We start from the raw sequence: 57,671 nt of genomic DNA, 5'->3' as shown, positions 1-57,671 counted from the left end.
GCCTGTCGAAGGGCGGCTCCGCATTCGAGGCGAAGTTCCTGTCGCTTGGCGAAGGCAAGAAGGAGCTGCGCAGCGAAGCTGACGTCAATGAAGTGCTTGCCGCTATTCAAGGCAATCCGTTCACTGTCGGCGAAGTGAAGGAGAAGGAGCGGCAGCGCCATCCGTCGCCGCCATTCATCACGAGCTCGCTGCAGCAGGAAGCTGCGCGCAAGCTGAACTTCCGCGCATCGAAGACGATGCAGATCGCTCAGCAGCTCTATGAAGGCGTTGATCTGGGCAAGGAAGGAACCGTCGGTCTGATTACGTATATGAGAACGGACTCGACGCGTATCTCCCCGGTTGCCCAAGAAGAGGCGAAGGATTACATTGTCGGTAAATACGGCGAGAGCTATTATCCGGAGACGCCCCGCGTTTACTTGAAGAAGAACGCCAACGCGCAGGACGCGCACGAAGGGATTCGGCCGACCTCGGTGCAAAGAGAGCCCGATGAGATGAAGGCGTTCCTGTCGCGCGATCAATTCCGACTATACAAGCTTGTGTGGGAGAGATTCGTCGCGAGCCAGATGGCCTCCGCCGTACTCGATACGATGACCGTCGACTTGCACAGCGGCCGTGTCACGTTCCGGGCGAACGGCTCCAAGCTGAAGTTCCCGGGCTTTATGAAGGTATACGTGGAGAGCAACGACGACGGCCAAGCGACTGAAGAGGATCGGCTGCTGCCGCCTCTGGCGACAGGAGATGTGACCGAGACGGCTGCCATCGAGCCGAAGCAGCACTTCACGCAGCCGCCGCCTCGGTATACAGAAGCCCGCCTCGTTCGCGCGTTGGAGGAACTGGGCATCGGACGTCCGAGCACGTACGCGCCAACGCTCGAGACGATTCAGAAGCGCAACTACGTTGCGATTGAGGACAAGAAGTTCTTCCCGACAGAGCTCGGCGAATTGATCATCCAATTGATGGAAGAGTTCTTCCCGGAGATTCTTGATGTGGAGTTCACCGCCAATATGGAGGGGGATCTCGACCACGTCGAGGAGGGCAAGGAGAACTGGGTGGACGTCATCGGCGAGTTCTACAAGTCGTTCGAGAAGCGGCTGGAAGTCGCGGAAGAGCAAATGAAAGAGATTGAGATCAAAGACGAGCCGTCTGATGAGATCTGCGAGAAGTGCGGCAGTCCGATGGTGTACAAGATGGGCCGCTTCGGCAAGTTCCTCGCGTGCTCGGGATTCCCGGACTGCCGCAACACGAAGCCGATCGTTAAGGCGACCGGCGTGGAATGCCCGAAGTGCGGCAAGGGGCATATCGTCGAGCGGCGAAGCAAGAAGGGACGGATGTTCTACGGCTGCGATCGTTACCCGGAGTGCGACTATGTCTCCTGGGACAGACCGGTCGCGAAGCGTTGCCCTGATTGCGGCGGCTTGATGGTCGAGAAGCGTTCCAAGGCCGGCGTCAAATGGAATTGCACGCAGTGCAGCCATAGCGAGAACGCGCCGGAATCCGAAGAAGCGGCAGAGTAACGCGCCGCCTGTTGGAGGTAAGTCAAGTGAGTGAGTATCGTTCCGTGACGGTCGTCGGGGCCGGACTTGCAGGCAGTGAAGCAGCCTGGCAGATCGCGAGCCAAGGCGTCCCCGTCACGCTGTATGAGATGAGACCCGTGCAGCGTACGCCGGCGCATCACACCGACCGATTCGCTGAGCTCGTGTGCACGAACAGTTTGCGGGCGAACGGGCTGACGAACGCTGTCGGCGTATTAAAGGAAGAGATGAGGCGGTTCGGCTCGCTGATTCTGTCGGCAGCCGACAACAACGCGGTTCCGGCGGGCGGCGCGCTCGCCGTCGACCGCGAAGGCTTCTCCGGCGAGGTGACCAGCCGCTTGCGGGAGCATCCGCTCGTCACCGTCGTGAACGAAGAGCTGACGCGCATTCCGGAAGACGGCATCGTCGTGGTAGCGACCGGGCCGCTCACTTCGCCTCAGCTGTCGGAGCAAATCCGGGCGCTGCTGGGCGAAGAGTACTTCTACTTCTTCGATGCAGCCGCTCCGATCGTCGAGCGGGATTCGATCGATATGGACAAAGTATTCTATGCTTCCCGTTATGACAAAGGCGAGGCTGCATATATCAACTGCCCGATGACCGAGGAGCAGTTCGAAGCGTTCTATGAGGCGCTGACGACCGCCGAGACGGCGGAGGTCAAAGACTTCGAGAAGAACATGGTGTTCGAGGGCTGCATGCCGATCGAAGTGATGGCGAGCCGCGGTAAGCAGACGATGCTGTTCGGCCCGCTGAAGCCGGTCGGGCTCGTCGATCCAAGGACGGGCAAGCAGCCGCATGCCGTGATCCAGCTGCGCCAGGATAACGCGTCGGGCACGTTGTATAATCTGGTCGGCTTCCAGACGCATCTGAAGTGGGGCGAGCAGAAACGAGTGTTCTCGCTTATTCCGGGGCTGGAGAACGCGGAATTCGTCCGTTACGGCGTCATGCACCGCAATACGTTCATCAATTCGCCCAAGCTGCTCCGCCCGACGTACCAGTTCCGCGGCCGCGACACGCTGTTCTTCGCCGGCCAGATGACTGGGGTTGAAGGCTACGTTGAATCAGCAGCCTCCGGCATGATCGCGGGCTTCAACGCAGGCCGGCTGGCGAAGGGGCTTGAGCCGCTGGCGTTGCCGGCGCACACAACGCTTGGCAGCATGGCGGAGTATATTACGACAGCGGATTTCCGCCATTTTCAACCGATGAATGCGAACTTCGGATTGTTCCCTCCTCTGGGGCACCGGGTGCGCAGCAAGAAGGAGAAGAATGAACAGATCGCGATGCGCGCGCTTGCGGCGATCGAGCAATTCCGGGCGGAGACAGAGGACAGAACCGACATCAAGGCACAATGAAGCAGCGGCAGCCGGCCCAGGCGCCCGCTGCTTCGCCGCTTTCAATATTGAAGGGCCTTAAGACATTGATGCGAGGAGGAATTGGGATGGAGATGAGTTTTCACGCCACAACCATCTGCGCAGTTCGGCATAACGGGAAAGGCGCAATTGCGGGCGACGGGCAAGTCACCTTCGGCAACAGCATGGTGATGAAGCATTCCGCGAAGAAGGTCCGCCGGCTGTACCGCGGACAGGTGCTGGCCGGATTCGCGGGTTCGGTCGCGGATGCCATTACGCTGTTCGAGAAGTTCGAAGCGAAGCTGGAAGAGCATCACGGCAACCTGCAGCGAGCCGCAGTCGAGCTGGCGAAGGATTGGCGTTTGGACCGCGTCCTGCGGCGGCTTGAGGCGATGATGATCGTGCTCGATTCGACGGGAATGCTGCTGCTGTCGGGCAACGGCGAGGTTATCGAGCCGGACGACGGCATCTTGGCGATCGGCTCCGGCGGCAGCTTCGCCATGTCGGCTGCCCGGGCCATGCAGCGCCATGCGCCGCAGCTGGAAGCGAAGGAGATTGCGCGCAACGCGCTGCAGATTGCTTCGGAGATTTGCGTATTCACGAACAATAATCTGGTCGTGGAAGAGATTTAATTATCGGATCGGAGGGAATATGATGAACGATCAATTGACGCCGCGCACGATTGTCGCGGAGCTCGATAAGTACATCGTCGGACAGAAGCAGGCTAAGCGCTCGGTTGCGGTCGCGCTCCGGAACCGGTTCCGCCGCAGCAGCCTGCCCGATTCGGTGCGCGACGAGATCGTGCCGAAGAATATTCTGATGATCGGGCCGACCGGCGTCGGCAAGACGGAGATCGCGCGGCGACTCGCCAAACTCGTGCAGGCTCCGTTCGTTAAGGTTGAGGCGACCAAGTTCACCGAAGTCGGCTATGTCGGCCGCGATGTCGAATCGATGGTCCGGGACCTGGTGGAGACGGCGATTCGCATGGTGAAGGAAGAGCGGATGGAGTTGGTGAAGGATAAGGCGGAGGAAGCCGCGAACGAGCGTCTTGCCTTGTTGCTCGCGCCGTCTCCCTCCAAGCCGAAGTCACAGCGCAATCCGCTGGAGATGCTGTTCGGAGGCGGCCAGAACAACAGCAGCCAGGAGGAAGAGCCGGAGAAGACGGATCCGGCGCTGACGACGAAACGCGCTGACATTCGAGCTAAGCTCGCCGCCGGCAGCCTGGAGAACGAGATCGTTGAGATCGACGTGGAGGACGCCGCGCCGCCAATGCTTGATATGTTCGCTGGGGCAGGGCAAGAACAGCTCGGGCAAATGCAGGAGATGTTCAGCCAGTTCATGCCGAAGCGCCGCAAGAAGCGCAAATTGTCCGTCAAGGAAGCGCGCAAGGTGCTGGCCATCGAAGAGGCGGGCAAGCTGATCGACATGGACGATGTCGTCTCGGAGTCCGTGCGCCGTGCGGAGCAATCCGGTATTATTTTCATTGATGAGATTGATAAGATCGCATCGGGAGGCGGCAGAGGCCAAGGGCCGGACGTCTCCCGCGAAGGCGTACAGCGCGATATTCTGCCGATCGTGGAGGGTTCCACCGTCGTTACCAAGTACGGACCGATCAAGACGGACTACATTCTCTTCGTCGCTGCGGGAGCTTTCCATGTAGCGAAGCCGTCCGATCTGATTCCGGAGCTGCAAGGGCGGTTCCCGATCCGCGTCGAGCTGACCAGCTTGACGGATGAGGATTTCGTGCGTATTCTGACGGAGCCGGAGAACGCGCTGACCAAACAGTATGCGGCTCTGCTGCAAACCGAAGGCATTGAGATTACGTTCACGGACGAAGCGATCGCCGAGCTGGCCAAGATGGCCCAGGACGTGAACCGCAACACCGAGAATATCGGCGCCCGCCGTCTCCATACGCTGCTGGAGAAATTGCTTGAGGATCTGAGCTTCGAGGCGCCGGAGCTGACGATTGAGCAGTTCTCCATCACGCCTGAATACGTTCGCGAGAAATTGTCAACTATTGCAAGCAACCGCGATTTGAGCCAATACATCTTGTAGACGCAGCTGCTGGTCATGAAGTAGGAGGAAAATGACAAAATGACGTTGTTGGAAAAAATCAGGTCTTTGAATTCGCTGCTTCAATCGGCGGCCGGCAAACCGCTCAACTTCCGGGAGATGGCCGAGGCGCTGCGAGATACGCTGCAGGGCGGCGTGTTCGTTGTCAGCCGCAAGGGCAAGATCTTGGGCGCGGCTCCCGCCCCCCATTTTCCGGAAGCGTGGTTACGGCAGAATCCCGCAGACGAGCTCCGGTTCCCGCCGGAGACGAACGAGAGTCTCCTGGGCATCGCCTTAACCGCGTCGAACGTTGAGCCGTCTGCCGTTCTCTCGCCGGTAGAAGCGGCCTTCGCGAACGAGACGATTACGGTCGTTCCGATTATCGGAGGCGGAGACCGATTAGGAACGATCGTCCTGAGTCGAGAGAACCAAACGTTCGGCGATGACGACCTGATTCTGGCCGAGTACGGCTCGACCATCATAGGGATGGAGATCTTGCGGGAACGCGCAGAGGAGCGCGAGGTTGAAGCTCGCAGCAAAGCTGTCGTCACGATCGCGGTCAACTCGCTCTCCTTTAGCGAGCTGGAGGCTGTCGAGCATATTTTCGAAGAGCTGGAAGGGAAGGAAGGGCTGCTCGTCGCATCCAAGATCGCGGATCGTGCCGGCATTACCCGCTCGGTGATCGTCAATGCGCTGCGCAAGCTGGAGAGCGCCGGCGTCATCGACACCCGTTCGCTTGGCATGAAGGGGACGTACATCCGCATTCTGAACGATCAGCTTCTCTCCGAATTGGAAGCGCGGAAGAATTAATTGGCAGATTTCCCATATGGAATTAAAAAGTCCGATCTTGTGTACAAGATTAGGGCTTTTTTCTTATTGTCTCTTTGTCTCATGTAATAGATGATTGTTCTTAGAAATTTTTAATATCGGCAAGAATCGACGAGAATTTCATAACAAAGTAGAAAGTTTTGTCGAACTTAGGCAGGAAATTGATAGACTCATGTTGAAACTCAAGAGATGGACCCGAGGTTCTGTGAATATTTTAATGAATTTGAGCATGCAACCCGAGTAGTTCTATTTAGCTAAAAGGAGCGGTTCATCATGGATTTGTTGGGCGGAGCTTCGTTTCAGCGAATGGAAGCCGCAATCAAGGCTTCGTCGATGAGACAGCAGGTGCTGGCGAACAACATCGCCAATGTCGATACCCCTAACTTCAAACGTTCCGATGTTCAATTCGAGGAATTGTTAAGCCAAGCGATGGGATCTGACGGTTCCCTGCCCGATTCGGCGCCTGCTCCTCGGATCGTCACGGACGAGAGCACACGGTTCAATAACAACAAGAACAACGTGGATATCGATAAGGAAATGGCTTTGTTAGCCGAGAACCAACTGCGTTACAACTTGTTTGCGCAGCAGATCAATCACGATATCAAAATGATGAATATCGCGATCAAAGGTCAGTAAGGACGCTACATAAACGGAGGGATTCGGGATGAAGCTGAGTGGGTTCGACATTAGCGCGTCAGCGTTGACCGCACAGCGGCTGCGGATGGACGTCATCTCGTCCAACATCGCCAATGCGGAGACGACACGCGCCGCCTATGTGAACGGAGAATACGTTCCTTACCGGCGCAAGGAAGTCGTCATGGAGCCGGTCCAATCGAATTTCTCGGATATTCTAAATGGCAAATTGGACTCGCAAGGCGTGCAAGTGACGCAGATCAAAGAAGATCCGGCGCCTTTCAAGCAGGTATACAATCCGACGAGTCCGGATGCCGACGAGAACGGCATGGTCAACATGCCGAATGTCGATATTCTCAAAGAGATGGTCGACATGATATCGGCTTCGCGTTCGTATGAGGCGAACGTTACGGCGATGAACGCCAGCAAGGCGATGTTCGTAAAGTCGCTGGAGATCGGCAGGGCATAAGACGTCCATTTACTTTTTTTCCATCGTTAGGAGGATTTAATGATGATTGAGAACACGATGCTGTCTGCCGTAACTCAGGCTTTAGGCTCTGCAGGGACGACAGGGCTGTCGTCTGCGTCCAAAGCGTCAACGCCGGCTGAAGCTGCGGAGAGCTTCGCCAACTTCCTGAAGCAAGCGCTGGACGGAGTTGCGGCACAGGAGAAGAACGTACATACGATGAACGATCAATTCATACTTGGCAATGCCGACGTTAACGACGTCATGATCGCAGCTTCCAAAGCTGAGCTGAGCTTGGAGCTTACCTCACAAATACGCAACAAGGTGATCGACGCCTACCAAGAAATCATGCGGATGTCGATCTAATCGCATCCATTAGCAGCAAAGACAGCAAGTGAGGTGGAATCGTGAGCGAGAAGTTGGCCCGTACATGGGAGAAGCTGCTTGGATTTTGGAACCAATACAGCAAAACCCAGAAGTGGGTGTTGGCATCAACAGCAGCATTATTGATCGTATTCATCATCATATTGACTTACCTGTTCACCCGGACCGAGTACGAGCTCGCGTTTCAAGAGTTAGATACGACCGATTCCCAAGCGATCATGCAATATTTAGAGAGCAGCGGCATTCCTTATAAACTCGAAGCTGGCGGCACGAGCATCTCAGTGCCGAAGGCGCAGGCGGACAAAGTGCGTGTGGCTGTAGGTTCGCAGGGCCTTGTGCAGAATGGCTCGCTCGGCTTCGCGGAATTGAGCAGCAATTCGTCGACGATCGGAACGACGGACCAAGAGTTCCAAGTGAAGTACCGCAACGCGCTGAACGGCGAAGTGCAGCAGCTGTTGCTCGGCCTTCAAGGCATCCAGCGGGCGAAGGTGCTCGTCAATCTTCCTCAAGAATCGGTGTTCCTGAGCGAAGAGGATAAGGAGAAGGCTTCGGCTTCCGTCAACCTGACGTTCAAGCCCGGTTTCCGTCCGAAGCAAGCGGAGATCGACAGCTACTTCAACCTTGTCAAGACGGCCGTGCCCAATTTAAGCGTCGAAGACATTACGATAACGAGCCAGAACGGCCAATTGTCGCCTTCTCCCGAGATCGGCGGTGCCGGCGGCTTCAACAGCAATGTGCTGGACCAGCAATTCGAGATCCAAAGCAAGTTCGAGAACGACATCAAGTCCAAGACCGAGCAGTTCCTCGCATCGATCGTCGGCATGGACAATGTCGTTGTCAGCGTCATGTCGTCGCTTAATTTCGACCAGAAGACGCAGCAGGAACAAATCGTCATGCCGCTTGACAACAACGATAACAAAGGAGCGGTTACGAGCGAGAAGACCAGCGCGGAATCGTATACCGGCTCGGATAGCTCGGCCGGCGGGGTAGCCGGCACCGGCGAGACGGACGTGACGAACTATCCGTCCGCTGGCGGCGGGAACGAATCCAGCTCGGAGAAGACGGATTCGGAGATCACTTACGAGAACGGTCACGTGACGACGAGTACGGTCTTCTCACCTTATCAGGTGAAGGACTTGTCGATTAGCGTGGCGGTAGATTCTGAGGTCATGACGGACGAGAGACAGCAGGAGATTCAGCAGAAGCTGGTTAACGACGTTCGGATCTTGCTCGCGAATTCCGGCCAGAATCTGACCGACGAACAGCTGGCGAACCGCGTCTCGGTCATCTCGCAGACGTTCAATACGCCGGCAGACGTTGCCGCAGGCAGCAATTCGTCGATTTATTGGATGGCTGGATTGGGATTGCTTGCGCTCGCGCTTGCCGGCGGCGGATACGCCGTCTATCGCAGACGCAAGAAGGCGCAGCAAGAGGAGATGGCTGCCGAGATGGCGCCGAAGGTGGAGATGCCGACGATCGACATCGACAGTGTCTCCAACGACAGCCAGGTACGCAAGCAGCTGGAAAGCCTGGCCAAGCGCAAACCGGATGAATTCGTGAATTTGCTCCGGACTTGGCTTGTGGATGAATAGAGGTGGCTTTCATGGCGAAATCAGGTCAATTCCAACTAACCGGCAGACAGAAGGCTGCGATTCTTCTTATTACATTAGGGCCGGAGGTCTCGGCCCAAGTCTTTAAACATTTGCGGGATGAAGAGATCGAGCAGCTTACGCTCGAGATTGCCAATGTCCGCAAAGTCGACAGCGCGGAGCAGGAGACGATTCTCTCCGAGTTCCATCAGATCTGCCTTGCGCAGGAATATATCTCGCAAGGCGGCATTACGTATGCGAAGGAAATCTTGGAGAAGGCGCTCGGCTCTCAGAAGGCATCCGATATTCTGAATCGCTTGACTGCGACGCTGCAGGTTCGTCCGTTCGACTTCGCCCGCAAGGCGGAGCCGACGCAGATTCTGAACTTTATCCAGAACGAGAACCCGCAGACGATCGCGCTTGTCCTCTCATACTTGCATCCGGAGCAATCGTCGGCCGTGCTGTCTTCGCTGCCGCAGGACAAGCAGGCGGATGTCGCGAGAAGAATTGCGCTCATGGATAGCACGTCTCCTGAAGTGATCGCCCAAGTCGAGCGGGTGCTCGAACAGAAGCTGTCGTCGACAGTCACGCAGGATTACACGAACGCGGGCGGCATCGAAGCGATCGTGCAGATCCTCAACGGCGTCGACCGGGGGACGGAGCGGACTATTCTCGATTCGCTCGAGATTCAGGATCCCGAGCTCGCGGAAGAGATCAAGAAGCGCATGTTCGTCTTCGAGGATATCGTCAATCTGGACAACCGCTCCATTCAACGAATCATTCGCGACATCGAGAACGCCGATCTGCGGCTGGCGCTCAAAGTGGCAAGCGAAGAGGTGCGGGAAGCGATCTTCCGCAACATGTCCAAGCGAATGGCCGACACGTTCAAGGAAGAGATGGAATTCATGGGTCCGGTTCGTCTGCGCGACGTCGAGGAGGCTCAGACTCGCATCGTAGCGACGATCCGCAGATTGGAAGAAGCGGGAGAGATCATCATCGCCCGCGGCGGAGGAGACGATATCATTGTCTAATCTGATCAAATCTTCCCATGTGATCTCGCTGGAGGATCTGAAGCGAATCGAACAGCTTCGAATGGCGACAAGACCGCAGATTATTTCGGATTCCGCTGGCGATACCGAAGGAGAATCATCGATTGATGTCGAAACTCAAACGATGAAAGAGCGGATTCTGCAGGATGCTCAGCAATTGGCGGATGAACTGGTGCGCGGAGCGCAAGAGTCCGCTGATCAAATTCGCTCCCAAGCGGCCGAAGAGGCGGAGGAATGGTGGCGCGCTCGCCGACAGGAAGACGAGCAGACGAAGGAAGCGGCTCGGCAATTAGGCTACGAGGAAGGCTTCCGTCAAGGCAGTGAGCAAGCGGAGCGACAGCTCGCGGCGGAGTGGGAACAGAAGCTCCAGGATGCTGCTAGAATCGTTCAGCAGGCGTACACGGTCAAGGAGAGCATCATCTCCGAAGCGGAGCAGTTCCTCGTTGAGCTAAGCTGCCGTATCGCTGAGAAGGTTATCGGACGCCGCATCGAAGAGACGCCGGAGCTTACGCTCGAGATGATCGCCAAGGCGCTGACTCGACGGAAGGAACAGGGCGTCATCACGCTCTGCGTGGCGCCTTCGCAATTGACGCTCGTACAGGCGGCCAAGGCGGAGCTTGCCCGGTCGATCGATTCACAAGCGAGCCTGGAGATCGTGCCCGACCCGAATGTAGAAGCCGGCGGATGTGTCATTCGCTCCGCATTCGGCAGTGTCGACGCTCGTATCGATACGCAGATGGCGGCGATTCAGAGCGAGCTGCTCCGCGTCGCGGCCCATTCCGCCGAAGCGAGGGATGCCGATGGCCAGCGCGATTGACATTGCCAAATACGAAGAGGCGCTGTCGCATCTCGACCCGGTTCGAGTGAACGGGAAGGTGACGCAGATCATCGGCCTTACGGTCGAATCCGAAGGGCCTGACGCCGGCATCGGCGACGTCTGCATGATTCATCCGCTGAAGGGCGGCGAGCCCATTCTGGCCGAAGTCGTCGGATTCCGCGATAATCGGGTACTGCTCATGCCGCTCGGCGATCTGCACTCCGTCGGTCCCGGCTGCGACGTCGTGACGACGGGACGGCCGCTGACGGTGCAGGTCGGATCGGAGCTGCTCGGCAAGGTGCTGGATGGGCTCGGCAGACCGTTGGACGGCTCGAAGCTTCCGCCGTATATGCCGCATTACTCGACGCATAACACGCCGGACAATCCGCTTCGGCGTCCTAGAGTTGCGGAGCCGCTCGGCACGGGCGTCCGTGCGATCGACGGCCTCCTGACGGTCGGCCAGGGACAGCGAATGGGCATCTTCGCTGGATCCGGCGTCGGCAAGAGCACACTGCTTGGCATGGTCGCCCGGAATACGACGGCGGATGTCAACGTGATCGCCCTCGTCGGCGAGCGCGGCCGCGAGGTGCTCGAGTTCATCGAGCGCGACCTCGGTCCGGAAGGTCTAGCCCGTTCGGTGGTCGTGGTGGCTACCTCGGATCAGCCCGCCTTGATCCGCATCAAAGGCGCGATGATCGCGACGACGATCGCCGAATATTTCCGGGATCGCGGGCTGAACGTCATGCTCATGATGGACTCGGTCACCCGGTATGCGATGGCTATGCGGGAAGTGGGGCTTGCCATCGGCGAGCCGCCGGCGACACGAGGCTATACGCCGTCGGTGTTCGCCTCGCTGCCGAAGCTGCTCGAGAGGGCGGGGACGAGCTCGGCCGGAACAATTACCGCTTTCTATACGGTACTGGTCGACGGCGATGACATGAACGAGCCGATCGCCGACGCGGTCCGAGGCATTCTCGACGGCCATATCGTTCTAAGCAGGCAGCTCGCCCACAAGGGGCATTTTCCAGCGATCGATGTGCTCGCAAGCGTCAGCCGGGTCATGAAGGACATCGTCTCCGACGATCAGAACGATGCAGCAGAGCAGCTCAAAAGACTGCTATCCATCTATAAAGATTCGGAAGACTTGATCAATATAGGGGCGTACCAGCGAGGTTCGAATCCGGAGATCGATAAGTCGATCCAGTTTATCCAATCGATCAACGACTTTACAAGGCAGCGAACTTCCGAGAAGGTGACGCTGCAGGATACTCAGGAGCGGCTAATTATCGATTTTTACAAGAGATGAGGCGGGGATAGATGAGATTCCGGTATCCGCTGCAGAAGATCGTCGACCTCAAGAGCAGCGAGAAGTCGATGGCCGAATGGGAATATGCCTCCGCTCTCAGCAAGCTGAGAGCGGAGCAGGAGCGGCTCGAGGAGCTTCGCCTAGAGAAGGAGAAGACGGAACGGCACATGGCTGAGCTAGCGCTTAGGCCGACGCCGCTGTCTGAGATTATGCGGCTCCAGCAGCATGTCGAATGGCTGGATGGCCGCATGAAGAGCCAATCGGCGGAGGTCCGCAGAGCCGAAGACCAAACGGCGCAGCGCCGGACTCGTCTCACGAGCAAGATGGTAGACGAGAAAGTATGGCTCAACGCGAGAGACAAAGCACGCGAGAGATGCCGCGCCGAGTGGCTCGCCCGCGAGCAGAACGAGCTGGACGAGATGGCGATCATGAGAGCGTCGGCAGCGTCCGGCCAAGCATAACAACATCTAGAACACCACACAAATCAGTGCAGAGAAGGAGGCGTTATCGTGCCCGATACGAACGCGGAGAAGAGCGGGTATTCCGGCTTCGAACGGTTCCTCTTTTTCCTGACTCCGATATTGTTTACCGTCGTTCTGCTAGGCGTTCTCTTGATTCTGTTCAATTCGGACTGGAGACAATCGGCGCTGAATGTCGGCAATAAGATTCCGATCTTGAACGCTGTGCTGCCGGATCCGGATACGCAAGCGCCGGGCGAAGGCGGGGACGCGCTCACGGTCGATAAGGCCAGAGAGAAGATTGACGAAGCGAACGCGCAGGTGCTTGCTTTGCAGACACAGCTTGAGCAAGAGCAGTCGAAGACGGCAGCGCAGCAGAAGACGATTGACGATCAGAAGAAGCAGGTTGACGAATTGACCCAGCAACTGCAGGACAAGTCGGTTACGGCGGAACAGTACGACGCGAAGATCCGGTCGCTCGCCGACATGTACGGCAAGATGACGGGAAGCAAGGCGGCTCCGATACTCGAGAAAATGACGGTAGAGGAAGCCGCGCTCATTCTGGGCGCGATGTCCGACACTGCGAGAGGGCGGATTCTGGAGAAGATGACGCCGAAGGTCGCGGCAGACGTCACGCTTCGGCTGAAGGATTCGAACAATGTGCAGGACCAGGAGATAGCTGCGCTTCAAGCCCGAATCAAGCAGTTGGAGGAAGAGCAGTCCCCAGGCTCTACGCTCGATATTGCGAATCTGAAGACGACGTTCTCGACGATGCAGCCGGATAGCGCGGCGGAGCTTCTGCTAGAGATGTCCGCGAAGGAGCAGAGCAAGGTGCTGCGAATTCTGAGCGCTCTAGACGATGCCAACCGGTCTCAGGTGCTGGCGGCTATGTCGAAGTTGTCCGACGATGGCCGCAAGACGGCGGCGGCTCTCGTTAGCAAGCTGATGCCGGCGAATCCGTAATGGATTGCGGCAGCCCATCCATTGAAAGGAGGTGAGAACATGAACATGGTCATGGTGACTTCTCAAATGAGCCCGACATCCTCTGCGGCTTCGAACGCGGGAACGCAAGCATCGGGCAAAGCTGCAGACGGGAATGCGAACGGCTTCGCTGGAGCGCTCGTTCAAGCGTTGGTTGGCGATTCGAACGGCGCAGCACAGGCTGGGATGAATGGCTCGCTGCTCACGGCTAACGTTGCGAGCTTGCTGGGCCAAGCGCAGACACAGCAAGGCGAACCCGAGAGCGGAACCGGTCTGATCGCGATGCTCAGCAAGCTGCTGGATCTTCTTCAAGGCGAAGGCCAGGACGCTGCGGCAACGGATGATGAATCAGCCGGTCCGTCGGCGGAATTGCTCGCTTCCGTGCAAGATTTGCTGAATCAGCTGAACCTGCTGCAGATTCCTGCAACGACCATTGCGGATAGAACGAACTTGCAAGGAGAGGCTTCGTTAATCGGCGGCACTCAGGCAGCATCACTCGCGACGCTTATGCCGATGCTGCTGCAATCGCTGAAGGAAGCTTCCCAGAAGGCTGGCCAATTGGAGGCGCTCGCGGAGCCGATGGCGGATCTCGCGCAGAAGATGCAGGAGGCGATCGCAGCCGCGGCAGCGACGAACCAGGCAGCTTCCGCTCAGCCAGCCGCGCAAGCAGCGAAGTCGGCAGCAGTCCCATCGGCGAATCCGCTTCAAGCTGCAGCCGCCCAATCGGAGCAGCCGGCAGCGTCCATCGCATCGGCGGAGCCTCGCAAGCCGGTATCGGCCTTTAAAGAGCCGATCGTCTACTGGAACCTCGCCGACAGCTTAGTTGCCAGCGAGCAGCCGGCGGATGTGCCGGTCGTAACCGCAGCCGCCAATGCGCAGCAGGCTTCCGATCAGTCGGTGCCGTTCCAACTGACGCTCCCGAATAATACGCTGCAGACGACGGCGGACGCAGGCAAGGCAGCGCTGCCAGCGCAAGTGCCGGTCCAGCAATTCACCGAGCAGGTTGGCAATTACCTCGTGAAGCAATTCACGCTGTCAGGCGGCGAAGGCGTGGCGACGGCGAAGCTGACGCTTCATCCGGATCACTTGGGGCAGGTTGACATCCGGATCGCGATGCAGGACGGGCAGATGACGGCTCAATTCGTCGCGCATAACGGAACAGCGAAGGAACTGCTGGAGAATCAGATGAGCTTGCTTCGTACAGCCCTTCAAGGCCAAGGCATCCAGGTCGAGCGGATGGATGTCGTTCAGCAATCGGACTTGACTAGCCAGACCTCCTTCCTCGGACAAGAGCAGCGTGAATCCGAATCGGGCCGCAGCGGCGGACAAGCCTCCAGACATGGCCGGGACGGATCGAATGACGAATGGATTGATTTTGAAGCCGAGATGGAGCGATCCTCCGTTCTCCGGGAAGCCGGCTATGGAAGCTCGATTAACGTAACGGCATAGAACCGCAGGGAGGTGAACGAATGGCAAGCGTCGGTACGACGAACGTATGGCCCAATTACGCGGCTTCTAACGTTCATACAGCAGCGGCCAGGAACACGACCAACGAGCTGGGCAAGGACGAATTCCTGAAGATCCTCATCACTCAGCTGCAGAATCAAGATCCGATGCAGCCGATGGAAGACAAGGACTTCATATCCCAGATGGCGCAATTCTCGGCTCTTGAGCAGACGTCCAACATGGCGACGCAGCTTCAGGCGATGCGGTATTCGCCAGCCATGACCGCGTCAATCCTCGGCATGAATGTGACGTGGATCAATACGGACAATCAAGGCCAAGTCTCGACGAAGAGCGGAACAGTAGATTCCATCGTCATGCGCAACGGCGTTCCTTATGCGAAGATCGGCCAGGATGAAGTGAAGATGGAAGACCTGGCGACGATCGGATATCCGTCAAGCGAGAGCGGATCGGAGGAGGACGCAAGTGAGTGACCGTATGCTGATCGGGCAGTTGGCGGCGAGCCGGACAGGGCCGATCCTTCCAAGCAAACGGAGCGGCACAGCGTCTGCGGACAGCACAGCGAATACAGGGACGGCGGACACATCCTTTAAACAGTGGCTCGACCGCGTCGATCTGAAGTTCAGCCAACATGCGGAACAGCGGCTAAGGCAGCGGGGCATTCAGCTTCAGCCCGAGCAGTTGGATCGCATCACAAGCGCGCTGAACCAGGCGGAAGCCAAAGGGGCGAAGGATTCGCTCGTCTTGTTCCGGGATATCGCGATGATCGTCAACATTCCGAATCGAACCGTGATTACCGCCATGGACGGCTCGTCCATGAAGGACCATGTGTTCACGCAGATCGACAGCGCCGTCGTCGTTCCTTGAAGATGGCAGCAAGAATGGCAGCATTATCGAACAAGGCCGGACCTCATCAGGGGGCCTTCGCTCCGCGGATCGATTGAAGCGGAGCCGTCAAGAACCAAATCAGGAGGTAGATGAGATCATGTTGCGTTCTTTATACTCAGGCGTCTCCGGCATGCGCGGCTTCCAGACGAAGCTGGACGTCATCGGCAACAACATCGCGAACGTCAATACGACCGGCTTCAAATCCAGCCGGGTTATGTTCCAGGACATTCTGAGCCAAACGATGTCTGGCGTTACGGCGCCGGTAGAAGAAGAGCAAGGCGGCGTTAATGCCAAGCAAATAGGTTTAGGCGTTGGCGTTGCATCGATTGACACCGTACATACGCCTGGCAGCGCCCAGACGACGAATGTCGCAACCGACTTGCGGATCGACGGCGACGGCTTCTTCGTTGTCAGCCCGACTGGCGAGACCGATGGCGCCTATTTGACTCGCGCTGGCAGCTTCGGCGTTGACGCCGCCGGTTACTTAGTGAATTCGGACGGTATGTACGTGGTATCCGCCGACGGCGGCCCGATTCAGATCGATTCTGAGACCTACACTTCCTTCTCGATCTCGCAGGACGGATCTGTCATGGCAGTTGACGACACGGGCGCGACGGAGCAAATCTACCAGTTAGCAATAGCCAAAGTCACCAACCCGGGCGGCCTCGAGAAAGTCGGCGGCAATCTGTACCAGCTGACACCGAACGCAGATATGGGAGAGATGGATGATATCATCGCAACTGCTGGCGAAGCAGGAAGAGGCGCAGTCATCTCCGGTCAGCTCGAGATGTCCAACGTCGACCTGACGAACGAGTTCACCGAGATGATCGTCGCGCAGCGCGGCTTCCAGGCGAACTCCCGCATTATTACAACGTCCGACTCGATCCTTGAAGAAGTTGTTAACTTGAAACGGTAATTGAAGTGATGCCGGGGAGGCCCTAAACCTCCCCCGGTATTCTGGGGGGATCCGAGTGATCGCTTTGACCCGATTGAACGGCACGGCCTTTCATCTCAACGCATTGTTGATCGAATCGGTGGAGCAAACGCACGATACGATCATTACGCTAACGAATGGGAAGAAATTCATTGTGCTCGAAAATTCTTCGGATGTGATCCGATCCATCCGTCAGTACTTGCGCAGCATCGGCGTATTGGCCGCGGTTCAGATGCCGCCCGAGACGCAATCGGAGGGAGCAACGTCATGAAAAAAATGTTACCTTGGCTGGTTTCGCTGCTTCTAGCGATCACGCTTATCGTTATCGTCGCGCTATACTTCTGGTCAACGCTGTCCAAAGATTCGGATGCCGCATCGCCGGACAAGCAAGCACAGGAGAGCGTCAAGGACGTGGAAGCGAAGCCGCTGTCTGCGGATGAGATTCTCAAGGTCACTTCCGAATTGAATGATATTAAGACAAACATTGGGGATAACGATTATGTCGTAACGGTCAGCTTCTCGTTCCAATTCGACAGCGAATCCGCGATGAAAGAATTCGATAAAGTGAAGGAAATTCAAATCAAACCGATCGTCAACCGCGCGCTTTGGGTGATGCAGCCCGATCAATTGAGCGGCACGCAGGGCAAAGACGAGCTTTGCGCCGAGCTGCTCAACGCGATCAATCCCGTATTGACGAAAGGCAAGCTGTCCAACGTTGAGATTACGTCCTTTATTATGGTTCCATTGTAAGAATTGCAGGTCTGATTCCAGCGGAAAGGGGTGAGAAAATTGGTTGACGTTCTTTCGCAAAACGAGATAGACGCGTTGCTCGCGGCCTTGTCATCCGGCGAGATGGATGCGGAGGAGCTCAAGAAGGAGGAAGCGCAGAAGAAGGTTCGAGCCTATGACTTCAAGCGGGCCGTCCGGTTCTCCAAAGATCACATCCGCAGCTTGACGCGAATCCACGAGAACTTCGCGCGCTTCCTGACCACTTACTTCTCGGCGCAGCTGCGAACGTTCGTCCAGATCAATGTCGTTCAGGTGGAGCAATTGCCTTACGACGAATTCATCCGTTCCATTCCGAAGATGACCATCTTGAACATCTTCGAGGCCGAGCCGCTTGAAGGAAGAATGGTACTCGAGGTTCACCCCAACGTCGCCTTCGCTATGCTGGACCGGCTGCTTGGAGGCGCAGGCTCCGTCCCCGGCAAGATCGGCAGCTTGACCGAGATCGAGACGATTATTATGGAGAAGATCTTCAGCCGCGCGCTCGAGACTCTTCAGGAAGCGTGGCGAACGATTGTCGATCTCGAGCCGAGACTGGAGGCGCTGGAGACGAATCCGCAGTTCATGCAGATCGTCTCTCCTAATGAGACGATCGCTCTGATCTCGCTTAGCACGAAGATCGGAGACACGACGGGGATGATTAACCTCTGTATCCCTCATGTCGTGATTGAGCCCGTGATGTCCAAGCTGTCCGTCCATCATTGGTTTGTCTCGCAGAAGAAGACGAGAGCGCCGGAAGAAGTGCAATTGCTGGAGCATCGGGTCAGCAAGGCCCAGCTTCCGATCGTCGCTGAACTGGGCTATTCGCAAATATCGATCCGGGAGTTCCTGAATTTGGCTGTCGGAGACGTCGTCATGCTGCAAAAATCGACCGAAGAAGGTCTGGACATTAAAGTCGGCGACAAGCTGAAATATATCGGCAGCCCGGGCGTCGTCCGGGATCGGATGGCCGTTCAGATTCACGAGGTCGTCAGCGAAGGAGAGGAAGAGACCCATGACGAGTAAAGACTACTTGTCGCAAGAAGAGATAGACGCCTTGCTGCGCCAGTCCGCCGCCGCGGACGACAGCTCGCCGAATCCATCTGGAGGCGCAGCTGTCGAATTGTCGACGGACGACTACTTGTCGGCGATGGAACAAGACGCGCTCGGCGAGATCGGCAACATTACGTTTGGCAGCGCCGCGACGGCATTGTCGACGCTGCTCGGCCGCAAAGTGGATATTACGACGCCGCAAGTGTCGATGATATCGCGTGACCAGTTCGCCAACGAATTCCCGATGCCTCATGTGGCGGTTCACGTTCATTACGTGGATGGCTTCGAAGGGATCAACTCTCTTGTCATTAAGTCGCACGACGCGCAGGTAATCGCGGATCTGATGCTAGGCGGAGAAGGGAGCGTGACGGAAGGCGAGCTTAACGAGATTCATATCAGCGCCGTACAGGAAGCGATGAATCAGATGATGGGCTCGTCCGCGACGTCGATGTCGACGATCTTCAACCGATTCGTCAATATCTCGCCGCCTGACGTCGATATCATGGACGTCCAGAGCGAATCGGGCACCTCGAGCATGCCGCCGGTGTCGGAATTCGTCAAAGTATCGTTCCGGCTCAAGATCGGCGATCTGATCGATTCGCGGATTATGCAGCTTCTAACGGTTCCATTCGCGAAGGAGCTGGTCCGCTCGCTGATCGGTTCCGCCGCAGACGAATCGGCTGCTCCGGCTCCAGCCGCGGCGCCGTCCGCTCCCGCGCAGCCGGCTCCGGCTGCGCAAGCGCCGGTTGCACCGCCGCCGCAGCAAGCGCCGCACGCAGCTCCGGCTCCAGCGCCGCAGCAGCCTGCAGCGGCTATGCCGCCGATGGGGTACCCGCCTTATGCCGAGCCGGCACAGCCGCAGACGCTTGGCGGCGCTGGCATGGGACGGGGCGTCAATGTGCAGCCGGTGCAGTTCTCGAACTTCCAATCCGGTACGCCGGTGCATGCGGACGAGACGAACCTGGGGCTGCTGCTCGATATCCCGCTCAAGGTCACCGTCGAGCTGGGACGCACGAAGAAGCAGATCAAGGAGATTCTCGAACTGTCCCAAGGCTCCATTATCGAACTGGATAAGCTTGCCGGCGAACCCGTCGACATCTTAGTTAACAACAAGTTGATTGCCAAAGGCGAAGTCGTCGTCATCGACGAGAACTTCGGCGTTCGGGTCACCGATATCGTCAGCCAATGGGATCGCGTGCAAAAAATCCAATAAAGTCACTGGGAGGAACCAACAATGGCAAACCGTATTTTGATTGTAGATGACGCAGCATTCATGCGAATGATGATCCGAGATATTCTGACGAAGAACGGCTATGAAGTCGTAGGCGAAGCGCAGGACGGCGCGCAAGCGATCGAGAAGTTCAAGGAGCTCACTCCTGATCTCGTCACGATGGACATCACGATGCCGGAGATGGACGGCATTGCGGCATTGAAGGAGATTCGCAAGCTCGACGCCAACGCTAAGGTCATCATGTGCTCCGCCATGGGCCAGCAAGCGATGGTCATCGATGCCATCCAAGCTGGCGCCAAAGATTTCATCGTGAAGCCGTTCCAAGCGGATCGGGTAATCGAAGCGATCAAGAAGACGCTCGGATAAGCGGGAGCTTCGCCAGATGGATTATGGTTTGCAACTGCTGAGAATCGTTCTTGTCCTGGCCTTCGTGGTCGGGCTTATTATCTTCCTGCTCCGGTACATTGGCAAACGCAATCGCGGCTGGTGGATGAACCGGACTCTCCGCTCTTTGGGAGGGCTTAGCGTAGGGACGAACAAATCGCTGCAGATCGTGGAGTGGAACGGCCGCATCTACGTTCTGGGTGTCGGCGAAGACGTGACGCTGCTGGATTCGATCACGGACGCCGACACGGTGGCCGCGCTGCTCGCCGAGCACGATTCGGCGAATGCCGAGACGCAGAAGCCGCTGCCCGCTTGGCTGCGGCGATTCGCTGCCCGAGGCCGGACGGAAGAGGCTCAGCAGCAGGGCGGCGGCAGCGCGCGCCAATCCAGCTTCGAGCAGACGCTGGAGAAGCGGCTGCGGGAGCTGTCGGATCGGCGCCAGAAGGTGGAACAGCTGCTGGATCAGAGCCGTTCCGGAGAACGGACGGATGAACCATGAAGAAGAGATTGTTAGCAAGCTTCATAGGCCTGCAAGCGTTGCTGCTTGCGGCGGGAGGGGCGGCGTACGCGGAGCCGATCGTCGGCGTTACGATAGGCGACGGATCGGATCCCGTCAATGCTTCCTCGCTGTCGATTCTGCTGCTGATCACGGTGCTGAGTCTTGCTCCGGCCATTCTCGTGCTCATGACCAGCTTCACCCGAATCGTCATCGTGCTCGGCTTCGTCCGCACTTCGCTCGGCACGCAGCAGATGCCGCCGAACCAAGTGCTCATCGGTCTCGCGCTGTTCCTGACGCTGTTCGTCATGTCGCCGACGCTGTCGCAAGTGAACGAACAAGCGCTTCAGCCGTATCTGAAGGGACAGCTGACGGAGACGCAGGCGCTGTCGAAGGCGGAAGTCCCGATGAAGGAGTTCATGTACAAGCATACGCGGGAGAAGGACCTGCTGCTCTTCATGAAGTACACGAAGGCCGAGAAGCCGGAGACGTTCGAGGACATTCCGATCACCGTTCTCGTTCCGGCATATGCAATTAGCGAATTGAAGACAGCTTTTCAGATGGGATTCATGATCTTCGTGCCGTTCCTCATCATCGACATGGTCGTGGCCAGCACGCTCATGGCGATGGGGATGATGATGCTTCCCCCGGTCATGATCTCGCTCCCGTTCAAGATTTTGCTGTTCGTTCTGGTAGACGGTTGGTATCTGGTCGTTCAGTCGCTGCTAACCAGCTTTCAGACTTAAATCTTGAAGCTTAAGACCGCTAGGGGGGACATTCATGAGTGAAGAGTTTGTCATCGGGTTGGCAGGGCAAGCGATCTATACCGTCCTGAAGGTAACCGCGCCGATGCTGGGGCTCGGACTGATCGTCGGCCTTCTCGTCAGCATCTTCCAAGCAACGACGCAGATCCACGAGCAGACGCTCGCATTCATTCCGAAGATTGTCGCCGTATTTCTGGCGATTCTGCTGTTCGGGCCGTGGATTCTGAACGTGCTGGTCGATTTCACCGAGCACTTGCTAGGCAACTTGGCAAGCTACATCGGATAACGGGCAATGATGCAGATGGATCTAATCATGCAGCTCGTTCCCGGGTTTATGCTGGTGCTTAGCCGAATGACAGCTTTCCTGGTCGTCGCGCCGGTGTTCTCGTCGAGGACGTTCCCGCGGACGCTCAAGATCGGCTTTGCGTTCTTCCTGTCGCTGATCGTCTTCCTGAACGTCGGCTTCGATACCGCTGTGCCGACAGACGGGACCTACATCATCGCCTTGTTCAAGGAGATACTGGCCGGCCTGTTGATCGGATTCGCCGCCAGCTTATTCTTCAGCATCGTACAGGTGTCCGGCTCCCTCATGGATATGCAGATGGGGCTTGGCGTCGCCAACATCGTCGACCCGATGACCGGCGTATCGGCGCCTATGCTCGGCAACCTGAAGTACATGCTGCAGATTCTGGTGTTCCTGTCCATCAACGGACATCATTATTTGCTTAGCGCGATCATGGACAGCTACAAGTGGCTTCCGCTCGACAACACGCTGTTCGCTGATATCGCCTCTGGCAGCGTCACGCAGTTCCTGTCGCGCACGTTCGCGGACACGTTCCTGATGGCGCTGCAGATCTCCGCTCCGATGGTCGTCGCCATGTTCCTGATTGACCTCGGACTGGCGCTATTGTCAAGGGCGGCGCCGCAATATCAAGTGTTCGTCATCGGAATTCCGATCAAGATTCTGCTCGGACTTGCGATTCTGCTCTTGCTGCTGCCGGCTTTCAGCGCGCTGTTCCAAATGATTTTCGACCAAATGTTCTCGGCTCTCGATAAGCTGTTCGTCGTGCTCAAAGCATGAGGACGGCTTGGCGGAAGCGGAACCGCAAGGAGGGTGCCTGACCGATGGCCCGTTATCAGCTTCGAATGGACCTGCAGTTGTTCGCGGGCGAGAAGACGGAGAAGGCCACCCCAAAGAAGAGGAATGATGCGCGGAACAAAGGCCAGGTCGCCAAGAGCCAAGAACTGGTCAGCTCCGTAGCGCTTATCGTCTGCGCCTCTTTGTTCCTTATGCTGGGCTCTTTTTTCTGGGAACGCATCCTTCGGCTGTTCAGCGACGTATTGCTGCACGGCTTGACCATGGAAGTGACGGAAGCGAACGTGCTCGGCATGCTGAGCCGTTATTCGGGGCAGATGCTCATCTTCCTCGCTCCAATCTTTATCGCCGTCATTGTCACCGCCTTCGCGGTGAGCTACATGCAGATCGGCTTCCTGTTCACGACAGAGCCGCTGAAGTTCAAATTGAGCGTACTGGATCCGATTAACGGGTTCAAAAAGCTGTTTGGCGTTCGGTCGCTCGTCGAGTTCGCCAAGAGCATGCTGAAGCTGTTCGCGACCGGCCTGATCGTCTATCTGGTGCTGTGGTCCGCCAAGGACCGCGTTCTCATGCTCGCCCATGTGCCGATTGTCGATATCTTCTCCTATACCGGCAGCTTGACGATTCGGCTCACGTTGCTGTTCGGCGTGCTGATGTTCGTTCTCGCTATCGGAGACTACTACTATCAGAAGTATTCGTATGAGAAGAGTCTTCGAATGAGCAAGCAAGACATCAAGGACGAGCACAAGAACGCGGAAGGCGACCCGCTCATCAAAGGCAAGATCCGGGAACGGCAGCGCCGAATGGCGATCATGCGGATGATGCAGGAGGTCCCCAAGGCCGATGTCATCATCACGAACCCGACCCACTTCGCGGTCGCGCTGCAGTACGACGGCACGAAGATGGATGCGCCGAAGGTTATCGCCAAAGGACAGGATTACTTGGCACTTCGCATTCGCGAGATCGCCAAGCAGCACAACGTCATAACGATGGAAAATAAACCGCTCGCCCGCGCGCTGTACGATCGGACGGAGATCGGGGATTCGATCCCGGCCGACCTGTTCCAAGCCGTCGCGGAAGTGCTGGCTTACGTATACCGCTTGAAAGGCGGACGCCGCCGGGGGTAATCGGACCTCGCGTCCGGCCGCCGGCTCTCATCTAGTAAATTCTTATCGCACGAAGTCAGAAGAGGGAGGAATACCGCTATGAGAATTCGGGACTTAAGCATACTTGTCGGCATCATCGGCATCGTCCTGATGATGGTCCTTCCTATCCCTCACCAGCTTCTGGATATTCTGCTCATCGTCAATATCTCGGCGGCGCTGATGATCCTGCTCATCTCGATGAACACGACCGACGCGCTTAACTTCTCGATCTTCCCGACGCTGCTGCTGATCACGACTCTGTTCCGGCTCGCCTTGAACATCTCGACGACGCGGCTTATTCTTCGGGACGGCGAAGCGGGCAGAGTCGTCTCTACGTTCGGCAAGTTCGTGGCCGGCGGCGAGCTCGCCATCGGCTTCGTTGTATTCCTTATTCTTGTGGTCGTCCAATTTATCGTCATTACCAAAGGCGCTGAGCGCGTGTCGGAAGTCGCGGCGAGATTCACGCTCGATGCGATGCCGGGCAAGCAGATGAGCATCGACGCCGATCTGAATGCGGGTATGATCAACGAGCAGCAGGCGAAGGATCGGCGCGAGAAGATCGAGAAGGAAGCCGACTTCTACGGCGCGATGGACGGCGCCAGCAAGTTCGTTAAAGGGGACGCCGTCGCGAGCATCATCATCCTGCTCATCAACCTGATCGGCGGCTTCATCATCGGCATGGCTGTTCACGGCTTCGACTTCTCCAAAGCGCTGAACACGTATTCGATTCTGACGATCGGCGACGGGTTGGTCAGCCAGATTCCGGCGCTTCTGATCAGCACGGCGACGGGCATCATTGTCACGCGCGCCGCTTCGGAAGGCAATATGGCGCATGATTTGTCGAAGCAGCTGCTGCGCTACCCGAATCTTCTCTATATCGTTGCCGGCACGATCGCGATGCTCGGCATCATGACGCCGATCGGGTTCTTCGCGACGATTCCGTATGCGATCATTCTGGCGATTGCCGCTTACCGCCTGCAATTGAATATGAAGCGGAAGCGCGTGGAAGAGGATCTGCTGGTCGAAGAGAAGGAGATCGAGGAAGTTCGCAGCCCGGAGAGCGTAATCAGCTTACTCCAGGTAGATCCGATCGAATTCGAGTTCGGCTACGGGCTGATCCCGCTCGCGGATACGCAGCAGGGCGGGGATCTGCTGGATCGAATCATTATGATCCGTCGCCAATGCGCGCTTGAGATGGGACTAATCGTCCCTGTCATCCGAATTCGCGACAATATTCAACTTAAACCGAACGAATATGTGATCAAAATGAAAGGAAATTTGGTGGCTCGTGGCGAATTATTGCTAAATCACTACTTGGCCATGAGTCCCGGATTCGACGACGACTCCGTCACCGGCATTGAGACGAAGGAGCCGGCATTCGGCCTGCCTGCCCTATGGATCGACGAAGCGACCAAGGAGCGGGCGGAGATGGCCGGATATACCGTTGTCGATCCGCCTTCGGTCGTTGCTACGCATCTGACGGAAGTAATCAAGAAATATGCGCACGAGCTGCTGGGAAGGCAAGAGACGAAGGCGCTCGCGGACAGCGTCAAGGAGAGCCATGCCGCCTTGGTGGAAGAGCTCATTCCGGGGACGCTGTCGATCGGAGAGCTTCAGAAGGTGCTCGCCAAGCTGCTAAAAGAGAAGATCTCGATCCGCGATCTGGTGACGATCTTCGAGACGCTGGCCGATTACGGCAAATTCACGAAGGATCCGGAAGTGCTGACGGAATACGTTCGCCAGGCGCTGTCGCGGCAGATTACACAGCAGTACGCATCGCCTAGCGAGCCGCTGAAGGTTATCACGGTCAGCCCCGCCATTGAGAAGAGAATTGCGGAGGCTGTCCAGCAATCCGACCAAGGAAGCTACCTGGCGCTAGATCCGGCATCCTCGCAATCGATCTATCAACGGCTCTCCGAGCAGGTAAGCCGAGTCGCGCAGATGGGCCAGCAGCCGATCATACTGACATCGCCAACGATTCGCATGTACATGCGCCAGTTGCTGGAGCGGACCATGCAGGATATACCGGTCCTATCGTACAGCGAGTTAGAACCCAATATTGAAGTGCAAAGCGTCGGGGTGGTGAACGCATGAAGGTCAAACGATATCTAGTGAACGATCTGCCTGAAGCGGTTCAGATGATCCGCAGCGAGCTTGGCTCGGACGCCGTTATTCTGAATACGAAGGAGATCCGTATCGGCGGATTTCTTGGCATGTTCCGCAAGAAGCGGGTGGAGGTCATCGCCGCGGTCGATGAAGCGGCGGCGAAGCCGAAGCCGCGCCAGCAAGCCAAGGCCTCGCCGCTCGCGTCTGCGCCGGCTGTGCTGGCAAGCGCAGCTACGGCGAAGCAGACAGCGCAGGCTAGCGCAGCCGTGGCTGCCGTAGCCGCCGCTGGCGCTTCATGGCCAGCAGCGGCTGAGGCTGGCGGCGGCATCGCGATCGCAGCGGAGCCGGAAGCTCCCGCGGCTGCGTGGGTGCCGCCGGCGGTGGCGCGCGGCCGCTACAGCGCCGCCGCGCCATCGGCGCCGCCGCAGGCGAATGCCGCAGCGAAGCCTGCGCCGCAGACGATCGCCGCAGCCGCGCCGCCGCGGGCGGCGGCGGATGAGGAAGCGGCGATGGAGATTCTCGCCGCGCTGGCGCAGGCAGCCAAGCCGGAAGCGAAGGCTCCGGCTATGGCTGAAGAAGCCGCAGCCGCTAGACCGGCGCTTGCGGCCATCGAGCCGGCAGCCACCCAGGCTGTTCGAGCGGAGTCCCCGCTGACAGCCGTTAGCGCCAACGCTGCCGAAGCGTATCCGAGCGGAAAGTCCAACCCGGAGGCCAACAGCGATACGGCCGCTTTGCTGCAGGAGATTCGCGCGATGAGGGAGATGATGCTGCAGGCGAGCCGGCAGCAGATGTTCCGCAGCTTGCCGGACGAGGTCATGGCCTTGTCGAGGCAATTAGCGAAGCAGGGGGTCGACCCCAAATACGTTCAGCAGTTCGCCGAAGAGGTGGGGGAACGTCTCGCGGCCAAGGAAGAGAGCGGTGAGGCAGCCGCCATGGAGGAAGCTCGCGCGGTGCTGCGGCAGTGGTTGCTGCCTGCCGCCGGGACGGGCATCTCCGAGACGACGCGCATCGTGAACTTCGTCGGTCCGACCGGCGTCGGGAAGACGACGACGATCGCCAAGCTGGCGGCCGATCAAGCCTTCGTTCATCGCCGCTCGGTCGGATTCATCACGGCGGACACGTATCGAATCGCAGCGGTCGACCAGCTTCGGACATACGCGGATATCCTGAACATTCCGCTGGAAGTGGTATTCTCCTCGTCCGAGCTTACGCGGGCATACAACAAGCTGGAAGAACGGGATCTGATCTTCATGGATACGGCGGGGCGCAATTACCGCAACGAGCTGTTCGTCTCGGAAGTGAACAGCTTGCTCGCGCCGGGCCAGCAAGCGGAGAGCATGCTCGTGCTGAGCTTGACGCACAAGTATGACGATATGAGGCAGGTGGCTGAACAGTTCGCTAAGTACGGCGTACGGCGGCTGCTGTTCACGAAGCTTGACGAGACCGACTCGGTCGGCTGCATTCTCAATCTCGCCCGGGAATTCGGCTTCGAGATTACTTATATTACTTGCGGGCAGACTGTGCCGGACGATATTCGTTCTTTTGATCCGGATGAGATCGTCGGGCGATTGCTGGGGGAGATCACCCATGCATGACCAGGCGCAGGCGTTAAGGCATATGGTGCTGAACCGAGACGGCCCGGCGGCCCGCCATACTCGGATCGTTACGGTAACGAGCGGCAAAGGCGGCGTCGGCAAATCGAATTTCAGCCTAAACTTCGCTCTTGCCCTGCAGAAGAGAGGCTACAGCGTATTGCTCTTCGACGCCGATATCGGCATGGCCAACATCGACGTGCTGCTGGGCATCCCGACGCAGTATAACCTGCTTCATCTGCTCAGGCGTGAGAAGACGATCTGGGAGATTATCCAGACCGGACCGCACGGCCTTCAATTCATCGGAGGCGGCTCCGGATTCAAGGATCTGGTGCGGCTTAGCGACGATGAGCTGGAGTACTTCGCCGACCAGATCAGCAGGCTGCACGGCGAGGTCGACTTCCTGCTGTTCGATACCGGCGCGGGATTGTCGAAGGAGACGGTCCGGTTCATCACCGCCGCCCAGGAGACGATTGTCGTGACGACGCCGGAACCGACCTCGATCACGGACGCTTATGCGCTGATCAAGATGGTGAACACGATGGGGCATCAGGTGGACTTCCGCCTTATCGTCAACCGGGTCAGCGACGACCGGGAAGGCCAGCAGACAGCGGACAACATTCGGCATGTCGCGGACAAGTATCTGGGCATTGAGCTGCCGGTTCTTGGCTTCGTACCGGACGATAATCATGTGACCAAAGCAGTCAAGCGGCAGACGGCGTTGTCGGTCGCCTTCCCGGACAGCGCTGCCGTCCGCGGCATTGACAGGATCGCGGCGAAGTTCTTGTCCGAAGAGACGAAGGAGAAGGAAGGAGACGTTCGATCGTTCCTGCAGCGCATGCGCCGATTATGGCGATGAGCAAGCGGCGAAGGATTCATCGGCTAGCTGTTGCGGTATTCCGATCATAGCTTCCTCGCTCATACAACTTAGATAATGAAAGGGGGGGAAACCGCATGTCGATATTCAAAGTTCTGGTCGTTGACGATTCCCCTTTCATGCGCAAGGTGTTCAGCGACTTCATCTCGGAGGATCCGGCATTTGAAGTGGCAGGTACGGCATCCGACGGGATGGAGGCGCTCGAACGAGTGCTTGCGCTTGCTCCAGATATCGTCACGATGGATCTAGAAATGCCGCAGATGAACGGATTGGAGGCGCTCAAACGTCTCATGGCCGTGCGGCCGACTCCAGTCATTATGATCTCGGCGGTGACGGACAACGGCACACGCGACACGATCCGGGCGCTGCAATACGGCGCGATCGACTTCATTCGCAAGCCTGACTCGTCTCTTAAGCTGGATATTCGCCAAGTCGGCGAGCAGCTGGTCGAGAAATTACATATCGCGGCGGAGATGGTCAGAAGCGGAAGCTCCCGCAATCTGGCCGGCGCCTATGAAGACCTCCACGCCGTTAACGGCGAATTGCCGCAGGAGGACGGACCCGATTCTTCTTCGCATAAGGAGGCTTCAGGTGTATCCGCCATTGAAGAGGCCTCGCAGCCAAGTCCGCTAGCGGATTCGTCTGTGCCGAACGCCGCGAAGGAAGCTATCGATCGCGCGGCAACGTCGGAAGATCAGCTTCCCAAGCCGAAGGCTCCCTCAGCGGAGCCGCACGCTCGCCAGCCGGAGGCTGCCGCCGCCAGCGTTCCGCCGCCAGCGCCGACAAGATCTCCTGCGCCGGCAAGCATGCGTCCAATCGCGCAGCAGGAGACGAGGCGCAGGCCTTCGCCGGAGCAGGCGAAGGCGCCTCTAGTGCCCGAAGCGGCTGACAAGCCGCCCAAGGCTGCTTTGAAAGGGAAAGCGCCCGCACAAGCATCGCCGCCCGCTCAAGGCGCAGCGGAACAGCCGACGATGCAGCGGCGCTTAGCGACACCGCCAAGAGCTGCGAGCGCGCCAGGCGAACCGGATGGCGGCAGGAAGCCGCCCGCCGGCGCCGGCGACTTCAGGCATTTGGTCGCGATCGGCACGTCGACTGGCGGACCTCGCGCACTGCATGAAGTGCTGACGAAGCTGCCCGCTGATTTCCCGGCGCCGATTCTAATCGTTCAGCACATGCCGCCGAAGTTCACGAAGTCGCTCGCCCAGCGGCTGGATTCATTCTCGCAGATTCGGGTATGTGAAGCGCAGGACGGGGACAGCGTGCAAGCCGGCACCGCCTATATCGCGCCGGGCGGCAAACATATGGCGTTAGTTAGGAGCTCCCAGTCATCCTATCGCATCGCGCTGACGGACGAGGAACCGCGCAGCGGACACAAGCCTTCCGTCGATCGCCTGTTTGAATCGCTGATCGGCTTGTCCCAGGTGAAGCGTCATGTCGTCATCATGACCGGGATGGGCAGCGACGGCGCGAAGGGAATGAAGGCGCTGCGGGACGACGGGGCGGAGACGACGATTGCGGAAGCGGAGCAGACGTGCATCGTGTACGGAATGCCTCGCAGCGCGGTCGAGCTCGGAGCCGCTTCGCAAGTGCTTGAACTGCAGCGAATCGCGCCGGCGCTCGTTCAAGAGGTGATCGCCCTCAAAAGTTAGGATCGAGGCAAGAACAGCCAACCAGGAGGTGTCCGTAAGTGGAAATGAACCAGTACTTGTCCATTTTTATCGACGAAGCGGGCGAACACTTGCAATCGCTCAACGAGAACATGCTCAAACTCGAACAAGCACCGGAGGATATCGGGATCGTGCAGGTCATCTTCCGTTCCGCGCATACGCTCAAAGGAATGTCCGCGACGATGGGCTTCGAGGATTTGGCGTCGCTGACGCACGACATGGAGAACGTGCTCGACCTAGTCCGCAACGAGAAGCTTAAGATGAACAGCACGATCTTCGACACGATCTTCCAATGTCTCGACTCGCTCGAGGGCATGGTGCAAGACGTCGTGAATGGAGGGACCGGCAAGGCGGACGTCAGCGCTTTGGTCGAGCAATTGAAGGCCATCGTTCGCGGCGAAGCGCCGGGCTCTAGCGCGGCGGCATCGGCATCCGCTTCGGACAAGCCGATGGTGGCGACCGAGATGCTGCTTGATCAATACCAGCTATCGGTGCTGGAGCAATCGATCGACAGCGGCTTGTCGGTGTTCCACGTCGAAGTGTTCATCCGCGACGATTGCGTGCTGAAGGCCGTTCGCGCGTACATGGTATTCGACCTGCTGGAGAAGAACGGCGAGGTCGTCAAGTCGCATCCGTCCGTTCAGGATATCGAACAGGACAAATTCGAGAAGAGCTTCTCGGTATACTATATCTCTCGTATAAGCCAGGAAGAGTTAACGGCGAGTATTCTGAAAGTTTCGGAAATCGAATCTGTCACCGTCCTGCCAGTTGACCGCTCGGTGCTTGAAGAGCTGGACCAATCGAAGGAAGCGACCAGCCAGCAGAGCTTCCAGGCCGTTCGCGAGACGGCGGCAGGGGCAGCGGCAACGGCCCCGAGCGGGGCGGAAGCCGCCAAGCCGGCTGCGAAAGCTGCGGACGCTGCGCCGCGGACTGCTGCGGCAGGAGGCGCCGCTGCATCCGGCCGTACAATCCGCGTCGACATCGAGCGCCTGGATACGCTGATGAACTTGTTCAGCGAGCTGCTTATCGACCGCGCCCGGCTGGAACAGCTGGCTTCGGAGGTTCGCCGCGGCGATCTGACCGAGACGGTGGAGCACATGGCCAGAGTCAGCTCGGACCTTCAGAATATCGTGTTGAAGCTGCGGATGGTGCCTGTAGAGAGCGTGTTTAACCGATTCCCCCGCATGGTGCGGGATTTAGCGAAATCACTTGACAAGAAGCTTGATCTTGTTATCACGGGCGCAGAGACCGAGCTGGATCGCACGGTCATCGACGAGATCGGCGACCCGCTCGTCCACTTGATCCGCAACTCGGTCGACCATGGCGTCGAGCAGCCGGCCGCTCGCGCAGCCGCCGGCAAATCCGAGACGGGAACCGTTCAGCTTCGGGCTTTCCACAGCGGCAATCATGTCTTCATCGAGATTGAGGACGACGGCGGCGGCATTAACCGTCCGAAGGTGACGGAGATCGCCATCAAGCGCGGCGTCATCACGCAGGAAGAAGCGAAGAAGCTTAGCGACGACGAGCTCAACATGCTGATCTTCGCTCCGGGCTTCAGCACAGCGGATAAGATCTCCGACATCTCCGGGCGTGGCGTCGGTCTCGATGTCGTCAAATCGAAGATCGAATCGCTTGGCGGCAGCGTATCGGTCACCTCGGAGCTCGGCAAGGGCTCGAGATTCACGATCCAGCTTCCGCTGACGCTGTCGATTATCTCGGCGATGCTCATCAAGCTCGGCTCGGAGAAATTCGCGATTCCGCTCTCGTCTATCGTTGAGACGGCAGCCATCCGCCGCGATGAGATCCGGGACCTGCAGGGCAACAAGGTAATTCAGTACCGCAATTCGGTCATTCCGGTCGTATCGCTCGCAGAAGTGTTGAATTCTCCCGATTACCGGGAAGATGGCGAAGCCGAGACGGAGACCGTCATCATTCGCAAGGGCGATAAGATGGCTGCCGTTCTGGTGGATGAATTCATCACGCAAGGCGAGGTCGTCCTGAAGACGCTTGGCAACTATTTGGGCAATCAGAAGCTGATCTCCGGAGCGACGATTCTCGGAGACGGGCAAGTCGCGTTGATCGTAGATCCGAATTCGCTCATCAAGTAAATATCCGTTCGATATGGGGAGGGCCTGACAATGGCAGAGGAATTGAAGGTAATCGTCTTTGCGCTGGGGCAAGAAGAGTATGGCATTGAGGTGGATAAAGTCCGCACGATCGAACGGATGATGCCGATCACCCGCGTTCCGAAGACGCCGGCGTTCGTCAAAGGCGTCATCAACCTCCGGGGGATCGTCATTCCGGTCATCGACCTGCGCGGCCGGTTCGGACTCGAGGAGACGGCGGAGAGCGACAATTCCCGCATTATTATTGTAGCGGTGAACGAGCTTGAGGTCGGATTCATCGTAGATTCGGCGAACGACGTCATCGATATCATGGATGATACGATCGATGTTCCGCCGGAAGTCGTCGGCGGCATCAAAGCGAAGTATTTGAGCGGCGTTGCCAAGATCGGCGACAATCGCTTGCTTATTCTGCTTAATCTGTCGGAAGTGCTGAATCGTTCGGAAATTATTCAATTGGAACAGTTTGGAGAATAATCGTGGAACTGTTCAACCATAACCCGGATTTCAAAATGGACGTCCTTCGCGAAGTCGGCAATATAGGAGCGGGCAATGCCGCAACGGCTTTGTCCCGGATGTTGGACAAGCCGGTAGATATGTCGGTGCCGACCGTCAGCTTCGTGCCTTTCGAATCGATCGCCGACCGCGTCGGCGGATCGGAAGAGGTCGTCGTCGCCGTCTTCCTTCGCGTTGACGGCGATGCGCCGGGCAATATGTTCTTCCTCATGAGCCGGGAGCAAGCCAGACTCTTGCTGCGAGAGCTGGCTGGCTTCGAGCTTGAGGACGAGAACGAGTACAGCGAGCTTGAGCTATCCGCGCTGTGCGAGATCGGGAACATCCTCGCAGGCTCGTACTTGTCTTCCCTTGCCGATCTGACGGGGCTTGCCATGTCGCCGACAGTGCCCCAGGTCGCGGTCGACATGGCGGGGGCGATTCTCAGCTACGGCTTGCTGCAGTTCGGCACGATGGGGGACGACGCCTTGCTGATCAGCACGACTTTTCTAAAGGATGAACGGGAAGCGGAAGGTTACTTCTTCTTCATTCCCGATCCGGAGTCATTCGCTAGGATGTTCGTCTCGTTGGGAGTGCCGCTTGAATGAATGAAGGGAATATGGTCAAAGTCGGAATGGCGGACATTGGGGTTGCATTCGGCGGCGCCATTCTGAAGACAACAGGGCTTGGCTCTTGCGTCGGACTGACGTTGTTTGATCCGCTGCGGCTCGTGGCCGGCATGGCGCACATCATGCTGCCAAGCTCGGATATCGCCCGAGAAGGCCAACTGAACATCGCGAAGTACGCTGACACGTCGATCCCCGAGCTGCTCGCGCGTCTGCTTCAATTGGGAGCGGACCGCCGGCGATTGGTCGCCAAGCTTGCCGGGGGGGCGCAGATGTTCGCTTTCGCAGGCGGCAGCGACAGCCTTCGGATCGGGCCGCGCAACGTCGAATCGGCCAAGGAGGAGCTCGAGCGTCTGGCGATCCCGATTGCCTCGGAAGATACCGGCGGCAATTACGGACGCACAATCGAGCTTGACAGCGCAAGCGGCATTCTCACGATTCGCAGCGTACAGTTTGGCACAAAGGAGATTTGAAATGAGCGGTAAATGGCGTTGGACGTTCGGTTTTGGCGTTTTCGGCGCCGTGCTGGCATTCTTGTTCCAAGTATCGCGCAACACGATTGGGACGACGCTTTTGCGCAGCTTTTACGCTTTTCTGGCTTTCGCGGCTTTGGCGGCTGTCGTCCGGATCGCGCTGAGCGTTCTGCTTAAACCGGCTGCGCCCAGTTATATGAAGCTGCCGAAGGAAGGGAACGGCCAGGCCATCGATCTGACGACTCCGGATGACGGCGGCGAATTGACCGACATGCTGAAGGAACAACGGACGGACGGCGGCGGCCGCCCGATCAGCGGATTTCAGCCGCTGAATCCGAAGCGGCTCGTAACGCTCGAGCATCCGAGTACGGAGGACGTTGTCACGGCAGTCAGGCGAATGACGGACGAATAAGGATGGTGATGCAAAGATGATCGATCATAACCGTTCACGCTTGTCCCATCAAGATTGTTGGAAGAGCTGGAAGGAAGATGGGGATGCAGAGGCGAGAAGACAGCTGATCGAGCATTATTTGCCGCTGGTCGATTACGTATCTAGCCGGATGGCCGTCGGTTTGCCCAAGAACGTCACCAAAGACGACTTGGCGAGCAACGGAATCATGGGGCTGATCGACGCGATCGAGAAATTCGATTACCAGCGCGGGCTGCAATTCGAGACGTATGCCTCCTGGAGAATTCGCGGCTCCATAATCGACGGTCTTCGCCAAGGCGATTGGGTGCCGCGTTCTGTCCGAGATAAAGCCAAAAAACTGGAGGACGCATACACCGTTCTAGAACAGCGGAACTTGCGTTCTGCTTCCGACGAGGAAGTATGCGGCTATTTGAATATATCGCACAAAGAATTTCAACAGATGCTTCAAGAAGTAGCCGTCTCGGCGGTCTGCTCCTTAGAGGATCCGATTCGGGAGGAAGAGTCGGAGACGAGGCTGTCGCTGCTCGTGGACGACAAAGCGGTCAACCCCGAATCCAAGGTTCATGAGACGTATTTAAAAGAAGCGTTAACGCAGGGGATCGAGAAGCTGACCCCCAAAGAACGAACGGTCGTGTCTCTCTTCTATTACGAGGATTTATCGTTAAGCGAAATAGCCGAAGTGATGTCTTTATCGCCATCTAGAATCTCGCAGCTTCACTCCAAAGCGATCCTTCGGTTACGAACAGCGCTGGGCAAGCAGAGGGACCAGCTGTTACAACATTAGCCTAAGACCGGGGGTGCGAAGGATGACTGCAAGTCCGCATCTAGACTGGAAGGAAGTTTTGCTGATCACGTTGTCGGAAGATAAGATGCAGGCGTATTTATCTTTTAAGCAAGTAGAGAATCCGATCCGGATGACCGATGCGGAGCTGGAGCGGTTCATCGCTTCCCATGGAGTTAAATACGGATTGCGCAAAGATATTCTGCAGATGATTTGCGCAAGCCCGCAAGATTTCTATCTCAGCGAGAATATTATTGCTGTCGGGACGGAAGCTCGCAACGGCGCCGACGGATTCGTTAAAGTGCTGTACGATGCCGATTCCAAGGATCGGAGGCCGCTGATCCGCGAAGACGGAAGCGCCGATTACAAGGAGATCGTCAAGCTTGCGAACGTGAAAGCCGGTCAATTGATCGCAGAGCGGTATCCGCCTCAGCCGGGCATACCGGGCATGAACGTCGCGGGAGAAGAGATTCCAGCCAAGGACGGCAAGGAAGCGAATTTTAAAATTGGTAAAAACGTCGTCGCTAACGCCGAGAACACAGGGTTATACGCGGCAATCGACGGCTTGGTCACGAAGACCGATAAAGATAGGCTGAACGTATTCCCGGTCTATGAAGTGAATGGGGACGTCGACTACAATATTGGCAACATCGATTTTGTCGGAACGGTCGTCATTCGCGGCAACGTTCTGACCGGCTTCAAGATACGCGCTTCCGGAGACATCCGGGTAACAGGCGGAATCGAAGGCGCTGAAGTGGAGTCCGAAGGATCTATCGAGGTCAGCGGCGGGATTATCGGAAGCAACAAAGGGTTCGTGAAAGCCGGACGGTCGGTGAAGTGCTCCTTCATCCAAGAAGGCAACGTTATCGCCGGCGAGGACGTAACCGTCATGCAGAGCATCATGCACTCCAATGTGAGAGCCGGGAACAGCATCACCTGCACTGGAACTAAAGGGCTTATCGTCGGCGGGGTGATGCAAGCGGGAGAACGCGTCGCGGTACGGATGCTCGGCAACTCGATGTCGACGGCGACGGCGGTTGAAGTTGGCGTGCGGCCGGAATTGCGCCAAGAGCTCGTCGAGCTTCGCAACAGCGTGCGGGAATTGACGGCGAGCCTCGACAAGACCGACAAGGCGCTGGCGCTGCTTAACCAAATGGCGGCGGTCGGCCAATTGTCGCCGGATCGGATGGAGATGCGCAGCAAGCTCGGCGCAACCCGCCGGCAGACGGCTGAGGAGCTTCAGCTAGCGAAGGAGGGCATTCTCCAGATTGAGAAGTCGCTGGAGGACATGACCTCCGCTCGGGTGGATGTGACGCACACGATATTCGGCGGAACGAAGATCGTCATCGGCCGCTATACGCGCTTCGTCAAAGACAGCATCCAGCGCGTATCGTTCCGCTTCTTCGATGGGGAGATTAATCTTGTTCCCTACGGCTGACAGGGGAGGGGCTCCGGATGAGCTACAGGCCAATCGATCTTCAGACCTCACTGCCGCGGACGCTCGAGATGTCTCCGCTGCAGCAGCAACAGCAGCAGCGTTCCGCGATGGAACAGGCTGCGCTCGGCCACCAAGCGGCCAAGCAGGCGGAGAAGCAAGCGCAGAGCAGCGTGAGGCTTGAGTCCGCTGGCAAGCGGTCCATCTCGGAGAAGGAGCCCCGAGAGCGCAAGAAGCATTCTTCTGCCGCTGGGAAGAACGGCGGCGGCGAATCGGAACCGGGCGAAGACGAACAGTCCGCGCACCCTTACAAGGGGAGACATCTGGATATCAAGCTGTAACGGGCCCCCGAGGGTAGTGGAAAGGTGGCAGAGATATGGAGCCTTGGCATACGTTGGTTATTATAGGCGCTGCGATTGCCGGCTATGGCTGGCTGCTTCCGAAGCCGAAGCAAGGCGAGGCGGGGGAGGCGGCAGCGCTTCAGAGCGACGAAGCATACGACAGGCTCCTCGAGGATCTGGAGGCAGAGAATCGGGAGCTGGTCGATGCCGTCGCTTCTTTTAAGAAGGAGCAGGACGATACGGTGCGCCGCCTCGGGCTGCGCATCCGGGAGCTAGAGACGCAGATGGTCGAATGGAGAGCGCAGGGTCAAGCTTCCGAGTCGCAGCAATCGGCAACTTCGGCGGCGTCAACGGATTCGGCGGTCTCAGCCGAACCGCACGGACCGGCAGCGCTATCGTCTTCGGCGTCTGCTTCGGATCTGGCATCCGTCCCTGATCTCGAGGCCAAGCCGCATCTTGCTGCAGAGGAGGCCGATCTGCATAACCTCGTTCCCCAATCGATTCACGCCAGGTACGCCGAACTGCTCGATCTGCATAGCCGCGGCCGGTCTGTCGAACAGATCGCCAAGACGCTCGGGCTGAACAAGGGCGAAGTGCAGCTCATTCTGCAACTAGCCAAGCGGGAGGAGGAGCAGCATGCGTAAACGCCGGAGCTGGCTGATCGGCTTCGGGCTTGGGCTGGCGATCGGCGCCATCCTGCTGCAGCTCATGACCGCAGCGGAATCCGCCGGCAAATCCGCTCTCCCGAACGAACCGTTAAGCAAGGAAGATCTGCAGAAGGAAGCGGCAGCGCAAGGCTTGACGCTCGTTGATCCGGAAGCGGACGGACGAACCTATACGCAAGAGGAGCTTGATGCCGCCGTCGCGAAGGCGAAGGAAGCAGCAGCAAGCGGTCAGACGGCAGCCGGATCGGAGGCGGAGCGGGCGAATGCCCGCACGCTGTATGTCTGGCAGGATGCCACCCTGGCGGAAGTCTCCGATGCGTTAATGAGCCTTGGGCTCATCAACGACAAACAAGCTTTTATCCAGCAGGCTAAGCCCTACAGCACGAAGATACGGGTCGGTCCTTGTACATTCGAAGGCAAGCCGTCCTATGACGAGATCATAGAGGAACTGACCCGCAATAAATATTGAGGAATCGAGCGGCCGAAGCCATTGCGCGGTCGCTCGCGATATGTTATAGTATTACCCGGTGTGAAAAAACGCACGCCGTTCAATTTCGTCAGGGGTGCTCGCGAGATCGCGAGTTCTGGCGGAAGATGCGAATGGCGGAGGAGATTCACCTACACAAAACCACTAGGAGGTGCAGTTAAGATGGCAGTAATCTCCATGAAGCAGCTTCTCGAAGCTGGGGTACACTTCGGTCACCAGACTCGTCGTTGGAACCCTAAGATGGACAAGTACATCTTCACTGAACGTAACGGCATTTACATTATCGACCTGCAGAAGACGGTCAAGAAAGTAGACGAGGCTTATAACTTCGTTCGCCAGCTGGCAGAGAACGGCGGCACGATGCTGTTCGTCGGCACGAAGAAGCAAGCGCAAGACTCCGTCAGAGACGAAGCGGAACGCAGCGGCCAATACTACATCAACCAACGCTGGCTCGGCGGCACGCTGACGAACTTCTCCACGATTCAGAAGCGTACGGACCGTCTGCACCAGCTTACCAAATGGGAAGAGGACGGCACGTTCGAAGTTCTTCCTAAGAAAGAAGTTATCTTGCTCCGCAAGGAGAAAGAGCGTCTTGAGAAGTTCCTGGGCGGCATCAAGAACATGCGCAAGCTTCCTGACGCGCTGTTTATCATCGATCCGCGCAAGGAGCGTATCGCGGTTGCGGAAGCTCGCAAGCTGGGCATTCCGATCGTCGGCATCGTAGACACGAACTGCGATCCGGACGAGATCGACTACGTCATTCCGGGCAACGACGACGCCATTCGCGCCGTTAAGCTGCTGACGTCCAAGATGGCCGACGCTATCGTCGAGTCCCGTCAAGGCGAAGTAGTAGCCGAATAATTAAAGCTATAAGCAAGCACGAAGCAAAGGGTGGTCAGAAGAGAACCTTCTTGCCGCCCTTTTTTTAAAGAAACAGTACTTACCCTTGCGCTGCGGCATCGCAGCGGATCAATAGGAGGTTATTCCCTTGGCAGTTAACGCAGCAGACGTAAAATCTCTCCGTGAGAGAACCGGAGCCGGCATGCTCGATTGTAAGAAAGCGCTGGAGGAAGCGAACGGCGATCTGACCAAAGCCGCCGAACTTCTCCGCGAGAAAGGCCTTGCGGCAGCAGCAAAGAAAGGCGACCGTGTCGCTACTGAAGGCCGCGTAGAATCCTACATTCACGGCGCAGGCCGCATCGGCGTTCTGGTCGAAGTCAACTGCGAGACCGACTTCGTTGCGATGACCGATCAATTCAAAGAGCTCGTTCGCGACATTGCGATGCACATCGCAGCTGCGAATCCGAAGGTTGTTCGCCGCGAGGAAGTCGACCAAACGGAACTCGACAAGGAACGCGAGATTCTTCGCGCTCAAGCGCTGAACGAAGGCAAGCCTGAGAAGATCGTCGACAAGATGGTGGAAGGCCGCCTGAACAAGTACTACGAGGAGAACGTTCTTCTGGAGCAATCCTTCGTTAAGGATCCGGACAAGACGGTTCAAACGCTGCTGAACGAGAAGATCGCTACGATCGGCGAGCAGATCACCATCCGCCGCTTCGTTCGTTTCGAACTGGGCGAAGGCCTTGAGAAGAAAGCCGACAACTTCGTCGAAGAAGTTATGGCGCAAGTTAAAGCATAAGCTTTCGTCTCGACCCGAGGGAACACGACGTGTTCCCTTTTTTTGAACAAAGCGGCTGGTTTCGCCTTCCGCGAAGGACCGAATAGAATGATGGAGGTACTAACTTGAATCGTCCCGTATACAAGCGTGTGGTGTTGAAGGTCAGCGGTGAGTCGCTGTCGGGGGCTAACGGATTCGGCATTGATGCGACAACGATCATCTCGATCGCCGAACAAGTCAAAGAAGTCGTCGAGCTTGGCGTTGAAGTGGCTATCGTATGTGGAGGCGGCAACATCTGGCGCGGCATCTCCGGCAGCCAGAAAGGCATCGACCGCGCGACGGCCGATTACATGGGCATGCTCGCGACCGTCATGAACTCGCTCGCGCTGCAGGATGCGCTGGAGCAGATCGGTGTGCCGACTCGCGTGCAGACGTCGATCGCCATGCAGCAGATCGCAGAGCCGTACATTCGCCGCAGAGCCATCCGGCATCTGGAGAAGGGGCGCGTCGTTATTTTTGCCGCAGGCACGGGCAACCCGTTCTTCTCCACCGATACGACGGCAGCGCTTCGCGCAGCCGAGATCGAAGCGGAAGTGATCCTCATGGCGAAGAACAAGGTTGATGGCGTATACAGCGCCGATCCGTTCAAGGACCCGACCGCCGAGAAGTATGAGCAGCTCACCTATCTAGACGTCCTGAACAAGAATCTGGGCGTCATGGATTCGACGGCATCCTCGCTGTGCATGGACAACAATATTCCTCTGCTTGTGTTTGCCATTACGGAGCAAGGCAATATTAAACGTGCTGTATTGGGCGACAAAATCGGTACGATTGTGAAGGGGAGCGTGGACTAAGTGCCTCAAGCGATCAAGAAGAACGCTGAAGAACGGATGGAGAAGGCGCTCGGCGCCTTGAAGCGGGATCTGTCAACCTTGCGCGCAGGCCGTGCGACGCCTGCCATCCTTGACCGCGTACAAGCGGAATATTACGGAGCGATGACTCCGGTGAACCAATTGGGCTCCATCACGACGCCGGATTCCCGTACGCTGATCATTCAGCCATGGGACAAATCGGCGCTGGCTGCGATCGAGAAAGCGATTCTGAAGTCGGATGTCGGCTTGACGCCGGCGAACGACGGCAGCATCATCCGGTTGGTCGTTCCTCCGCTGACGGAAGAACGCCGCCAAGACTTGGTGAAGTCGACGAAGAAGTACGGCGAAGAGGCGAAGGTAGCAATCCGCAACATTCGGCGCGATGCCAACGACGACATCAAGAAGCTCGAGAAGGGCGACATCTCCGAAGACGAATCGAGACGTCACCAAGAGGACGTTCAGAAGCTGACCGATCGCTTCGTCGCGGAAGTGGACAAGATTCTCGCAGCCAAAGAGAAAGAAATCATGGAAGTTTAATGTGTCTGCCAAGCCCCTCCGTCAGGTGGGGTTTATTGTTCATCATCGGCTAGAACGACGATGTTACGGCGAGTTGATCGGGAGGTACGACCATGGTGAAGCGATTCGGCAGCAGCTGGCTTCGTCGATTGCAGAACGCCAATAAGCATAAGCAAGAAGATTCGGAGGAGCATGACGGACGTACCTTCGGGATATCCGCAGACAATGTGCCCCAGCATGTAGCCATCATTATGGATGGCAACGGGCGTTGGGCGAAGGCGCGCGGGTTGCCGCGCGTCGCCGGCCATCACAGCGGCATGAAGGCGGTCAAGCGCATTGTGAAGGCAGCCGACAAGATCGGCGTCCGATATTTGACGATGTATGCCTTCTCCACGGAGAATTGGAAGCGTCCCAAATCCGAAGTGGACTTTCTGATGAAGCTGCCGCAAGAATTTCTGTCTATCGAGCTGGATGAGTTAATCGAGAACAATGTTCAGGTGAAGATGATGGGCGTTCGCGACTTGCTTCCCGACCATACCGTATCAGCTCTAGAAGAAGCGGTTCGGAGAACCGAACAGAATACCGGACTTGTGCTTAATTTCGCGTTGAACTATGGCAGCCGGATGGAGATGGTAGAGGCCGCCCGCTTGCTGGCGCGCCGCGCCGCGAGCGGAGAGCTGAATCCCGACTCCATCAGCGAGGAAGACTTCGCGTCCAGCCTTCTGACGGGCGATATGCCCGATCCGGATCTGCTCATTCGCACGAGCGGAGAACTTCGGCTGTCGAACTTCATGCTATGGCAGCTGGCTTATAGCGAGTTCTGGTTCACCGACGTCTATTGGCCAGAATTCTCAGAACAACATTTCTACGAGGCGATCCGCGAATATCAACGACGGGCACGCCGTTACGGAGGGCTCTGACGTCATGGGTCAACGGTTAGTTACCGGGATCGTGGCCGGAGCGGCCTTTATCGCTCTGCTGCTTCTCGGAGATGGATATTATGAAGCGCTGCTAGCGCTGCTGGCGCTGCTTGGATATGGCGAATACGTCCGCCTGAACAACTTGCCGAAGATGAGGGGCGATGTGCTGATCGGCTTCGCGGCCGTTCTGGTTCTGTCGCTGCCGAATTTGCCGTTCGGCTGGACGGAGCCTCCGATTCTGACAGCGGCATGGCTGGCGATGTTCCTCCTGCTCGCGGCGACCGTTACCAGCAAGAACCGCACGACGCTGGACCAAGCTGCGCTGCTGTACTTAGGTGTCATCTATATCGGCCTCGGCTTCCGTTATATGGCGGAGACGCGCGATTTGCCGCATGGCTTGTTCTGGTGCCTGCTGACGTTCTTCTGCATCTGGGCGTCGGACGCCGGCGCCTACTTCATTGGGCGTGCGTTCGGCAAGCGCAAGCTGTGGCCGGCCATCAGCCCGAACAAGACGATCGAAGGCGCCGTCGGCGGCCTTGTCATTGCTGTGGTCGTGGGCATCATCTTCAGCCTGATCGAACCGGAGTGGCTTGGGATCGGGCGCGCGATCACGATTGGACTAGCCGCAGCGGTAGCGGGCACGATGGGCGATCTGATCCAGTCTGCCTACAAGCGGCTGCGCGGCGTCAAGGACTCGGGCCAATTGCTGCCGGGCCACGGCGGCGTGCTCGACCGGACAGACAGCTGGCTGATCGTGTTCCCGATCGTGCATTTGCTTCATCTGCTGCCCGTGTAAGCGAGCGGTACATAGTTAGACAACAAGGAGTAAGATGTCGATGAGAAAAATAGCTGTGCTTGGCTGCACCGGCTCGATCGGCACCCAGACGCTCGACGTCGTCTCGCGCGACCCCGAAGCTTACGAAGTCGTCGGGCTCGCCGCGGGCACGAACGTCGAGCTTCTGCTTGATCAGGCAGCCGTGTTCCGCCCGCGGATCGTCTCCGTCGCGACGCTCGAGCTGGCGGAAGATATCCGCTCCCGTCTGCCCGGAGGGACGAAGGTCGTCTTCGGCGAAGAGGGACTAATCGAGGTCGCAGCCGGCGCCGGAGCCGACTATGTCGTCTGCGCGCTGGTTGGAAGTCTGGGCCTGACGTCGACGCTGGCGGCGATCGAGGCGGGAGCCGCGATCGGCCTTGCGAACAAGGAGACGCTGGTGACGGCAGGGCATATCGTCATGAAGCGCGCGGCTGACAAGGGCGTGCCCATTCTGCCCGTGGACAGCGAGCACTCGGCGATCTTCCAATGCTTGAACGGGGAGAATCGCGGAGCCGTCAAGCGGCTCGTCATTACCGCCTCCGGCGGAAGCTTCCGCGATCGGACGCGCGAAGAACTGACGAACGTCACCGTCGAAGATGCGCTGAAGCATCCGAACTGGTCGATGGGCGCGAAGATTACGATCGATTCGGCGACGATGGTTAACAAGGGCTTGGAGGTGATCGAAGCGCATTGGCTGTTCGATCTGCCATATGACCGGATCGACGTTGTGCTCCATCCGGAGAGCATCGTGCACTCGATGGTCGAATTCGCCGACACGAGCGTTATCGCGCAGCTCGGCAACCCCGATATGCGGGTGCCGATCCAATACGCGCTCACGTACCCGGAGCGCAAGCCTTCCCCGGCTTCGCCGCTGGATTTGGTCAAGGCGGGTGCGCTGCATTTTCGCGAGATGGACTTCGAACGATATCCTTGCCTTCGTCTCGCCTATGAAGCAGGCCGCGTCGGCGGCACCGCTCCGACGGTGTTCAACGCGGCGAATGAAGCCGCGGTCGCAAGGTTCCTGCGCGGGGAGATTCCATTCCTCGCCATCGAGACCATTATTGAGCGGGTGCTGGCCAAGCATACGGTTACGCCGCTTCCGGAGTTAGCCGCGATACTGGACACCGACGCATGGGCTCGCCGGGAAGCAGCCGCTTTGAAATAAATGAAGTCAATTTGCCGCCGTCGCCGTATTCTCTTGTAACGCCTCGGAGAATAATGTTAATCTAAGGACAGCCGTCACAGGCAACGGGGGTAGATGCTCATGCAAATGGTACAGGTCGTATTCCTGACGGTTCTCGTATTCTTCTTGCTCGTCTCGATTCATGAATTCGGACATTTCTACTTCGCCCGCCGCGCCGGCATCCTCGTGCGAGAATTCGCCATTGGCTTCGGCCCGAAGCTGTTCTCGATTAAGCGCGGCGAGACGCGCTATACATTGCGTTTGCTGCCAGCAGGCGGATTCGTGCGGATGGCCGGAGAAGATCCCGAAGTGGTGGAGATGCAGCCGGGCCAGACCGTCGGCGTGCGAATCAAGGACGGGCTGGTGACGCGCTTCTACCTGGATCGTCTTGATGAACGAACGAACATCATGCGCGGCGAGATCAAGGCGCTTGATTTGGATAGAGATTTGTTCATCACGCTGGACGTAGACGACGATATTCAGCGGTACAGCGTACATCCGCAAGCGCTCATCGTCGCCAGAGGCCAAGAGACGCAGATCGCGCCGATTAACCGCCAGTTCGGCGGCGTATCGGTCGGCAAGCGCGCGATGGCGATCTTCGCCGGGCCTCTGATGAACTTTATATTGGCTTTCTGCTTGTTCCTGCTCTACATTCAGATGTCCGGCGTCCCCGTCCAGAACTCCTCGAAGGTGTTCATCAGCGGAACGGAATCGGGCATGCCGGCCGCGCAAGCCGGACTGCAGAAGGGCGACTGGGTGAAGTCGGTCGACGGCGAGCCGCTCGTCGGCGACAGCAGCGTGCTGGTCGGGAAGATTACCGAATCCGCCGGCAAACCGATGAAGTGGGTCGTCGAACGGAAGGGCAAGGAGCTGACGATCAGCGTCACGCCGGACAAGACGACCGCGAAGGTCGGCGTTTACCTCAGTCCCGAGATGAGGCGTCCGGGCATCGGAGAGACGCTGAAGTATGCGGGGACGTCCATGGTGGACACAACCAAGAATATTTTCGAGAGCTTCCGCAAGCTCATCTTCGGAGAATTTAAGCTCGACGACTTAGGCGGACCGGTGCGCACCGCGCAGATGACCGGCGAGATCGCCAAGCAGGGCTTGCCGCAGACGACGTTATGGGCCGCCATCTTGAGCCTGTATCTCGGCATCTTCAACCTGCTGCCGATTCCCGCGCTGGACGGCAGCCGCCTGATCTTCATCGGGCTGGAAGCGGTGAGGGGCAAGCCGGTCGATCCGAACCGGGAGAGCATGGTGCACTTCATCGGGTTCGCGCTCATGATGGTGCTGATGGTCGTCGTCACCTATAACGATATTTTAAGATTGGTCAAAAATTAAGCCGTTGTCGGGGGTTGGAGATTCGTCATGTCGAAGGACAAAGCGTTTGTGACCGAGATTACGCCGCAAGGCGAAGATTTCTCGCGTTGGTATATCGACGTCATTAAGAAAGCTGATCTGATGGACTATTCGCCGGTTCGCGGCTGCATCGTGTTCAAGCCGGACGGCTATGAGCTGTGGGAGAACATTCAAGGTGCGCTCGACAAGCGCTTCAAGGATACGGGACACCGCAACGCGTACTTCCCGCTGTTCATTCCGGAGAGCTTCTTCCAGAAGGAGAAGGAGCACGTCGAAGGCTTTAATCCGGAGCTGCCTTGGGTAACCGAGGCAGGCGGAGAGAAGCTGGAGGAGCGCCTCGCGATCCGTCCGACGTCCGAGACGATGATCGGTCATATGTATTCGAAGTGGATCAATTCGTACCGCGATCTGCCGCTGCTCATTAACCAATGGGCGAACGTCGTTCGTTGGGAGAAAAGAACGCTGCCGTTCCTGCGCACGAGCGAATTCCTGTGGCAGGAAGGCCATACGGCGCACGAGACCGAAGAGGACGCGCGCCAAGAGACGATGAAGATGCTCGACGTCTATACAGACGTCGTCGAGAACGTGCTGGCCATTCCGGTCATCAAAGGCCAGAAGACGCCGTCAGAGAAGTTCGCCGGCGCGGTCGATACGTACTCGATCGAAGCGATGATGAAGGACGGACGCGCGGTGCAGGCCGGTACGTCGCATTACCTCGGCACGAACTTCGCCGTCGCGTTCGACATCAAGTATTTAAGCCGCGAGAACACGCAGGAATATTGCCACACGACTTCGTGGGGCGTGAGCACGCGTCTCATCGGCGCCCTCATCATGGTGCACGGCGACGACCGCGGTCTCGTCATGCCGCCGAAGGTCGCGCCGACGCAGGTCATCATGATTCCGATCGGCCCGCCGAAGATGCGCGAGCAAGTGATCGCGAAGACGGACGAGCTGTACGCGCAGCTGAAGGCTGCCGGCGTCCGCGTCCGCGTCGACGACCGCGCCGACGTGTCGCCGGGCTGGAAGTTCAACGAATACGAGATGCGCGGCATCCCGGTTCGCCTGGAGCTTGGCCCGCGCGACTTGGAGAACGGCGTCTGCGTGCTCGTCTCCCGTGTGACGGGCGAGAAGAAGCAGGTGCCGCTCGATAACCTGGTCGCCGAAGTACAGACGATGCTGGACGAAGTGCATCAGCAGATGTTCGAGCGCGCTTCGCAGTTCCGCGGGGAGCACTTCTTCTCCGTCGAGACGCTGGACGAGTTGAAGGCTTCGCTCGAAGAGAAGCGCGGCTTCGCGCTGGCCGGCTGGTGCGGCTCCGAAGCGTGTGAGAAGCAGGTCAAGGAAGAGACCGGCGCGACGAGTCGGAACATTCCGTTCGAACCGGGCGAGACGAAGGCGAAGTGTCTCGTCTGCGGCGACGAATCGAAGCATACGGTCGTGTTCGCGCGGGCGTATTGATATCGATCACTAAATACGGGGGGTTGTCCCAATCAGGCTGCGCAAGCGGGCCTGACTGGGACAACCTTTTTTTTTGTCGTTCGTCCGAGTGCTGGAACGCTTACGGTCGCCGCAACCTATTTTCGCCAGCGGATATCATCTAACATCGATTAGTACCTTGCATTGTACAGTACCGTGTGTTATTTTGTTCATAACGGTACTTCCGATAACCAAGTACTATATATTGCATAGTAGCGGTGAATAGCTGTGAGAGAGAAATGAGGTAGGAAAGCCGGCATGAACATCCAGTTTAAAAAAGGGGTATTGGAGCTTTGCGTGCTAGTCTTGCTTGACAAGCAAGATCGCTACGGCTATGAGCTGGTGCAGACCATCTCCGAGCAAATCGCGATATCCGAAGGCACCGTCTATCCGCTGCTTCGGCGGATGACGAAGGAAGACTATTGCACCACCTACCTGCGCGAATCCAACGAGGGGCCTAGCCGCAAATATTACAGACTGACGGACAAAGGAAGAACCTATCTCCGGCAGTTAAAGGAAGATTGGCAGGCGTTCATTCATGGCGTCCATCAGATCTTGAGAGAAGGGGTTCACGATGAATAGAGAGCAATTTATCGATCAATTGAATCGTTCTTTGCGCAGGCTTCCGAACGAGGAACGTCTAGATATCGTGCAGGACTTTCAAGAGCACTTCGACATCGGCTTGGAGAAGGGGAAGACGGAGGAGGAGATCGCCGCGTCGCTGGGCTCGCCGGCCCAGATCGCGAAGGAGCTGCTGGCCGTCCATTACCTGGACAAGGCTGAAGCGAAGACATCGGCCGGCAATCTCTTCCGAGCGGCATGGGCGGCCGTCGGCTTAGGCTTCTTCAATATCGTCATCGTCCTGGGGCCGTTCATCGGCCTAGCGAGTCTTCTTCTCTCGGGATGGGCGATGGGTCTTTCTCTTCTGGTATCGCCGTTGGTTGTTCTGTTGAACTTGATTCTGTCTCCGAAGTCCTTCGACCTGTTTGCCTCGTTCGCATCCATTGGGCTGGCGGGGCTCGGAATCTTGATGTCCATCGGCATGAGCTACGTAAGTCGAAAGGCACTCAAAGGCTTCGTCTCCTATTTGCGTTACAACGCCAAGCTTGTGAAAGGAGGGTTAAAGCATGAGTAAGCCAAGACGCGGAATCCAATTGGCCATCGCTCTGATGCTCATCGGCGGCGTCGGCAGTTTGATTACCTTCTTCGCGGCGGAGCGGCACGAGATTCGGCAGTCCGCCACAGTCGCTGCCGCATCTCTCGCCGCGGTCGATGTTCGATTGGATAACGGCAAGATCGAGTTGCTGCCTTCGGAAGACGAGGATCTTCATGCGGAGCTGTCCGGCACTGAACGCAAAGAAGCGAGCGTGAAGCTGCAAGTGAAGGAAGAGGACGGCACGTTGCGCATAGGAACGGCAACGGCTGCTAGGATGGTTGTGGATTTGTTATCCGGCGTTCGACAGCTTCGCCTCACCGTCTATGTTCCGGACAAGATGCAAGTGAAGGTTCATTCCAACAACGGCAGCATACGGATGGATCATGTGGACGCGGATATCGCCGGAACAGTCGATAACGGGTCTATCACGGTGCTCGCAGAGGATTTGGATCGCAGCTTGGATTTGAGATCGAACAACGGCAATATCCGAATCGAGACGGAGAACCGGCCGGCCAATGCCGCCTTCGACCTGCGCGCCGTTAACGGCAAGATCAACGTATTTGGAAGCCGCGATTGGAAGCCCGCTGTCGGCAATGGGGATCAAACGATCAAATTAAGAACGAATAACGGCAATATCCTAATAGAGGAGTGATCGGCTTTGAAGAGGAGAAGCGGAGCTCGTGTGTCTCGTATAATCTATTTTTATTTAGCTGTTATCTTCGCTCTTTGCTTGGCGGTGCAGGTCTTTCTTGCAGGATATGCGATCTTCGTCGATCCGGTGAAGTGGGACTATCATACGACCTTTGTCAAAATCTTTGAATACGTGCCGATCTTCATGCTGATCGTCAGCTTCTTAGGCAGATTGCCTGCAAGCATGCGGTGGTTAAGCTTCAGTCTGTTCCTCTTGATCATGTTGATGTACGCGACAGCCAGCCTGACCAGCCAAGCGCCGATCGCAGGAGCCTTTCACCCCGTCGCCGCGCTGCTGATCTTCTGGCTGTCCATCGCCATTACGCGGAAGGCTTGGCGACTGGCCTATCAGCCCGCAGGCGTGCAAGAGGTATGAGCTCCTTGCCTATGCCTATGTCTATGCCTATACTTTTGCTTATGCTAAAGCCTATGACGATGCCGTTCGGAGGTTGCCGATGAGAGAGATGAACATCCCCTGCCGTCGATTGCTGAATCAACGCATCGCGCGCGATAGATTCGCCAAGCCGGAAGACGTCGTCCGCCATCTCGGGGCGATGCAGGCGCAGGATTACCATCAGGCGGTCTGGGCGATCGCCTCGCGGACGCGCGGGGCAACGCTGGCCGACGTCGAGCGGGCGATCGAGGAGCGGAGAATCGTGCTCTCGTGGCCGCTGCGGGGGACGATTCACGCCGTACCGCCGGAGGAACTGCGCACGCTGCTGAAGCTGTCCGCTTCGCGGAAGCTGTCGCAGCAGAAGCGCCGGCTGGAACAGCTCGGACTGACGGAGGAGATCGTCGATCGGTGCGGTCGCCTGATCGAGGATGAGCTTCGCGGCGGCGGCCGAATGACGCGGGAAGCGCTGATGCAGCTCTATGAAGCGAACGGCATTCGAACGGAGAAGGAGCGGGGCTACCAGATCATCTGGCGGTTGGCGCAGTCGGGACGCATCTGCATGGGGCCGAGGGAAGGCAAGCGGCAGACGTTCGTGCTCGCGGACGAATGGCTCCCGGCCGATCCCGGCGGCGTGTGGGACAGGGGAGAAGAGCTGGCGCGGCTGGCGCTGCGCTATTATGCCGGCCACGGACCGGCAAGCGTTCGGGATCTAGCCTGGTGGGCCGGCCTAACGCTGGCGGACGCGCGGGAAGCAACGGAAGCCGCGGCGCACGGTCTGACGAGGCTTCAAGCGGGAGATCAAGAGCTGTGGGAGGCGGCGGACCGTTCGGTTGATGCCGGAACAAGCAGCGTCAGGCCAAGCAGCGGGAGAGGGCTTAAAGCTTCCGTCCATCTGCTGGCCGGCTTCGACGAATACCTGCTCGGATACGAGGACAGAAGCGCCGTGCTGCCGGATGCCGTAGCTCCTAGCGTCGCGCCGGGCAACAACGGGATGTTCATGCCGATGGTCGTCATCGGCGGGAGGATCGCCGGGGTGTGGAAGCGGACGATCAAGACGAAGCGGTTCGATGTCGAGTTCCGGTTGTCCGTTCCATCCGCGCAGTGGGAAGAAGCCCTAAACCGCGAAGCAGAGCGTTACGGCGCCTTCATCGGCTTGCCTCTGGGTGATGCGGCGTTCCGGCCGTTGGAAGAATAGGTTGATCCGCATTCGACGGATCCAACCCCTCCTCCTTCTCGCAACCGCTGCCTGTCATTGTCTATTGATGGTTCTCCCTGGACAAGGTAGAATAGCTAGTAGCGCATTCGTGAAGATCCGGGCTTCCGGCGGGAGCTCGGATTCTATTTATCATGGGAGCATATGGCGAGGATACGACGCGGAGGAGGAACGATCATGCACAAGGCAGCGGATCAGAGACAACGGTTCGAGCTGCTCCTGCAGCAAGCCGGCGTATCGGCGGAATGGGCCGATTCCTATTTTCGCGATGGATACATAGATCGGGTCGAAGTGAGCCGGTCGAAGAAGGAATGGCATTTCTATCTGGTGAAAAGCACGCTGCTGCCCGCGGCGGTCTACGCCGATCTCTTCGAGCGGCTCAAGAGCAAGCTCGGCCATTTGGCGCAGATCGCCATGACGCTTCGCTACGAAGAATCGATCTCGACCGACGAAGTGCTGACGGAATACTGGAGCGTGTTCGTCCATTGGATGCAGTCGGAATTCGCGTCCGTGAACGGCTGGCTCGCGAAGGCGAAGGCCGAAGCGAAGGACGGCGTATTGACGTTGACGCTGCTCGACCAGCTGGGGCTCGATCTGGCGAAGCGCAAGAGCGTCGATACGCATGCGGCGGCGTTCTTCGAGCGGAGATTCGGCAGGGCATGCCGGGTGAAGATGGTTGTCGGCGAGACGAGGCAGGAAGCGTACGAGGAGTTCCAGCAGAAGATTCAACAGCAGAACTCCGAGCATATCCAACAGATGATGGCTAACTCGCGCGAGGAGGCTGCAGTAGCGGCGTCGGCGGACGGCGAAGCGCCGCAAGTGCTCGTGCACGGCTACGACATTAAGGAAGATCCCGTACCGCTCAAGGATATTAAGGAAGAAGAGAAGAAGGTTACGGTTCAGGGCACGGTGTTCGGCCTTGAGGTGAAGGAGCTGCGCAGCGGAAGCACGCTGTTTACTTTTAACGTGACCGATTACACCGATTCGATCTCCGTGAAGATGTTCGCCAAGAACAAGGAAGACGTGAAGATGCTTAGCCTGATCTCGAACGGCAAATGGCTGAAGCTGCGCGGACGGATCGAATACGACCGGTTCCTTAACCCGCCCGAGCTGGTCATGATGCCAAGCGACGCAAGAGAGATTCAGGCTCGCCCGCCGCGCAAGGACGAAGCGGCGGAGAAGCGGGTCGAGTTCCATCTGCATACGACGATGAGCGCGATGGACGCCGTCACGCACGTCGATGACTATATCAAGACAGCAGCCAAGTGGGGACACAAGGCGATTGCCGTCACCGATCATGGCAACGTGCAATGCTACCCGGAGGCGGCCAAAGCCGGCAAGAAGAACGGGATCAAGGTCATCTACGGCGTCGAAGCGAACGTCGTCAACGATTCCGTTCCGATGGTGCTGAACCCGCGCGAAGAGCCGCTCGAGAGCGCGACCTACATCGTATTCGATATCGAGACGACAGGCCTCTCGGTCACCGCCAACAAGATTATCGAGCTGGCGGCGGTCAAGTGGAAGGATGGCAAGGAGATCGACCGGTTCGCGACGTTCATCAATCCGCACGAGCCGATCCCGTACAACATTCAGCAGCTGACGAATATTAATGACGAGATGGTTAAGGACGCGCCGGAGCTCGAACCGAAGCTGAAGGAATTCATCGCCTTCATCGAAGACGCCGTACTCGTCGCGCACAACGCCCGGTTCGATATCGGCTTCATGCAGCAAGCGTGCAAGGAACACGGGCTGCCGCCGATTCCGAATCCGGTGCTCGACACGCTCGAGCTGGCGCGGTTCCTGCATCCGACGATGAAGAACCACCGGCTCAACACGTTGTCCGATCTATACAAGGTGAGCCTGGAGAACCACCACCGGGCGATCGACGATACGATCGCGCTGGCCGGCGTCTTGACCGGATTGGTCAAGGACGCGGTGGCTCGCGGCGTCACCGATCTGAGCAAGCTGAATTCGATTAACGGCAACAGCTGGAAGACGACGCGCCCGTTCCACTGCGGCATCTATGCGCTGAACGCCGTCGGCAAGAAGAATCTGTTCAAGCTGATCTCGATGTCCCATACCGAATACTTCCACCGTGTGCCGTGCATTCCTCGCAGCAAGCTGATCGAGCTGCGCGAAGGGCTGCTCTTGCTGTCCGGCTGCGAGAAAGGCGAGCTGTACGAGACGGTGTTGAACAAGTCAGTGGAGGAAGCCGAGGAAGTTGCCGAATTCTACGATGTGCTGGAGATTCAGCCCATCGACTTCTACTTGCACCTGCTGGACAAGGGGCTTGTCGGCAGCCGAGCGGAGCTGGAAGAGGCGCTGCGCAAGATCGTGCGGATCGGCGACAAGCAGGGCAAGCTCGTCGTCGCGACCGGCAACGTTCACTATTTGGAGCCTCGCGACAAGCTGTTCCGCGATATTACGATTCACGGCATTACCGGCTTCAGCCCGCTGAAGGATCAGCGCAAGCCGGACGCGCACTTCCGCACGACCGGCGAGATGCTCGACGCGATGAGCTTCCTTGGCGCGGAGAAGGCGCGCGAGGTCGTCATTCGCAATCCGAACGAACTGGCGGACCGGTTCGAAGAGATCAAGATGTTCCCGGATGAGCTCTATACGCCGATCATCGAAGGGGCGGACGACGAGATCCGCAATACCTGCTATGAGACGGCCAAGTCGATGTACGGCGAGCCGATTCCGGACGTCGTCGTACAGCGGCTCGAGAAGGAGCTCGTGCCGATCATCAAGTACGGCTTCTCGGCCAACTATCTGATCTCCGAACGACTCGTCAAGAAGTCGAACAACGACGGCTACCTGGTCGGTTCGCGGGGTTCGGTCGGCTCGTCCGTCGTGGCGACGTTCCTCGGCATCTCGGAGGTTAACCCGCTGCCGGCGCATTACTTGTGCCGCAATCCCGAGTGCAAGCACAGCGAATGGATTCTGGACGGCAGTGTGCCGAGCGGCTTCGACTTGCCGGACAAGCCTTGTCCGAATTGCGGCACGATCATGCACGGCGAGGGGCAGGACATTCCGTTCGAGACGTTCCTCGGTTTCAAGGGCGACAAGGTTCCCGATATCGATCTCAACTTCTCCGGCGAATACCAGCCGCAAGCGCACAACTTCACGAAGGTCATGTTCGGGGAGAAGAACGTGTTCCGGGCCGGCACGATCGGCACGGTGGCGGAGAAGACGGCGTTCGGCTTCGCCAAGAAGTACGAGGAAGACCGCGGCATGTCCTGGCGCGGAGCGGAGCTGAACCGGCTGGCGGCCGGCTGCACCGGCGTCAAGCGCAGCACCGGCCAGCACCCGGGCGGCATCGTCGTCGTGCCGGACTATATTGAAGTCGAAGACATCACGCCGGTGCAATATCCGGCCGACGACACCAGCTCGGAATGGAAGACGACGCACTTCGATTATCACGCCTTCGACGCCAACCTGCTCAAGCTCGATATTCTCGGACACGACGATCCGACGATGATGCGGATGCTGCAGGACTTGACCGGCGTCGATCCGACGACGATCCCGATGAACGACCCGAAGGTCATGAGCCTGTTCAGCTCGGTCGACGCGCTCGGCGTCACGCCGGAGCAGATTCGAACGCCGGTCGCTACGTACGGCGTGCCGGAGATGGGCACGCGCTTCGTGCGCCAGATGCTCGAAGAGACGAAGCCTTCGTCGTTCGCGGACTTGCTGCAGATCTCGGGCCTGTCGCACGGAACGGGCGTATGGCTGGGCAATGCGCAGGAGCTCATCAAGAACGGCACCTGCACGATTAAGACCGTAATCGGTTGCCGCGACGACATTATGCTCTATCTGATCTACAAGGCAGGCATGGACGCTTCGCTCGCGTTCAAGATTACCGAGAGCGTGCGGAAGGGCAAAGGGCTGACGCCGGAGTGGATCGAAGAGATGAAGAAGTGCGGCGTTCCGCAATGGTACATCGACTCGTGCCTGCGCATCGAGTACATGTTCCCGAAGGCGCACGCCGCCGCTTACGTCATATCGGCCGTGCGCACGGCGTACTTCAAGCTGTATTATCCGATCCAGTATTACGCGACGTACTACTCCGTACGGGCGGCCGACTTTGATGTCGAACTGTTCTGTCAAGGCTACGACGCCATCCTGAAGATGCTGAATGAGATCGAAGCCAAGGGGTTCCAGGCCACGACGAAGGAGAAGAACATGATCTCCATTCTGGAGATGGGCCTTGAGATGACGGCTCGCGGCTTCAAGTTCAAGCCGATCGACCTGTACCGCTCGGACGCGACGCGCTTCATCGTCGACGGCGAGGCGCTTATCCCGCCGTTCTCAGCTATCGCCGGCATCGGCGAGAACGCCGCGAAGAACATCGCCGCTTCGCGCGACGGAGGCGAATATCTGTCGGTGGAAGATTTCCAGCAGCGGTCGAAGGCGAGCAAGACGATCGTCGAGGTGCTCGCCGGCATGGGATGCTTCCGCGGACTGCCCGAATCGAACCAGCTATCGCTGTTCTAACAAGGGCTCGGCGGTTGTTCGATGGGAATGGCAAGGTAAAATTTCGGTTGCTATCCGATTCAAGGTTATGGTATATTAATTCTGGTAATCATGTGGATAACACCGTCTGCAGAAGAGTGGGGAAACCCACTCTTTCCGTTTTGCCATGGCCTTTTTGGGTTGTGGAGGATTAGGGCAGCCTAGCGCTCATCTCCTCCGAACGATCAGATGCAAAGCTTCTTCGGCGTCGGATGCGTCGAGGTTGTTTTTGCTAGGCTGCGGCAAGCCGCCGGACGATCCAATGAAGCAAACCCGGGAGGTCATGATTTGAGCGCACCGAAAATCAAATCCATCGTGGAATCCTTTATGACTCCGTATCTGGAGGAGAACGGATTCCAACTCGTGGACGTGGAATACGTCAAAGAGGGAAGCAACTGGTATCTGCGAATCTACGTGGACAAGGATGGCGGCATCGACATCGACGACTGCGGACGAATCTCCGAATTCGCGAGCGCTAAGCTTGACGAGCTCGATCCGATCAGCGAAGCTTACTTCCTCGAAGTCAGCTCGCCGGGAGCGGAGCGCCCTCTCAAGAAGGCGGAAGACGTCGCGAAGGCGGTCGGCAAGCATGTGTTCGTCACCACCTATGAGCCAATTGACGGAGCGAAAGAATTCGAAGGAAGACTGGACGCGTTTGAAGGCAATGTCCTGCAGATGACGGTCGGACGCCGCAAGCACGCCATCCCTTACGATAAAGTGGCCTCTGCCCGCTTGGCCATCGTTTTCTAATCTTGAAAGGAGGAATTATACGGTCATGAGCATGGAGTTTATTGAAGCGCTGTCCGAAATCGAGCGAGAGAAGGGCATCTCCAAGGACGTCCTGATCGAAGCTATCGAAGCGGCACTGATCTCCAGCTACAAACGGAATTTCAACACGGCGCAGAACGTTCGCGTCGATATCAACCGATCGACGGGCCTCATCAAAGTGTACGCCCGCAAGACGGTTGTGGAGGAAGTGCTGGATCCGCGCCTGGAGATCTCGCTCGAAGCCGCACGAGGCATCAACCCGCATTATCAATTGGAGGATACGGCGGAGCTGGAAGTGACGCCGCGCGACTTCGGACGCATCGCCGCCCAGACGGCGAAGCAGGTCGTGACGCAGCGGATTCGCGAAGCGGAGCGCGGCTTGATCTACAATGCGTATGTGGACAAAGAGCAGGACATCGTCACCGGCATTATCCAACGCATCGATCAGCGCAATCTGTACGTCGACCTCGGCAAAGTCGAAGCGGCATTGCCGCTGACGGAGCTGATGCCGAACGACAAATTCAAGCAAGGCGACCGCGTCAAGTCGTACATCACGAAGGTCGAGAATTCGAGCAAGGGACCGCAGATCATTCTGTCCCGCACTCATCCGGGGCTGCTCAAGCGGCTGTTCGAGCTTGAGGTTCCCGAGATTTTCGACGGTACGGTAGAGATTCGTTCGGTGGCCCGCGAAGCCGGCTTCCGCTCGAAGATTGCCGTCTACTCGCGCAATCCCGAAGTCGATCCGATCGGCTCCTGCGTCGGCCCGAAGGGCGTCCGCGTGCAGACGATCGTGACCGAGCTGAAAGGCGAGAAGATCGACATCGTGCGCTGGTCGGATTCGGTGGAGGAATACGTCGCGAACGCTCTTAGCCCTTCGAAGGTGCTGGAGGTTATCGTGTTCGAGGCCGAGAAGATGGCGCGCGTCATCGTACCGGATTATCAATTGTCGCTCGCGATCGGCATCAAAGGCCAGAACGCCCGCCTGGCGGCGAAGCTGACCGGCTGGAAGATCGACATCAAGAGCGAGGCGCAGGCGGAGCAGGAATACGGCCGTCCGAGAACGGCGACCGGCGCCGTCATGCACCAAGACAGCGTAACGATCGATTGATCCGTTAAGCGCGCCAAGCAGCGCTTCGGAATAAGCTGCATGGCGGGGAGGGGATGAACCTTGAAAACGAGAAAAATTCCGCAGCGCAAATGCGTAGCGTGCCAGGAAATGATGCCCAAGAAGGAATTGATCCGCATCGTCCGCTCGCCGGAAGGGGACATCCAAATCGACTTGACGGGCAAGCGATCGGGCCGCGGCGCCTATCTGTGCGGCAAGACCTCCTGCTTCAAGCTGGCGAAGAAATCGAAGGCGTTCGAACGCGCGCTGAAGGTGCCCGTGTCTTCGGACATCTACGACCGGCTGGAAGCGGATTTCATAAAAGTGGAAGACGAGTTCCACGCGAACAAGGAGCTCGAGACGAACGATGACGACGAATAAAGCGTTGTCCCGATTAGGGCTCGCCATGCGGGCCGGCAAGCTCGTCTCCGGCGAGGAGCTGGTGCTCAAGGCAATCCGCGGCGGTGAAGCGAAGCTTGTGCTGCTCGCCAAGGACGCGTCCGAAGGCACGCGCAAGAAAATCGGCGATAAATGCGAAAGCTATGGCGTAGAGCTGTTGGTCGGGTATTCCCGGTTCGAACTTGGGGGAGCCGCGGGCAAACCCGAACGGGTGCTGTTTGCCGTAACAGACAAAGGTTTTGCGGACATGATTCGAAGCGGTTGGGTTGAACATTCGGAGGTGGAGAATATTGAGTAAACAAGAAGACAACAAGGATAAGCTGCGCGTATACGAATATGCGAAGCAACTGAACATGAGCAGCAAGGAGATTATTACCATATTGAAGCGGGTCAACATGCCCGTGAACAACCATATGAGCGTCATGGAAGACAACATGGTCGGAGCGGTGCAGAAGTTCTTCCACGACGTGAAGGCGAACGCAGCTGCGAAAATGGCGCAGAACGCCAAAGCTCCGGCAAGCGGAGACCGTCGTACGGAGCAGCACGGGGCGTCCGGCCAAGGCTCGGCCGCGCCGCGCCAAGGACAAGGGTCTGGCGCGCAAGCGCCGCGCAAGCCGGAAGATACGGCGTCCGTCGCTTCCAGACCGGCTGCGACGGAGCAGCCGGCGGCCGGCCAATCGCGCGCGTCTGAGCAGCGCCCGCAGGGCCAAAGCCATGGCGGCAGCGGCAATCGCGGCGATCGTCCGCAAGGCCAAGGCCAAGGCGGCTACCGCGGCGATCGTCCGCAGGGCCAAGGCCAAGGCGGCTACCGCGGCGATCGTCCGCAGGGCCAAGGCCAAGGCGGCTACCGCGGCGACCGTCCGCAGGGCCAAGGCCAAGGCGGCTACCGCGGCGACCGTCCGCAAGGCCAAGGC

62 protein-coding genes (1 of these 62 running past the window's edge) are annotated in these 57,671 nt (G+C 57.9%); all 62 read left to right on the top strand.

What is annotated here, in order from left to right:
* Positions 1–1,514, top strand: the 3' portion of a protein-coding gene (topA, locus tag H4Q31_RS19245; protein ID WP_185180684.1) for a type I DNA topoisomerase. It extends 586 nt beyond the left edge of the window; 1,514 of the gene's 2,100 nt are visible here — the last part of the coding sequence; its start codon lies beyond the left edge, outside the window; its stop codon occupies positions 1,512–1,514.
* Positions 1,515–1,540: 26 nt separating this feature from the next.
* Positions 1,541–2,881: an FADH(2)-oxidizing methylenetetrahydrofolate--tRNA-(uracil(54)-C(5))-methyltransferase TrmFO gene (gene trmFO / locus H4Q31_RS19240; RefSeq protein ID WP_185180683.1), complete on the top strand. Its 1,341-nt coding sequence runs from the start codon at positions 1,541–1,543 to the stop codon at positions 2,879–2,881.
* A gap of 86 nt (positions 2,882–2,967) precedes the next feature.
* The gene (hslV, locus tag H4Q31_RS19235; protein ID WP_185180682.1) at positions 2,968–3,510 is read left to right on the top strand and encodes an ATP-dependent protease subunit HslV; all 543 of its coding nucleotides are present in this window, start codon (positions 2,968–2,970) and stop codon (positions 3,508–3,510) included.
* Positions 3,511–3,529: 19 nt separating this feature from the next.
* Positions 3,530–4,933 (top strand): ATP-dependent protease ATPase subunit HslU, encoded by a 1,404-nt coding sequence (hslU, locus tag H4Q31_RS19230; RefSeq protein WP_281064868.1) that lies wholly within the window; start codon positions 3,530–3,532, stop codon positions 4,931–4,933.
* Between the two features lie 39 nt (positions 4,934–4,972).
* Entirely contained in the window at positions 4,973–5,740 is a 768-nt protein-coding gene (gene codY / locus H4Q31_RS19225) for a GTP-sensing pleiotropic transcriptional regulator CodY (protein ID WP_185180680.1), read from the top strand.
* 291 nt (positions 5,741–6,031) lie between these two features.
* Positions 6,032–6,394, top strand: coding sequence for a flagellar basal body rod protein FlgB (gene flgB, locus H4Q31_RS19220; RefSeq protein ID WP_185180679.1), 363 nt, complete (start codon positions 6,032–6,034; stop codon positions 6,392–6,394).
* A gap of 28 nt (positions 6,395–6,422) precedes the next feature.
* A complete protein-coding gene (flgC, locus tag H4Q31_RS19215; RefSeq protein ID WP_185180678.1) occupies positions 6,423–6,860 on the top strand; it encodes a flagellar basal body rod protein FlgC in 438 nt (145 codons plus the stop codon).
* A gap of 42 nt (positions 6,861–6,902) precedes the next feature.
* Complete coding sequence (fliE, locus tag H4Q31_RS19210) at positions 6,903–7,223, top strand: flagellar hook-basal body complex protein FliE (protein ID WP_185180677.1); 321 nt, start codon at positions 6,903–6,905, stop codon at positions 7,221–7,223.
* 41 nt (positions 7,224–7,264) lie between these two features.
* Positions 7,265–8,833, top strand: a complete 1,569-nt coding sequence (fliF, locus tag H4Q31_RS19205; RefSeq protein ID WP_185180676.1) for a flagellar basal-body MS-ring/collar protein FliF — start codon at positions 7,265–7,267, stop codon at positions 8,831–8,833.
* Positions 8,834–8,844: 11 nt separating this feature from the next.
* Positions 8,845–9,861: a flagellar motor switch protein FliG gene (gene fliG / locus H4Q31_RS19200; protein ID WP_185180675.1), complete on the top strand. Its 1,017-nt coding sequence runs from the start codon at positions 8,845–8,847 to the stop codon at positions 9,859–9,861.
* Entirely contained in the window at positions 9,854–10,696 is an 843-nt protein-coding gene (locus tag H4Q31_RS19195) for a FliH/SctL family protein (RefSeq protein WP_185180674.1), read from the top strand. The genes fliG and H4Q31_RS19195 overlap by 8 nt, the downstream gene beginning before the upstream one ends.
* Positions 10,674–12,002, top strand: coding sequence for a flagellar protein export ATPase FliI (gene fliI / locus H4Q31_RS19190; RefSeq protein WP_376698272.1), 1,329 nt, complete (start codon positions 10,674–10,676; stop codon positions 12,000–12,002). Before H4Q31_RS19195 ends, fliI begins: the two co-directional genes overlap by 23 nt.
* An 11-nt stretch (positions 12,003–12,013) precedes the next feature.
* Positions 12,014–12,463, top strand: a complete 450-nt coding sequence (gene fliJ, locus H4Q31_RS19185) for a flagellar export protein FliJ (RefSeq protein WP_185180672.1) — start codon at positions 12,014–12,016, stop codon at positions 12,461–12,463.
* Positions 12,464–12,511: 48 nt separating this feature from the next.
* Positions 12,512–13,423, top strand: a complete 912-nt coding sequence (locus tag H4Q31_RS19180; RefSeq protein WP_185180671.1) for a MotE family protein — start codon at positions 12,512–12,514, stop codon at positions 13,421–13,423.
* Between the two features lie 39 nt (positions 13,424–13,462).
* A complete protein-coding gene (locus H4Q31_RS19175) occupies positions 13,463–14,890 on the top strand; it encodes a flagellar hook-length control protein FliK (RefSeq protein WP_185180670.1) in 1,428 nt (475 codons plus the stop codon).
* Positions 14,891–14,910: 20 nt separating this feature from the next.
* Entirely contained in the window at positions 14,911–15,378 is a 468-nt protein-coding gene (locus H4Q31_RS19170) for a flagellar hook capping FlgD N-terminal domain-containing protein (protein ID WP_185180669.1), read from the top strand.
* Entirely contained in the window at positions 15,371–15,772 is a 402-nt protein-coding gene (locus H4Q31_RS19165) for a TIGR02530 family flagellar biosynthesis protein (protein WP_311771767.1), read from the top strand. Before H4Q31_RS19170 ends, H4Q31_RS19165 begins: the two co-directional genes overlap by 8 nt.
* A gap of 118 nt (positions 15,773–15,890) precedes the next feature.
* On the top strand, positions 15,891–16,709 hold the full coding sequence (gene flgG, locus H4Q31_RS19160; RefSeq protein ID WP_185180668.1) for a flagellar basal body rod protein FlgG: 819 nt from the start codon (positions 15,891–15,893) through the stop codon (positions 16,707–16,709).
* 55 nt (positions 16,710–16,764) lie between these two features.
* Entirely contained in the window at positions 16,765–16,998 is a 234-nt protein-coding gene (locus H4Q31_RS19155) for a flagellar FlbD family protein (RefSeq protein WP_185180667.1), read from the top strand.
* A complete protein-coding gene (locus tag H4Q31_RS19150) occupies positions 16,995–17,477 on the top strand; it encodes a flagellar basal body-associated FliL family protein (protein WP_185180666.1) in 483 nt (160 codons plus the stop codon). Before H4Q31_RS19155 ends, H4Q31_RS19150 begins: the two co-directional genes overlap by 4 nt.
* A 39-nt stretch (positions 17,478–17,516) precedes the next feature.
* Positions 17,517–18,518: a flagellar motor switch protein FliM gene (gene fliM / locus H4Q31_RS19145; protein ID WP_185180665.1), complete on the top strand. Its 1,002-nt coding sequence runs from the start codon at positions 17,517–17,519 to the stop codon at positions 18,516–18,518.
* Complete coding sequence (gene fliY / locus H4Q31_RS19140; protein WP_185180664.1) at positions 18,508–19,758, top strand: flagellar motor switch phosphatase FliY; 1,251 nt, start codon at positions 18,508–18,510, stop codon at positions 19,756–19,758. The genes fliM and fliY overlap by 11 nt, the downstream gene beginning before the upstream one ends.
* Before the next feature lie 21 nt (positions 19,759–19,779).
* Positions 19,780–20,142, top strand: a complete 363-nt coding sequence (locus H4Q31_RS19135; protein WP_185180663.1) for a response regulator — start codon at positions 19,780–19,782, stop codon at positions 20,140–20,142.
* Positions 20,143–20,158: 16 nt separating this feature from the next.
* Positions 20,159–20,659, top strand: a complete 501-nt coding sequence (locus H4Q31_RS19130) for a flagellar biosynthetic protein FliO (RefSeq protein ID WP_185180662.1) — start codon at positions 20,159–20,161, stop codon at positions 20,657–20,659.
* Positions 20,656–21,402, top strand: coding sequence for a flagellar type III secretion system pore protein FliP (gene fliP / locus H4Q31_RS19125; protein ID WP_185180661.1), 747 nt, complete (start codon positions 20,656–20,658; stop codon positions 21,400–21,402). The genes H4Q31_RS19130 and fliP overlap by 4 nt, the downstream gene beginning before the upstream one ends.
* A gap of 34 nt (positions 21,403–21,436) precedes the next feature.
* Positions 21,437–21,706 (top strand): flagellar biosynthesis protein FliQ, encoded by a 270-nt coding sequence (gene fliQ / locus H4Q31_RS19120; RefSeq protein ID WP_185180660.1) that lies wholly within the window; start codon positions 21,437–21,439, stop codon positions 21,704–21,706.
* Positions 21,707–21,712: 6 nt separating this feature from the next.
* Positions 21,713–22,501 (top strand): flagellar biosynthetic protein FliR, encoded by a 789-nt coding sequence (fliR, locus tag H4Q31_RS19115; protein WP_311771766.1) that lies wholly within the window; start codon positions 21,713–21,715, stop codon positions 22,499–22,501.
* Between the two features lie 44 nt (positions 22,502–22,545).
* The gene (gene flhB, locus H4Q31_RS19110) at positions 22,546–23,643 is read left to right on the top strand and encodes a flagellar biosynthesis protein FlhB (RefSeq protein WP_185180659.1); all 1,098 of its coding nucleotides are present in this window, start codon (positions 22,546–22,548) and stop codon (positions 23,641–23,643) included.
* 78 nt (positions 23,644–23,721) lie between these two features.
* Positions 23,722–25,755, top strand: a complete 2,034-nt coding sequence (flhA, locus tag H4Q31_RS19105) for a flagellar biosynthesis protein FlhA (RefSeq protein WP_185180658.1) — start codon at positions 23,722–23,724, stop codon at positions 25,753–25,755.
* The gene (gene flhF, locus H4Q31_RS19100) at positions 25,752–27,362 is read left to right on the top strand and encodes a flagellar biosynthesis GTPase FlhF (RefSeq protein WP_185180657.1); all 1,611 of its coding nucleotides are present in this window, start codon (positions 25,752–25,754) and stop codon (positions 27,360–27,362) included. Before flhA ends, flhF begins: the two co-directional genes overlap by 4 nt.
* Positions 27,355–28,218, top strand: a complete 864-nt coding sequence (locus H4Q31_RS19095; protein WP_185180656.1) for a MinD/ParA family protein — start codon at positions 27,355–27,357, stop codon at positions 28,216–28,218. Before flhF ends, H4Q31_RS19095 begins: the two co-directional genes overlap by 8 nt.
* A 95-nt stretch (positions 28,219–28,313) precedes the next feature.
* Positions 28,314–29,885 (top strand): protein-glutamate methylesterase/protein-glutamine glutaminase, encoded by a 1,572-nt coding sequence (locus H4Q31_RS19090; RefSeq protein WP_185180655.1) that lies wholly within the window; start codon positions 28,314–28,316, stop codon positions 29,883–29,885.
* Positions 29,886–29,923: 38 nt separating this feature from the next.
* A complete protein-coding gene (locus H4Q31_RS19085; RefSeq protein WP_185180654.1) occupies positions 29,924–32,011 on the top strand; it encodes a chemotaxis protein CheA in 2,088 nt (695 codons plus the stop codon).
* Positions 32,012–32,041: 30 nt separating this feature from the next.
* The gene (locus H4Q31_RS19080; RefSeq protein ID WP_185180653.1) at positions 32,042–32,503 is read left to right on the top strand and encodes a chemotaxis protein CheW; all 462 of its coding nucleotides are present in this window, start codon (positions 32,042–32,044) and stop codon (positions 32,501–32,503) included.
* A gap of 2 nt (positions 32,504–32,505) precedes the next feature.
* Positions 32,506–33,126, top strand: a complete 621-nt coding sequence (locus H4Q31_RS19075; protein ID WP_185180652.1) for a chemotaxis protein CheC — start codon at positions 32,506–32,508, stop codon at positions 33,124–33,126.
* Positions 33,123–33,617, top strand: coding sequence for a chemotaxis protein CheD (locus tag H4Q31_RS19070; RefSeq protein WP_185180651.1), 495 nt, complete (start codon positions 33,123–33,125; stop codon positions 33,615–33,617). Before H4Q31_RS19075 ends, H4Q31_RS19070 begins: the two co-directional genes overlap by 4 nt.
* A gap of 1 nt (position 33,618) precedes the next feature.
* The gene (locus H4Q31_RS19065; RefSeq protein WP_185180650.1) at positions 33,619–34,029 is read left to right on the top strand and encodes a hypothetical protein; all 411 of its coding nucleotides are present in this window, start codon (positions 33,619–33,621) and stop codon (positions 34,027–34,029) included.
* 16 nt (positions 34,030–34,045) lie between these two features.
* The gene (locus tag H4Q31_RS19060; protein ID WP_185180649.1) at positions 34,046–34,831 is read left to right on the top strand and encodes a FliA/WhiG family RNA polymerase sigma factor; all 786 of its coding nucleotides are present in this window, start codon (positions 34,046–34,048) and stop codon (positions 34,829–34,831) included.
* A 22-nt stretch (positions 34,832–34,853) separates the two neighbouring features.
* Complete coding sequence (locus H4Q31_RS19055) at positions 34,854–36,266, top strand: flagellar assembly protein A (protein ID WP_185180648.1); 1,413 nt, start codon at positions 34,854–34,856, stop codon at positions 36,264–36,266.
* A gap of 17 nt (positions 36,267–36,283) precedes the next feature.
* Positions 36,284–36,604, top strand: coding sequence for a hypothetical protein (locus H4Q31_RS19050; RefSeq protein ID WP_185180647.1), 321 nt, complete (start codon positions 36,284–36,286; stop codon positions 36,602–36,604).
* Between the two features lie 35 nt (positions 36,605–36,639).
* On the top strand, positions 36,640–37,248 hold the full coding sequence (locus H4Q31_RS19045) for a DUF6115 domain-containing protein (RefSeq protein WP_185180646.1): 609 nt from the start codon (positions 36,640–36,642) through the stop codon (positions 37,246–37,248).
* Positions 37,241–37,738, top strand: coding sequence for a hypothetical protein (locus H4Q31_RS19040; protein WP_185180645.1), 498 nt, complete (start codon positions 37,241–37,243; stop codon positions 37,736–37,738). The genes H4Q31_RS19045 and H4Q31_RS19040 overlap by 8 nt, the downstream gene beginning before the upstream one ends.
* 180 nt (positions 37,739–37,918) lie before the next feature.
* On the top strand, positions 37,919–38,617 hold the full coding sequence (rpsB, locus tag H4Q31_RS19035) for a 30S ribosomal protein S2 (protein WP_185180644.1): 699 nt from the start codon (positions 37,919–37,921) through the stop codon (positions 38,615–38,617).
* A gap of 127 nt (positions 38,618–38,744) precedes the next feature.
* Positions 38,745–39,395, top strand: coding sequence for a translation elongation factor Ts (gene tsf / locus H4Q31_RS19030; protein ID WP_185180643.1), 651 nt, complete (start codon positions 38,745–38,747; stop codon positions 39,393–39,395).
* A gap of 104 nt (positions 39,396–39,499) precedes the next feature.
* Positions 39,500–40,228: a UMP kinase gene (gene pyrH / locus H4Q31_RS19025; RefSeq protein WP_185180642.1), complete on the top strand. Its 729-nt coding sequence runs from the start codon at positions 39,500–39,502 to the stop codon at positions 40,226–40,228.
* Positions 40,229–40,783, top strand: coding sequence for a ribosome recycling factor (gene frr, locus H4Q31_RS19020; RefSeq protein ID WP_185180641.1), 555 nt, complete (start codon positions 40,229–40,231; stop codon positions 40,781–40,783).
* A gap of 92 nt (positions 40,784–40,875) precedes the next feature.
* Positions 40,876–41,682, top strand: coding sequence for an undecaprenyl pyrophosphate synthase (gene uppS / locus H4Q31_RS19015; protein ID WP_185180640.1), 807 nt, complete (start codon positions 40,876–40,878; stop codon positions 41,680–41,682).
* Between the two features lie 4 nt (positions 41,683–41,686).
* Positions 41,687–42,478 carry a phosphatidate cytidylyltransferase gene (locus H4Q31_RS19010; RefSeq protein ID WP_185180639.1) on the top strand — a complete coding sequence of 264 codons (792 nt, stop codon included), beginning with the start codon at positions 41,687–41,689 and terminating at the stop codon, positions 42,476–42,478.
* 40 nt (positions 42,479–42,518) lie between these two features.
* Complete coding sequence (locus H4Q31_RS19005) at positions 42,519–43,661, top strand: 1-deoxy-D-xylulose-5-phosphate reductoisomerase (RefSeq protein WP_185180638.1); 1,143 nt, start codon at positions 42,519–42,521, stop codon at positions 43,659–43,661.
* A gap of 99 nt (positions 43,662–43,760) precedes the next feature.
* Entirely contained in the window at positions 43,761–45,023 is a 1,263-nt protein-coding gene (rseP, locus tag H4Q31_RS19000; protein WP_185180637.1) for an RIP metalloprotease RseP, read from the top strand.
* A 27-nt stretch (positions 45,024–45,050) separates the two neighbouring features.
* Positions 45,051–46,499: a proline--tRNA ligase gene (gene proS, locus H4Q31_RS18995; protein ID WP_185180636.1), complete on the top strand. Its 1,449-nt coding sequence runs from the start codon at positions 45,051–45,053 to the stop codon at positions 46,497–46,499.
* Positions 46,500–46,775: 276 nt separating this feature from the next.
* The gene (locus H4Q31_RS18990) at positions 46,776–47,099 is read left to right on the top strand and encodes a PadR family transcriptional regulator (protein ID WP_185180635.1); all 324 of its coding nucleotides are present in this window, start codon (positions 46,776–46,778) and stop codon (positions 47,097–47,099) included.
* Positions 47,092–47,652, top strand: a complete 561-nt coding sequence (locus tag H4Q31_RS18985; protein WP_185180634.1) for an HAAS signaling domain-containing protein — start codon at positions 47,092–47,094, stop codon at positions 47,650–47,652. Before H4Q31_RS18990 ends, H4Q31_RS18985 begins: the two co-directional genes overlap by 8 nt.
* The gene (locus tag H4Q31_RS18980) at positions 47,645–48,325 is read left to right on the top strand and encodes a DUF4097 family beta strand repeat-containing protein (protein ID WP_185180633.1); all 681 of its coding nucleotides are present in this window, start codon (positions 47,645–47,647) and stop codon (positions 48,323–48,325) included. Before H4Q31_RS18985 ends, H4Q31_RS18980 begins: the two co-directional genes overlap by 8 nt.
* 30 nt (positions 48,326–48,355) lie before the next feature.
* On the top strand, positions 48,356–48,739 hold the full coding sequence (locus H4Q31_RS18975) for a DUF6220 domain-containing protein (RefSeq protein WP_311771765.1): 384 nt from the start codon (positions 48,356–48,358) through the stop codon (positions 48,737–48,739).
* Positions 48,740–48,818: 79 nt separating this feature from the next.
* Positions 48,819–49,952: a winged helix DNA-binding domain-containing protein gene (locus H4Q31_RS18970; RefSeq protein ID WP_185180631.1), complete on the top strand. Its 1,134-nt coding sequence runs from the start codon at positions 48,819–48,821 to the stop codon at positions 49,950–49,952.
* Between the two features lie 195 nt (positions 49,953–50,147).
* On the top strand, positions 50,148–54,467 hold the full coding sequence (locus H4Q31_RS18965; RefSeq protein ID WP_185180630.1) for a PolC-type DNA polymerase III: 4,320 nt from the start codon (positions 50,148–50,150) through the stop codon (positions 54,465–54,467).
* A 306-nt stretch (positions 54,468–54,773) separates the two neighbouring features.
* Entirely contained in the window at positions 54,774–55,235 is a 462-nt protein-coding gene (rimP, locus tag H4Q31_RS18960; protein WP_185180629.1) for a ribosome maturation factor RimP, read from the top strand.
* Between the two features lie 25 nt (positions 55,236–55,260).
* Entirely contained in the window at positions 55,261–56,361 is a 1,101-nt protein-coding gene (gene nusA, locus H4Q31_RS18955) for a transcription termination factor NusA (protein ID WP_185180628.1), read from the top strand.
* 60 nt (positions 56,362–56,421) lie between these two features.
* The gene (gene rnpM / locus H4Q31_RS18950) at positions 56,422–56,739 is read left to right on the top strand and encodes an RNase P modulator RnpM (RefSeq protein WP_185180627.1); all 318 of its coding nucleotides are present in this window, start codon (positions 56,422–56,424) and stop codon (positions 56,737–56,739) included.
* Positions 56,726–57,055, top strand: a complete 330-nt coding sequence (locus H4Q31_RS18945; protein ID WP_185180626.1) for a L7Ae/L30e/S12e/Gadd45 family ribosomal protein — start codon at positions 56,726–56,728, stop codon at positions 57,053–57,055. The genes rnpM and H4Q31_RS18945 overlap by 14 nt, the downstream gene beginning before the upstream one ends.
* A partial coding sequence (locus tag H4Q31_RS18940; protein WP_185180625.1) for a translation initiation factor IF-2 N-terminal domain-containing protein occupies positions 57,048–57,671 on the top strand: 624 nt, incomplete at its 3' end. The genes H4Q31_RS18945 and H4Q31_RS18940, both read left to right, overlap by 8 nt.

It is taken from the genome of Cohnella lubricantis, from assembly GCF_014212015.1.
Lineage (GTDB): Bacteria > Bacillota > Bacilli > Paenibacillales > Paenibacillaceae > Cohnella > Cohnella lubricantis.
Note: the sequence above shows the minus strand (reverse complement) of the source record. Positions and strands in the feature narration are given on the sequence as shown.

Coding starts and splice junctions, on each gene's coding strand:
- hslV (WP_185180682.1), top strand. CDS start 2,968: ATGGAGATGAGTTTTCACGCCACAACCATCTGCGCAGTTCGGCATAAC.
- hslU (WP_281064868.1), top strand. CDS start 3,530: ATGATGAACGATCAATTGACGCCGCGCACGATTGTCGCGGAGCTCGAT.
- codY (WP_185180680.1), top strand. CDS start 4,973: ATGACGTTGTTGGAAAAAATCAGGTCTTTGAATTCGCTGCTTCAATCG.
- flgB (WP_185180679.1), top strand. CDS start 6,032: ATGGATTTGTTGGGCGGAGCTTCGTTTCAGCGAATGGAAGCCGCAATC.
- flgC (WP_185180678.1), top strand. CDS start 6,423: ATGAAGCTGAGTGGGTTCGACATTAGCGCGTCAGCGTTGACCGCACAG.
- fliE (WP_185180677.1), top strand. CDS start 6,903: ATGATTGAGAACACGATGCTGTCTGCCGTAACTCAGGCTTTAGGCTCT.
- fliG (WP_185180675.1), top strand. CDS start 8,845: ATGGCGAAATCAGGTCAATTCCAACTAACCGGCAGACAGAAGGCTGCG.
- fliI (WP_376698272.1), top strand. CDS start 10,674: ATGCCGATGGCCAGCGCGATTGACATTGCCAAATACGAAGAGGCGCTG.
- fliJ (WP_185180672.1), top strand. CDS start 12,014: ATGAGATTCCGGTATCCGCTGCAGAAGATCGTCGACCTCAAGAGCAGC.
- H4Q31_RS19175 (WP_185180670.1), top strand. CDS start 13,463: ATGAACATGGTCATGGTGACTTCTCAAATGAGCCCGACATCCTCTGCG.
- H4Q31_RS19170 (WP_185180669.1), top strand. CDS start 14,911: ATGGCAAGCGTCGGTACGACGAACGTATGGCCCAATTACGCGGCTTCT.
- flgG (WP_185180668.1), top strand. CDS start 15,891: ATGTTGCGTTCTTTATACTCAGGCGTCTCCGGCATGCGCGGCTTCCAG.
- H4Q31_RS19150 (WP_185180666.1), top strand. CDS start 16,995: ATGAAAAAAATGTTACCTTGGCTGGTTTCGCTGCTTCTAGCGATCACG.
- fliY (WP_185180664.1), top strand. CDS start 18,508: ATGACGAGTAAAGACTACTTGTCGCAAGAAGAGATAGACGCCTTGCTG.
- H4Q31_RS19135 (WP_185180663.1), top strand. CDS start 19,780: ATGGCAAACCGTATTTTGATTGTAGATGACGCAGCATTCATGCGAATG.
- H4Q31_RS19130 (WP_185180662.1), top strand. CDS start 20,159: ATGGATTATGGTTTGCAACTGCTGAGAATCGTTCTTGTCCTGGCCTTC.
- fliP (WP_185180661.1), top strand. CDS start 20,656: ATGAAGAAGAGATTGTTAGCAAGCTTCATAGGCCTGCAAGCGTTGCTG.
- fliQ (WP_185180660.1), top strand. CDS start 21,437: ATGAGTGAAGAGTTTGTCATCGGGTTGGCAGGGCAAGCGATCTATACC.
- fliR (WP_311771766.1), top strand. CDS start 21,713: ATGATGCAGATGGATCTAATCATGCAGCTCGTTCCCGGGTTTATGCTG.
- flhB (WP_185180659.1), top strand. CDS start 22,546: ATGGCCCGTTATCAGCTTCGAATGGACCTGCAGTTGTTCGCGGGCGAG.
- flhA (WP_185180658.1), top strand. CDS start 23,722: ATGAGAATTCGGGACTTAAGCATACTTGTCGGCATCATCGGCATCGTC.
- flhF (WP_185180657.1), top strand. CDS start 25,752: ATGAAGGTCAAACGATATCTAGTGAACGATCTGCCTGAAGCGGTTCAG.
- H4Q31_RS19095 (WP_185180656.1), top strand. CDS start 27,355: ATGCATGACCAGGCGCAGGCGTTAAGGCATATGGTGCTGAACCGAGAC.
- H4Q31_RS19090 (WP_185180655.1), top strand. CDS start 28,314: ATGTCGATATTCAAAGTTCTGGTCGTTGACGATTCCCCTTTCATGCGC.
- H4Q31_RS19080 (WP_185180653.1), top strand. CDS start 32,042: ATGGCAGAGGAATTGAAGGTAATCGTCTTTGCGCTGGGGCAAGAAGAG.
- H4Q31_RS19070 (WP_185180651.1), top strand. CDS start 33,123: ATGAATGAAGGGAATATGGTCAAAGTCGGAATGGCGGACATTGGGGTT.
- H4Q31_RS19065 (WP_185180650.1), top strand. CDS start 33,619: ATGAGCGGTAAATGGCGTTGGACGTTCGGTTTTGGCGTTTTCGGCGCC.
- H4Q31_RS19060 (WP_185180649.1), top strand. CDS start 34,046: ATGATCGATCATAACCGTTCACGCTTGTCCCATCAAGATTGTTGGAAG.
- H4Q31_RS19055 (WP_185180648.1), top strand. CDS start 34,854: ATGACTGCAAGTCCGCATCTAGACTGGAAGGAAGTTTTGCTGATCACG.
- H4Q31_RS19050 (WP_185180647.1), top strand. CDS start 36,284: ATGAGCTACAGGCCAATCGATCTTCAGACCTCACTGCCGCGGACGCTC.
- H4Q31_RS19045 (WP_185180646.1), top strand. CDS start 36,640: ATGGAGCCTTGGCATACGTTGGTTATTATAGGCGCTGCGATTGCCGGC.
- H4Q31_RS19040 (WP_185180645.1), top strand. CDS start 37,241: ATGCGTAAACGCCGGAGCTGGCTGATCGGCTTCGGGCTTGGGCTGGCG.
- rpsB (WP_185180644.1), top strand. CDS start 37,919: ATGGCAGTAATCTCCATGAAGCAGCTTCTCGAAGCTGGGGTACACTTC.
- uppS (WP_185180640.1), top strand. CDS start 40,876: ATGGTGAAGCGATTCGGCAGCAGCTGGCTTCGTCGATTGCAGAACGCC.
- H4Q31_RS19010 (WP_185180639.1), top strand. CDS start 41,687: ATGGGTCAACGGTTAGTTACCGGGATCGTGGCCGGAGCGGCCTTTATC.
- H4Q31_RS19005 (WP_185180638.1), top strand. CDS start 42,519: ATGAGAAAAATAGCTGTGCTTGGCTGCACCGGCTCGATCGGCACCCAG.
- rseP (WP_185180637.1), top strand. CDS start 43,761: ATGCAAATGGTACAGGTCGTATTCCTGACGGTTCTCGTATTCTTCTTG.
- proS (WP_185180636.1), top strand. CDS start 45,051: ATGTCGAAGGACAAAGCGTTTGTGACCGAGATTACGCCGCAAGGCGAA.
- H4Q31_RS18990 (WP_185180635.1), top strand. CDS start 46,776: ATGAACATCCAGTTTAAAAAAGGGGTATTGGAGCTTTGCGTGCTAGTC.
- H4Q31_RS18985 (WP_185180634.1), top strand. CDS start 47,092: ATGAATAGAGAGCAATTTATCGATCAATTGAATCGTTCTTTGCGCAGG.
- H4Q31_RS18980 (WP_185180633.1), top strand. CDS start 47,645: ATGAGTAAGCCAAGACGCGGAATCCAATTGGCCATCGCTCTGATGCTC.
- H4Q31_RS18970 (WP_185180631.1), top strand. CDS start 48,819: ATGAGAGAGATGAACATCCCCTGCCGTCGATTGCTGAATCAACGCATC.
- H4Q31_RS18965 (WP_185180630.1), top strand. CDS start 50,148: ATGCACAAGGCAGCGGATCAGAGACAACGGTTCGAGCTGCTCCTGCAG.
- nusA (WP_185180628.1), top strand. CDS start 55,261: ATGAGCATGGAGTTTATTGAAGCGCTGTCCGAAATCGAGCGAGAGAAG.
- H4Q31_RS18945 (WP_185180626.1), top strand. CDS start 56,726: ATGACGACGAATAAAGCGTTGTCCCGATTAGGGCTCGCCATGCGGGCC.